43 protein-coding genes, 2 rRNA genes and 1 riboswitch are annotated in these 48250 nt (G+C 72.9%); of the genes, 21 read left to right on the top strand and 24 right to left on the bottom strand.

Annotated features, from left to right (window positions below; all coding sequences use genetic code 11):
- A partial coding sequence (locus HF577_RS14115) for an AraC family ligand binding domain-containing protein (RefSeq protein ID WP_312859125.1) occupies positions 1-379 on the bottom strand: 379 nt, incomplete at its 3' end.
- A gap of 91 nt (positions 380-470) precedes the next feature.
- On the opposite strand from HF577_RS14115, the gene HF577_RS14110 reads away from it, so the two are divergent.
- The 10 genes from HF577_RS14110 to HF577_RS14065 all read left to right on the top strand — a co-directional run bounded on the left by HF577_RS14110 (position 471) and on the right by HF577_RS14065 (position 14540).
- On the top strand, positions 471-3875 hold the full coding sequence (locus HF577_RS14110) for a DUF5107 domain-containing protein (protein WP_169396288.1): 3405 nt from the start codon (positions 471-473) through the stop codon (positions 3873-3875).
- Positions 3875-5191, top strand: a complete 1317-nt coding sequence (locus tag HF577_RS14105) for a cellulase-like family protein (protein WP_169396287.1) — start codon at positions 3875-3877, stop codon at positions 5189-5191. Before HF577_RS14110 ends, HF577_RS14105 begins: the two co-directional genes overlap by 1 nt.
- Before the next feature lie 37 nt (positions 5192-5228).
- Positions 5229-6512 (top strand): ABC transporter substrate-binding protein, encoded by a 1284-nt coding sequence (locus HF577_RS14100; RefSeq protein WP_169396286.1) that lies wholly within the window; start codon positions 5229-5231, stop codon positions 6510-6512.
- Entirely contained in the window at positions 6509-7453 is a 945-nt protein-coding gene (locus HF577_RS14095) for a carbohydrate ABC transporter permease (protein ID WP_211174253.1), read from the top strand. Before HF577_RS14100 ends, HF577_RS14095 begins: the two co-directional genes overlap by 4 nt.
- A gap of 1 nt (position 7454) precedes the next feature.
- The gene (locus tag HF577_RS14090; RefSeq protein ID WP_169396285.1) at positions 7455-8312 is read left to right on the top strand and encodes a carbohydrate ABC transporter permease; all 858 of its coding nucleotides are present in this window, start codon (positions 7455-7457) and stop codon (positions 8310-8312) included.
- Positions 8309-10405, top strand: coding sequence for an alpha-galactosidase (locus HF577_RS14085; RefSeq protein ID WP_169396284.1), 2097 nt, complete (start codon positions 8309-8311; stop codon positions 10403-10405). The genes HF577_RS14090 and HF577_RS14085 overlap by 4 nt, the downstream gene beginning before the upstream one ends.
- A complete protein-coding gene (locus tag HF577_RS14080; RefSeq protein ID WP_211174252.1) occupies positions 10402-11277 on the top strand; it encodes a hypothetical protein in 876 nt (291 codons plus the stop codon). The genes HF577_RS14085 and HF577_RS14080 overlap by 4 nt, the downstream gene beginning before the upstream one ends.
- Positions 11278-11463: 186 nt before the next feature.
- The gene (locus tag HF577_RS14075; protein ID WP_169396283.1) at positions 11464-12864 is read left to right on the top strand and encodes a S41 family peptidase; all 1401 of its coding nucleotides are present in this window, start codon (positions 11464-11466) and stop codon (positions 12862-12864) included.
- Between the two features lie 95 nt (positions 12865-12959).
- Positions 12960-13433, top strand: a complete 474-nt coding sequence (locus tag HF577_RS14070) for a MarR family winged helix-turn-helix transcriptional regulator (protein WP_169396282.1) — start codon at positions 12960-12962, stop codon at positions 13431-13433.
- 111 nt (positions 13434-13544) lie between these two features.
- A complete protein-coding gene (locus HF577_RS14065) occupies positions 13545-14540 on the top strand; it encodes an alpha/beta hydrolase fold domain-containing protein (protein WP_169396281.1) in 996 nt (331 codons plus the stop codon).
- Between the two features lie 33 nt (positions 14541-14573).
- Here HF577_RS14065 and HF577_RS14060 read toward each other — a convergent pair whose 3' ends face one another.
- Positions 14574-15470: a serine hydrolase gene (locus HF577_RS14060; RefSeq protein ID WP_169396280.1), complete on the bottom strand. Its 897-nt coding sequence runs from the start codon at positions 15468-15470 to the stop codon at positions 14574-14576.
- Positions 15467-16360 carry a LysR family transcriptional regulator gene (locus HF577_RS14055; protein WP_169396279.1) on the bottom strand — a complete coding sequence of 298 codons (894 nt, stop codon included), beginning with the start codon at positions 16358-16360 and terminating at the stop codon, positions 15467-15469. Before HF577_RS14055 ends, HF577_RS14060 begins: the two co-directional genes overlap by 4 nt.
- 93 nt (positions 16361-16453) lie before the next feature.
- Here HF577_RS14055 and HF577_RS14050 point away from each other — a divergent pair, with 93 nt between their 5' ends.
- Positions 16454-18253: a penicillin-binding transpeptidase domain-containing protein gene (locus tag HF577_RS14050; protein ID WP_211174251.1), complete on the top strand. Its 1800-nt coding sequence runs from the start codon at positions 16454-16456 to the stop codon at positions 18251-18253.
- 17 nt (positions 18254-18270) lie between these two features.
- On the opposite strand, the gene HF577_RS14045 is transcribed toward HF577_RS14050, so the two are convergent.
- Positions 18271-20334 carry an alpha-glucuronidase gene (locus tag HF577_RS14045; protein WP_169396278.1) on the bottom strand — a complete coding sequence of 688 codons (2064 nt, stop codon included), beginning with the start codon at positions 20332-20334 and terminating at the stop codon, positions 18271-18273.
- 219 nt (positions 20335-20553) lie between these two features.
- Here HF577_RS14045 and HF577_RS14040 point away from each other — a divergent pair, with 219 nt between their 5' ends.
- Together HF577_RS14040 and HF577_RS38260 are read left to right on the top strand one after the other, a co-directional pair.
- Positions 20554-21585 (top strand): acetylxylan esterase, encoded by a 1032-nt coding sequence (locus HF577_RS14040; protein ID WP_169396277.1) that lies wholly within the window; start codon positions 20554-20556, stop codon positions 21583-21585.
- 97 nt (positions 21586-21682) lie between these two features.
- The gene (locus tag HF577_RS38260) at positions 21683-22012 is read left to right on the top strand and encodes a PspC domain-containing protein (protein WP_169396276.1); all 330 of its coding nucleotides are present in this window, start codon (positions 21683-21685) and stop codon (positions 22010-22012) included.
- 10 nt (positions 22013-22022) lie between these two features.
- Here HF577_RS38260 and HF577_RS14030 read toward each other — a convergent pair whose 3' ends face one another.
- The gene (locus tag HF577_RS14030; protein ID WP_211174250.1) at positions 22023-22907 is read right to left on the bottom strand and encodes an NAD(P)-dependent oxidoreductase; all 885 of its coding nucleotides are present in this window, start codon (positions 22905-22907) and stop codon (positions 22023-22025) included.
- A gap of 81 nt (positions 22908-22988) precedes the next feature.
- On the opposite strand from HF577_RS14030, the gene HF577_RS14025 reads away from it, so the two are divergent.
- A complete protein-coding gene (locus HF577_RS14025; RefSeq protein ID WP_169396274.1) occupies positions 22989-24287 on the top strand; it encodes a M20 family metallo-hydrolase in 1299 nt (432 codons plus the stop codon).
- 9 nt (positions 24288-24296) lie between these two features.
- On the opposite strand, the gene HF577_RS14020 is transcribed toward HF577_RS14025, so the two are convergent.
- From HF577_RS14020 to HF577_RS14010, 3 genes are all read right to left on the bottom strand, one after another.
- On the bottom strand, positions 24297-24656 hold the full coding sequence (locus HF577_RS14020) for a DoxX family protein (protein WP_169396273.1): 360 nt from the start codon (positions 24654-24656) through the stop codon (positions 24297-24299).
- Between the two features lie 108 nt (positions 24657-24764).
- Positions 24765-25298, bottom strand: coding sequence for a flavin reductase family protein (locus HF577_RS14015; protein WP_169396272.1), 534 nt, complete (start codon positions 25296-25298; stop codon positions 24765-24767).
- A complete protein-coding gene (locus HF577_RS14010) occupies positions 25295-26584 on the bottom strand; it encodes an FAD-dependent oxidoreductase (protein WP_169396271.1) in 1290 nt (429 codons plus the stop codon). The genes HF577_RS14015 and HF577_RS14010 overlap by 4 nt, the downstream gene beginning before the upstream one ends.
- 310 nt (positions 26585-26894) lie before the next feature.
- Positions 26895-26988, bottom strand: a riboswitch (SAM riboswitch).
- A 230-nt stretch (positions 26989-27218) separates the two neighbouring features.
- Here HF577_RS14010 and HF577_RS14005 point away from each other — a divergent pair.
- A complete protein-coding gene (locus tag HF577_RS14005; protein ID WP_169396270.1) occupies positions 27219-27650 on the top strand; it encodes a PPOX class F420-dependent oxidoreductase in 432 nt (143 codons plus the stop codon).
- Here HF577_RS14005 and HF577_RS14000 read toward each other — a convergent pair.
- The 3 genes from HF577_RS14000 to HF577_RS13990 form a co-directional block, all read right to left on the bottom strand.
- Positions 27580-28569 carry an NAD-dependent epimerase/dehydratase family protein gene (locus tag HF577_RS14000; RefSeq protein WP_169396269.1) on the bottom strand — a complete coding sequence of 330 codons (990 nt, stop codon included), beginning with the start codon at positions 28567-28569 and terminating at the stop codon, positions 27580-27582. The two genes, HF577_RS14005 and HF577_RS14000, sit on opposite strands and share 71 nt — an antisense overlap.
- A 190-nt stretch (positions 28570-28759) precedes the next feature.
- Positions 28760-29083 (bottom strand): MmoB/DmpM family protein, encoded by a 324-nt coding sequence (locus tag HF577_RS13995; protein WP_169396268.1) that lies wholly within the window; start codon positions 29081-29083, stop codon positions 28760-28762.
- Positions 29084-29267: 184 nt separating this feature from the next.
- Complete coding sequence (locus HF577_RS13990; protein WP_169396267.1) at positions 29268-29894, bottom strand: TetR/AcrR family transcriptional regulator; 627 nt, start codon at positions 29892-29894, stop codon at positions 29268-29270.
- 919 nt (positions 29895-30813) lie between these two features.
- On the opposite strand from HF577_RS13990, the gene HF577_RS13985 reads away from it, so the two are divergent.
- Positions 30814-31797: a hypothetical protein gene (locus tag HF577_RS13985; RefSeq protein ID WP_169396266.1), complete on the top strand. Its 984-nt coding sequence runs from the start codon at positions 30814-30816 to the stop codon at positions 31795-31797.
- 41 nt (positions 31798-31838) lie between these two features.
- Here the strand turns inward: HF577_RS13985 and HF577_RS13980 are convergent, their stop codons facing one another.
- Complete coding sequence (locus HF577_RS13980) at positions 31839-32645, bottom strand: SDR family NAD(P)-dependent oxidoreductase (protein ID WP_169396265.1); 807 nt, start codon at positions 32643-32645, stop codon at positions 31839-31841.
- A gap of 485 nt (positions 32646-33130) precedes the next feature.
- On the opposite strand from HF577_RS13980, the gene HF577_RS13975 reads away from it, so the two are divergent.
- Positions 33131-34837, top strand: coding sequence for a hypothetical protein (locus tag HF577_RS13975; RefSeq protein ID WP_169396252.1), 1707 nt, complete (start codon positions 33131-33133; stop codon positions 34835-34837).
- A 13-nt stretch (positions 34838-34850) separates the two neighbouring features.
- On the opposite strand, the gene HF577_RS13970 is transcribed toward HF577_RS13975, so the two are convergent.
- Both HF577_RS13970 and HF577_RS13965 read right to left on the bottom strand, forming a co-directional pair.
- Positions 34851-36461 carry a phytoene desaturase family protein gene (locus tag HF577_RS13970; RefSeq protein ID WP_169396264.1) on the bottom strand — a complete coding sequence of 537 codons (1611 nt, stop codon included), beginning with the start codon at positions 36459-36461 and terminating at the stop codon, positions 34851-34853.
- 57 nt (positions 36462-36518) lie between these two features.
- Complete coding sequence (locus tag HF577_RS13965) at positions 36519-37094, bottom strand: maleylpyruvate isomerase family mycothiol-dependent enzyme (protein WP_211174257.1); 576 nt, start codon at positions 37092-37094, stop codon at positions 36519-36521.
- Between the two features lie 161 nt (positions 37095-37255).
- Between HF577_RS13965 and HF577_RS13960 the strand changes: the two genes are divergently transcribed.
- Positions 37256-37624 (top strand): YciI family protein, encoded by a 369-nt coding sequence (locus HF577_RS13960; protein WP_169396262.1) that lies wholly within the window; start codon positions 37256-37258, stop codon positions 37622-37624.
- Positions 37625-38905 carry an RNA polymerase sigma factor gene (locus HF577_RS13955; RefSeq protein WP_169396261.1) on the top strand — a complete coding sequence of 427 codons (1281 nt, stop codon included), beginning with the start codon at positions 37625-37627 and terminating at the stop codon, positions 38903-38905. It abuts the gene before it with no gap.
- On the opposite strand, the gene HF577_RS13950 is transcribed toward HF577_RS13955, so the two are convergent.
- The 7 genes from HF577_RS13950 to HF577_RS13920 all read right to left on the bottom strand — a co-directional run bounded on the left by HF577_RS13950 (position 38864) and on the right by HF577_RS13920 (position 45714).
- Positions 38864-40660 (bottom strand): CocE/NonD family hydrolase, encoded by a 1797-nt coding sequence (locus tag HF577_RS13950; RefSeq protein ID WP_169396260.1) that lies wholly within the window; start codon positions 40658-40660, stop codon positions 38864-38866. The two genes, HF577_RS13955 and HF577_RS13950, sit on opposite strands and share 42 nt — an antisense overlap.
- A 219-nt stretch (positions 40661-40879) precedes the next feature.
- The gene (locus HF577_RS13945; protein WP_169396259.1) at positions 40880-41929 is read right to left on the bottom strand and encodes a zinc-dependent alcohol dehydrogenase; all 1050 of its coding nucleotides are present in this window, start codon (positions 41927-41929) and stop codon (positions 40880-40882) included.
- A 15-nt stretch (positions 41930-41944) separates the two neighbouring features.
- On the bottom strand, positions 41945-42712 hold the full coding sequence (locus tag HF577_RS13940) for an SDR family NAD(P)-dependent oxidoreductase (protein WP_169396258.1): 768 nt from the start codon (positions 42710-42712) through the stop codon (positions 41945-41947).
- Between the two features lie 96 nt (positions 42713-42808).
- Positions 42809-43012 carry a hypothetical protein gene (locus HF577_RS13935; protein ID WP_169396251.1) on the bottom strand — a complete coding sequence of 68 codons (204 nt, stop codon included), beginning with the start codon at positions 43010-43012 and terminating at the stop codon, positions 42809-42811.
- 136 nt (positions 43013-43148) lie between these two features.
- Positions 43149-44153 carry an ABC transporter ATP-binding protein gene (locus HF577_RS13930; RefSeq protein WP_169396257.1) on the bottom strand — a complete coding sequence of 335 codons (1005 nt, stop codon included), beginning with the start codon at positions 44151-44153 and terminating at the stop codon, positions 43149-43151.
- A gap of 29 nt (positions 44154-44182) precedes the next feature.
- The gene (locus HF577_RS13925; protein ID WP_169396256.1) at positions 44183-44887 is read right to left on the bottom strand and encodes an ABC transporter permease; all 705 of its coding nucleotides are present in this window, start codon (positions 44885-44887) and stop codon (positions 44183-44185) included.
- Entirely contained in the window at positions 44887-45714 is an 828-nt protein-coding gene (locus HF577_RS13920) for a substrate-binding domain-containing protein (RefSeq protein ID WP_169396255.1), read from the bottom strand. Before HF577_RS13920 ends, HF577_RS13925 begins: the two co-directional genes overlap by 1 nt.
- 38 nt (positions 45715-45752) lie before the next feature.
- Between HF577_RS13920 and HF577_RS13915 the strand changes: the two genes are divergently transcribed.
- Complete coding sequence (locus tag HF577_RS13915) at positions 45753-46670, top strand: substrate-binding domain-containing protein (protein WP_169396254.1); 918 nt, start codon at positions 45753-45755, stop codon at positions 46668-46670.
- A gap of 32 nt (positions 46671-46702) precedes the next feature.
- Here HF577_RS13915 and HF577_RS13910 read toward each other — a convergent pair whose 3' ends face one another.
- Positions 46703-47479, bottom strand: coding sequence for an alpha/beta fold hydrolase (locus HF577_RS13910; protein ID WP_246266342.1), 777 nt, complete (start codon positions 47477-47479; stop codon positions 46703-46705).
- A gap of 75 nt (positions 47480-47554) precedes the next feature.
- On the opposite strand from HF577_RS13910, the gene HF577_RS13905 reads away from it, so the two are divergent.
- On the top strand, positions 47555-47866 hold the full coding sequence (locus tag HF577_RS13905) for a DUF3040 domain-containing protein (RefSeq protein WP_281359754.1): 312 nt from the start codon (positions 47555-47557) through the stop codon (positions 47864-47866).
- A 67-nt stretch (positions 47867-47933) separates the two neighbouring features.
- Here HF577_RS13905 and rrf read toward each other — a convergent pair.
- Both rrf and HF577_RS13895 read right to left on the bottom strand, forming a co-directional pair.
- Positions 47934-48050 (bottom strand): 5S ribosomal RNA (gene rrf, locus HF577_RS13900).
- Between the two features lie 117 nt (positions 48051-48167).
- Positions 48168-48250: ribosomal RNA gene (locus tag HF577_RS13895) — 23S ribosomal RNA — on the bottom strand; the annotation flags it as partial.

Raw genomic sequence — 48250 nt, 5'->3', positions numbered from 1 at the left:
CCCGCCCTCCCTCGGTGACCACCGAGAGCAGCTCGGGCACCTGTGAGCCGGCGGCGTGCAACCACCAGATCGTCCATGGGTTGCCGGGATCAGCCCAGTAGGTGTGAGCCAGCCGCGGGGGCAGGACGAGGGCGTGGCCCGGCGCGACGACGGTGGTCCGGTCCGCCACCTGGCACCGCCCGATGCCGTCGGTGCAGATGATCACGACGGCCTCGTCGGCGCCCTCCGGTCGGCGTCGGCCGTGGTTCGCCGCGCGCGGGAAGTATCCGGCGTCGGTGACGAGGAGGCTCGCCGTCGGCGGCTGCCGCAACGCGGACGAGACGAGCGGGCGAGGGAGCACGCGCAGCCGTTGGCCGGGGAACCCGTCGGGCAGCAGCACGGTGGCACCGTACCCCTGGTCGTCGGATCGTCCAGGTAAGTCGGTCGATTCGGCTATGCAGACGCGCCGCCGTCGCTCGTAGCGTCTCGGCATGCTCGACGGCGAGTCACGACTGCAGCTCCCACCCCGCCCTGCCGCGCAGGCCGGCGCCGGGGTGGCCGTCTGGCGGGACCCGCTGACGATCGACAGCTACCTCCCGGAGCCGCCCGACCGCTACCCGGCCTACCTGGATCATCGCGTCTACCAGGGCTCGTCGGGCCGGGTCTACCCGCTGCCCTTCCACGACCGGATCAGTCCCGCGAAGGCCCCCGTGGAGTGGGCGGCGGTGCACCTGGAGAACCGGTGGCTGCGGGTGCTGGTGCTGCCCGAGCTGGGCGGCCGGATCCACGTGGGGCACGACCGCAGCTCCGGCTACGACTTCTTCTACCGCAACCCCGTGATCAAGCCGGCGCTCGTCGGACTCGCCGGCCCGTGGATCGCGGGTGGTGTGGAGTTCAACTGGCCGCAGCACCACCGCCCGGCGACGTTCCTGCCCACCGACGTCGAGGTCGAGCACGAGCCCGACGGCGCGGTCACCGTCTGGTGCTCCGACCACGATCCGTTCACGCGGATGAAGGGCATGCACGGCATCCGGCTGCGGCCCGACCGCGCGACGCTGGAGCTGCGGGTGCGCCTGTACAACCGCAGCGAGCAGACCCAGACGTTCCTGTGGTGGGCGAACGTGGCCGCTCGCGTCGGCCCCGACTACCAGTCGTTCTTCCCGCGCGACGTCCGCGTGGTCGCCGACCACGCCCGGCGCGCCACGACGGCGTTCCCCGCCGCCGACCGGCCGTACTACGGCATCGACTACCCGCGCCGGCACGACCGGATCGGGCTCGCCGCCGACGGCAGCGAGGTCCGTGGCGACCGTCTGGACTGGTACCGCAACATCCCCGTGCCCACCTCCTACATGTGCGTGGGCAGCCGGGAGGGCTTCTTCGGCGGCTACGACCACGGCGCCCGCGCGGGCTTCGTGCACGTGGCCGACCGCGTCCTCTCCGTCGGCAAGAAGCAGTGGACGTGGGGCGACGCGCGCTTCGGGCACGCCTGGGACCGCAACCTGAGCGACGACGGCGGCGCCTACGTGGAGCTGATGGCGGGCGTCTTCACCGACAACCAGCCCGACTTCGCGTTCATCGCCCCCGGCGAGACGAAGGTGTTCTCGCAGTTCTGGTACCCGATCCAGGAGATCGGCCCCGCGCACGCCGCCACCGTCGAGGCGGCCGTGCGCGTGGACGTCGAGCCGGACGGCGCGCACATCGGCCTGGCGACCACGTCCGAGCGCGCCGGCTGCGTCCTGCGGTTGGAGGACGGCGACGGCCGGGTGGTGGCCGAGGAGGCCGCCGACGTCGCACCCGGACGGCCGTGGCTGCGGAGGCTTCCCCTGACCGCCGCGCAGGCGGCGGCCCGGCTGCGGCTGCGCGTGCTGCACGGCGGTGCCGAGCTCGTGGCCTGGGACTCCCGCGTCCCCGACTGCTCAGAGGACGTCGTCCCCGCCCGGGAACCCGCCGCGCCGGCGGACGTCGCGACCGTCGAGGAGCTCGCCGTGATCGGCGCCCACCTCGAGCAGTACCGGCACGCGACCCGGTCGCCGGAGGCGTACTGGCGCGAGGCGCTGCGCCGCGACCCCGGGCACGTCGCCAGCAGCGTCGGGCTCGCCGCCAGGGCGTACCGGCGCGGCGACCTGGCCGAGGCGGAGTCGCTGCTGCGGGCCGCCGTCGCGCGGCTGACCACGCTCAACGGGAACCCGCAGGACACCACGGCGCACTACGCGCTCGGTTTGGTGCTCGAACGGCAGGGCCGGCCTGACGACGCGTACACCGCCTTCGCCACCAGCTCATGGACCCGGCCGTGGCGGGCCGCTGCCGGGTACCGGATGGCACGCCTGGACGCCGCCGCCGGGCGCGACGACGCTGCGCTGTCCCGGCTGGAGGACGTGCTGCGCGTCGAGCCGGAGCACCTGCAGGCCCGCGCGCTGAGTGTGATCGTGCTGCGCCGCGCGGGACGCCACGAGCGGGCCGCCGAGATCGCCGGTGCCACGCTCGCCCTCGACCCGCTCGACTGGTGGACCCGCGACGTGCTCGGGCTCCCGGTCACAGCCGACGCACAGACGTGCCTGGACGTGGCGGTCGAGCACGCCGGGGTCGGCGAGCTCGACGCGGCGCTGCGGATGCTCGATCTCGCCGCCGAGCGGGAGCCCGCCCGCGCGATCGGGCAGACGGCAACGGGGCCGCTGCTGGACTACCACCGCGCCGACCTGCTGCAGCGGCTCGGACGGGCCGATGACGCACGGCAGGCACGGGAGCGGGCGCGCACCGGCGACGCCACCTGGTGCTTCCCCGCACGGCTCGACGACGCGCTCGTGCTGGAGCGCGCCGTGGCCGCCGACCCGGAGGACGCCAGGGCCCGCGCGCTGCTCGGGCACTGGCTCTACGCGCACGACCGGCGCGGCGACGCGGTGGCGGCGTGGCGGGCGAGCGGCGATCTCGACCCGACCGATCCCGTGGTCTGGCGCAACCTCGGGCTCGCCGCCCACAACCACCTCGGGGACGCCGAGAGTGCGCGGGAGGCCTACGACCGTGCCCTCGCCGCCGCGGGCCCGGACGCGCGGCTGCTGTTCGAGAGCGACCAGCTGGACGCGCGGCGCGGTGTGCCCCCGCAACGGCGGCTGGAGCGGCTGCTCGCGGCCCGGGAGCTCGTCGAGTCCCGCGACGACGCGACCGTCGCGCTGGCGCACCTGCTGCTCACCGCGAGCCGCCTCGACGAGGCCCGGGCGCTGCTGCTCGCCCGTACCTTCCAGCCGTGGGAGGGCGGCGAGGGCGAGGTGCTGCGGGCGTGGGACCGGCTCGCCCGCCTACAGGCGCAGCGCGAGCTCGCCGCAGGCGGCGTCGATGCCGGGCGGGTGGCCGTTGCGCTGCTCGACGCGGCGCTCGACCCGCCGCTCTCGCTCGGCGAGGCCCGCCACCCGCTCGCGAGCACGGCCCAGCTGCAGCTGCTGCGTGGCGACGCGCTGGCAGCGGCGGGTGACAGGGACGGCGCGATGGCCGCGTGGGAGTCGGCCGCCGACCAGCAGGGCGACTTCCTGGTGATGAGCACCCAGCCCTACTCCGAGGCGACCGCGGCGTCCGTGCTCGCACTGCGCAGGCTCGGCCGCGACGACGAGGCCGGGCACCTCACCGACGCCCTGCGCGGGTTCTGCGCCGCGCTCGCGGCGACTCCCGCCACCGTCGACTACTTCGCCACGTCGCTGCCGTCGATGCTGCTGTTCACCGAGGATCCGGACGTGGTGCAGCGCAGGCGGGTCGCGTTCCTCCGGGCCCAGCTCGCCGTCCTCGACGGCGACGAGAGCGACGCCCGGGACCGGCTGGCGGAGCTGCTGGCGGACGATCCACACCATGTCGACGCGCTCGAACTGCTCGCGTCGATCACTCCGTCGACCGTCCTCGAGGAGGCCTGATGCCGCCCGACGATCCGCTCCCCGAGCGCCTCACCATCACGCTGTGGGACTTCTCCTGGTACGTGCGCACCGGCCCCGGGGAGCCGTTCGCCGACCTCGACGCCGCGTTCGCGCAGGCCGTCGAGCGGGGCTACAACACGGTGCGGATCTGCGCGATGCCGTTCCTGCTGTTCGGCTCCGGGCTCGACACGGCGGCGCTGGCCCTCGGCCCGCTGGGGGGCGACTTCGCCCAGCGGATGCGCTGGTACGACGTGAAGGAACCGACGACGATCGACGCCCGCGAGCACCTGCTCGCCCTGTTCCGCGCCGCGCGCAGGCACGGCTGCTTCGTGATCGTCTCGTCGTGGGAGTACCAGCAGAGCTCGGCGTTCGCGGCCGATCCGGCCTGGTGGGACGCCCTGCGCGCGGTGCCGCCCGCCGAGCGGCCGGGCCGGCTCGCGGCCGCACACGCCGACCTGCTGGACCTGCTCGTCGCCGAGGGCCTCGACGATCGCGTGGCGTTCACCGAGATCCACAACGAGGTGCAGGTCGGCCACCTCGCCGACGGGCTTCCCACCGACGCCGACCCCGTCGTGGCGCTGCGGCCACTCCTGCAGGAGGCGGTCGACGAGTTCCACCGCCGCCACCCCGGCCGCCGCTGCACCGTCAACTACGCGCGCGTGCCGCACGAGAGCATGCGTGGCATCCCGGAGAACGTCGACGTGCTCGCCGTCCACCCCTACATCTACGGCGTGCTCGACGCGCTCATCGACGAGTTCGGCCTGCGCCGGCCGGTGGCGCAGTTCCCGCAGGAGAGAGCCGCCCACATCCTGCGGCCCGGGGCGCCCCCCGCCGGCGGGTGGACGGTGCCCGCCGAGCACCGCTGGCGTCTCGACGCCACGATCGTCTCGGCTGCCGAGGCGTACGGCCACGACTGGGCCGACCCGGTGGCGTTCGACCGCTGGCTCTACGACCACTACGGCGAGCACCGCATCGCCATGGCCGAGAAGCTGCGGTTCTGGTTCGACGTGGCCGCCGACTGGGCGGCCGCCCACGACGTCCCGGTCGTCCTCGGCGAGGGCTGGGTCGGCTACACCCCGCTGCACGGCACGTTCGAGGAGGGCCCGGTCGGGGCCGAGATCTGTCGCCAGGCCGTGACGCACGCCCGGCGGATCGGCGCCTGGGGCACGGTCGTGTGCTCCAACGCGGCGCCGCAGCACCCCATGTGGTCCGACGTCGCGCTCCAGCAGGAGTGCAACGCCCTGTTCTCCGCGGCGTCCGCGCCGCGCACGTCCCCCGTGTTCCCCGCGCGGGAGCCCGCCCCGCGATCCGCCTGATCCCGACCGCGCCAACGACGGCGCGCTGGAGGTTTCCGTGAGTACTCCACCGTTCTCCCGCCGCTCGTTCCTGCTCGGCGCGGCGAGCCTGACCACCGTGCCGCTGCTCGCGAGCTGCGTCGGCACCGGCGCCGATGGCGGGGCAGGCGGCGGGACGACCGCCCTGACCCTGCAGTCGTGGATCCAGGACGCCGGGCCGAAGGCGGCGCTGGAAAGCGTCGTAGCGGCCTTCGACGGGCCGCCGGTCACGTTGAACTCGGTGGCCACCGAGCAGTTCCGGGCGCAGCTCTCGACGTACCTGACCAGCGCCACACCGCCCGACGTGCTCGGCTGGTACGCGGGATCGGTCGCGAACTCCTATGCCGATGAGGGGCTGCTGCTCGACGTGTCGGACCTGTGGGCCCCCGGCGGCGCGTGCGCGAACTTCTCCGACGCCCTGCGGGCGCTGTCGACCGGCGCGGACGGCAAGGCCATCTTCGTGCCACAGAACTACTACTGGTGGTCGATCTTCTACAAGAAGTCGGCGTTCCAGCAGTGGGGCGTGCAGCCACCGAAGACCTGGGACGAGTTCATCGCGCTGTGCGACACGCTCAAGGCCCGCGGCATCCACCCGCTCACCAACGGCATCGGGTCGACGGCCTGGATGTCGGCGGGCTGGTTCGACTACCTGAACCTGCGGATCAACGGCGCCGGCTACCACCGGGAACTGCTCGCGGGGAAGCACTCTTTCGAGGATCCGCAGGTGACCGCGGTCCTGGAGCAGTACGCGCGGCTCGTCCCCTACTTCCACCCCAACCAGACCTCGTGGGACGCCCAGCAGGCGGTCACGCCCATGGTCAACAACGAGGCCGCGATGTACCTGGTCGGGGCGTTCTGCACGGAGTACTTCCCTGCGGACCAGCGTGACGACCTCGACTTCTTCTCCGTGCCGACGATCGACCCCTCGGTGCCGAGCGCCGAGGAGGCCCCCACCGACGGGTTCTTCGCCGCGGCGGGCAGCCAGAACCCCGAGGGGGCCAAGCAGTTGCTGTCCTACCTCGCGTCGGCGCCCGCGCAGCAGTCCTTCATCGAGAAGTCCGGGTCGTCGAACCTGCCGACCTCGCCGGACGTCGACACCTCGACGTTCAGCCCGCTCGTGCAGAAGGGCATCACGCTCCTCAACGAGACCGCCGAGATCACGCAGTTCTTCAACCGCGACTCCAGCGACGCCCTGCAGACCACGGCGGACGCCGCGCTCACGCAGTTCATCGCGAACCCCTCGGACATCCGCGGCACCCAACGGCAGTGGCAGCAGGCCGCCCAGCAGGTCTTCTCGTCATGACCACGATGCAGCGGGCACCGGCGGGTGCCGCGCCCTCGACGCGCGGCACCCGGGACCGGCGCCGCGGTGGACCGCTGCGGCGGGTTCCGCTGCTCGTGTGGATGTTCCTGCTGGTGCCGCTGGCCGTCGAGCTGTTCTGGGTGTTCTGGCCCGCGATGAACAGCTTCTCGCTGTCCTTCACCAGCTGGAAGGGCGTCGGCGCGGCGAAGCCCGTCGGCCTGGAGAACTACCAGCGCCTCGCCGCCGACCCGATCTTCCACACGGCGCTGCGCAACAACGTGATCTGGGTGGTCGGGTTCGGCGGCCTGTCCGTCGTGGGTGGGCTGGCGCTCGCCGTCGCGCTCAACCGTCCCGGGCGCGGGGTGGGGTTCTACCGCAGCGCGATCTACCTGCCGATGGTCATCTCCCTCGCCGTGACGGGCCTGTTCTGGCGCGTGATGTACCAGCCGGACGGGCCGATCGACGCCGGCCTCGGTGTGCTCGGACTGGACTGGCTGCAGCGGCAGTGGCTCGCCGACCCCGACACCGCGCTCTACGCCGTGCTGATCGCCGCCGTCTGGCGGCAGGTCGGCTACATCATGGTGCTGTACCTCGCGGGGCTGAAGGGCACCGACCCGACGCTCGAGGAGGCCGCGGCCGTCGATGGCGCGAACGCCTGGCAACGGTTCTGGCGGATCGTGATGCCGCAGCTGCGAGGCGTGAACACGGTGGTCTTCGCGGTCACCGTGATCGACTCGCTGCGCACGTTCGACATCGTCTGGGCGATGACCCGCGGCGGTCCGTACAACACCACCCAGCTGCTGTCGACGTACATGTTCCAGCAGGCGTTCACGGTGGTGAACCTCGGTTACGGCTCCGCGATCGCGGTGGTGATCTTCCTGCTCGCGATCGCGTTCATCATCACCTACCTCGCCCGCCAGGCTCGTGCGGAGGAGAGCTGACATGGTCACCGCGACCTCCACGTCCCCGGCCCGCCGGAACCACGCCTCCCGGTCGCCGTGGTTCCACGTCGTCATGGTCCCGTTCACGATCCTGTGGCTCGCGCCGATACTTTTCGTCGTCCTCGTGGCGCTGCGGAACTTCGACGACATCGCAGCGCGCGGCCTCGGCGCGCTGCCGGCGAGCCTGTCGCTCGACGGCTTCGCCGGTGCCCTCGCCGACGGCCGGGTGGGGCGCGCGCTTGTCAACAGCGCGATCGTCACCGTGTTCACCGTGGTCGCCTCGCTCGCGCTCGCGTCGGCCGCGGCCTACGCACTCAGCCGCTTCCACGTCCCGCTGCGCCGCACGATCCTGCTCGTCATGCTGGCGGGGAACCTGCTGCCCCCGCAGATCCTGCTCATCCCGGTCTCGCGGATCACCCAGGATCTGGGCATCTACGACACGTTGACCGCGCTGGTGATCGTGCAGGTCGGCTTCGGGCTGGGCTTCTACACGTTCGTGCTGCACGGTTTCATGCGGTCGCTGCCGGGCGAGATCTTCGAGGCGGCGCTGCTCGACGGCTCGGGGCCGGCCCGCACGTTCTGGAGCATCGTGCTGCCGCTCTGCCGCCCCGCGCTCGCCGCACTCACCGCGCTCGCCACCACGTGGATCTTCAACGACCTGATCTGGGCCATGACGGTGCTCCGGACCGAGGCGCAGTTCCCCGTCACCGCGGCCCTGCTCAACCTGCAGGGCGGCTTCTCCAACTCGTGGAACGTCATCGCGGCCGGCTCGCTCGTCGCCGCCGTGCCCACGGCGATCGTGTTCTTCGTCTTCCAGAAGCAGTTCGTCTCGGGTCTTCTGGTGGGGTCGAACAAATGACGGAATGGACGCTCCCGACGGCCCGGTCGGAGTACGTCGTGGCCGAGACGGACGCCGGTCTCGTCCTGCGCCACTGGGGCGCCACAGGGCAGCGGCGTGAGCTCGCTCCCACGGCCCGCACCCCGTTCGAGGCGCCGGCCGACAAGGTGCCGCTCGAGTTCGCCGCGGCAGGCACCCGGCACGCCCAGTTCGCCGAACTGCTCGTGCAGGGGCCCGGCGGCGTGGACGGGGCGCTGCTGCGGCTGGTGCCCGGTTCGGCGGCCGTGACCGACGACGGGCCGGACGCCGCGCTGACGGCCCTGCTGCGCGACGCGGACGCGGGCGTCGAGGTGGAGGTGCACGTCAGCACCTCGCGCACGCACGACGTGGTCGAGCGGTGGGCGCGGGTGCGCTCCACGCGCACGACGGGCGACCTGCACCTGACCAGGGCGTTCGGTGCCGCCTGGAACGTGCCCGTCGGCCCGGGCGCGCGGGTGACGCAGCTGGTCGGCACGTGGTCGCGGGAGTTCACCCCGGCCGATGTGGACCTGCCCGCCGGGCAGCTGAGCCTGGGAAGCCGCCAGGGCATCACCTCGCACCTGTACTCCCCCGTCGTCGCGCTGCGGGCGCGTGGCTCCGGGGACGGCGGAGAGGCGTACGGGGTCGCGCTGGCATGGAGCGGGTCGTGGCGCATGGTCGTCGACGCCGTCCCGTTCCGCGACGTCGTCCGGGTCAGCGGGGGCGCCGACGACGAGACCACCGTGGTCACGCTCGCACCCGGCGAGGAGTTCGAGACCCCGCACCTGCTCGGCGCGTGGAGCTCGGACGGTCTCGACGGGCTCGCGCGCGTCTGGCACGACTACCAGCGCGCCCGGCTCGCCCGCAGCACCGGGCCCGAGCACCGGCCGATCGTCTACAACTCGTGGTACGCCACCGGGTTCGACGTCCGGGTCGCGCACCAGCTGGCACTGGCCGACGTGGCTGCTGGCCTCGGCGTCGAGGTCTTCGTCGTCGACGACGGCTGGTTCACCGGGCGCACCAGCGACCACGCTGGGCTCGGCGACTGGTACCCCGACCCGGCGAAGTTCCCCGACGGGCTCGGGCCGCTCGCGAAGGGCGTGCTGGACCGCGGGATGCGGTTCGGGCTCTGGGTCGAGCCGGAGGCCGTCAACCCCGACAGCGACCTGTTCCGCGCCCACCCTGCCTGGGTCTACCGCGCGGGCGACCGGCCGCTCACGACCATGCGCAACCAGTACGTGCTCGACCTGGGCCGGCCCGAGGTCGAGGAGTGGGCCGCCACGACATTGCGCAGGCTGCTCACCGAGCATCCGGTCAGCTACCTGAAGTGGGACATGAACCGGTCCGTGAGCGACGGCGGCAGGCCCGGTGACCCGCGGGGGCGCGAATGGTCGGTGCAGCACACCCGCGCCTACCACCGGCTGATGACGCTGCTGCGCGAGGAGTTTCCCCACGTCACGGTGGAGGCCTGCGCCGGGGGCGGCGGACGGGTCGACAACGCGGTGCTCGCCCTGTCCGACGTGGTCTGGCCGAGCGACGAGACCGGCCCCCGGGACCGCCTGGCGGTCCAGCACGGGTTCCTGTCGGCGTACCCGCCACACGTGATGAGCTCGTGGGTCACCGACGAGCCCGACCGCCTCGACACGGCGCCCGCGAGCCTCGAGTTCCGGTTCGTCGTCGCGATGGCCGGGGTGCTCGGCATCGGCGCCGACCTGGGGGCCTGGGACGAGCCGACGCGGGCCAGGGCGCGTGAGCTGGTGGCCCTCCACCGCGACATCCGCCCGGTCGTGCACACCGGCTCGGTCACCCGCCACGGGCGCCCGTCCGACCCCGTACATGCCGTGCAGTACACCGCGGCGGACACCTCCCGTGTCGTGGTGCTCGCCTGGTCCCGGCCGGGCGCGGGCCGTGGTGGCGCGCCCGTGCGGGTTCCCCTCGCCGGCCTCGACCACGACGCCCGCTACCGGGTGCGGGCAGGCGGAGGTGCGGTCGAGTGCGGGGTGCTGGCCGGCCACGACCTCGCCGGCGCCGGGTTGCCCGTGCCGTTCGCGCTGGCGCCGGACTGCGACGTGATCGTCCTTACCCGGCCGGCGTGACAGCCACCGGGATCTGGCCTGCGGACGATCCGGCGTGGGGACCCCGGTCGCTCACGGTCGAGACCGACCCCGGCCTCGGCGGGCGCTGGACCTCGCTCCGCTCGGCCGCAGGTGACCGCGGCCCCGAGCGCGAGTGGCTGTGGAGCAACCCCGACCCCGAGGTGGCCGCCGCGCGGGTCGCGGCCGGACCAGGGGCGGCGTTCGTCGACGTGGGCGGCGTCGAGGAGTGCTTCCCCACCGTGCGCGGCGAGCCCGACCACGGAGCCGCCTGGTCCCGGCCCTGGACCGCCGCCGAGGGCGGGCACCGGGTCCGAGCGGGCGCACTGGGCCTGGCCCGCAGGATGCGCGCCGACGCGTCGCTCACCGTCGACTACGCGGTGACGGGGCCGCCCGGCACCCCGTTCGTCCACGCGGTGCACGCCCTGCTCGACCTCTCCCCCGCGGCGCGGCTGCACGTGCCCGAGGCCCGCACCGCGCATGTGCTCGACCACCCCGTCGACGGTGCCGTGGCCGTGCTGCCGTGGCCGGCCGGTCCGGGCGGGACGCCCCTGGACCTGCTCGGCCCCGACGACGGCACGGCCGTCGCGGCGGTACTGCCCGGCTGCAGTTCCGCCGCGGTGGTGGACGGTCCGGACGCCCTCGTCCTGCGCTGGCGCGTCACGGCGGGCGACCCGGCCGCCACCTGCTCGCTGCTGCTGTGGCGCAACCTCGGCGGCTGGCCCGAGGCGCGCCCCTACCGGTCGATCGGCGTCGAGCCGATGGTCGGAACGACCGCCACCCTCGACGGCTCCGGCCCCGGGCTGCCTGCGACCACCGGGCCGGACGGGCGGCTGCGCTGGCAGCTCACGATCACCGCGTGGCGGCGTACCTGAGATCGACGCCAAGCCCATGAGCTGACGGTTTGTGAACACATACGGATCACGAGTACGCAGACGATTCCTGGTGCGCGGTTCTATTCCCTCGCTGTTCGTCCGCTCACGTTCAGCAGCGGTCCGTGGGTCCACCGGCAAACATTGCGTTTCCTGCCACGCGCCGACTGCCGTTTCAGAAGGACGTCCATGCTTCCGTCGCTCCGCGCGACAGTTCTCGTCGTGCTGGCCGTCGTGCTGTCGGCCTGCGCCGCACCGGCCACCGGCAGCCGGACCACCCCCGTGGACGGGGTGTGGCGAACCGACGGCTACAGCTGGATCATCGCGGTCAGGGACGGTCACGCGGAGACGTTCGACACCACATCAGTCAGCTGCCTGCCTGATCAGACCCTGACCCAGCTCGGCACGGCCGGCCCGGACGGCACCGTGCAGTACGGCAACGACGACCAGGTGGCCGTGGAGACACTGCACCGGACGGCGAACGGCCAGGGCGTCTTGCGCCTGCTGGGCACCGCGGCGGACATCGACCTCGTTCCGATGTCCGCGCTGCCCGCGGCCTGTACCCGGGAAACGCCTGACAACCCGCTCACCGACTTCGACATCTTCTGGGCCACGTTCGCGGAGAACTACAACTCCACCCAGCGCAAGAACGTCGACTGGAACGCGATTCGAGCGAAGTACCGGCCGATGGTGAATGCGGCCACCACCCCCGACGAGCTGTACAACATCCTCGTCGACATGATCACGCCGCTCGGGGACGCGCACGCCTCCATCGACGGGCCCGGCGACAGGTCGTTCTCCGGGAAACGGCCGGGCACCCGCGACGGCGACGACGTGTCCCGCCGGGACGCCACCAGGGCGGTGGACGCTCATCTCCGCCAGGACCTCGGCGTCACCGATATCCAGACATTCGCCGACGGCAAGATCGCCTACGCCGACCTGCCCGGCGGCCGCGGCTACCTGCGCATCACCGGATTCGAGGGCTACGGCACCGACGACGACCTCTTCCCGGAGAACAGTGCCGTGCTGGCCTCGGCGCTGGACTCGGTGTTCACCCAGGCCCGGGTCCAGGCCTGGAAGGGACTGGTGATCGACATCCGCTGGAACAGCGGCGGCGACGACCAACTGGGGCTGCAGGTCGCCGGGCGGCTGACCGATACGCCCTACACCGCCTACTCCAAGCAGGCGCACAACAGTCCCGACGACCCGACCGCACACGGGCGGCTCCGGGTGGTGACCGTGACCCCGGGGGCCGGTCCCCGCTACACCGGACCGGTGCGGCTGCTCACCAGCGACCTGACCGTCAGCGCGGGCGAGACCTTCACGGAGGCGCTGCAGGGCCGCACACCGGCCCCCAGCCGCGTCGGGACGGCAACCCAGGGCGTGTTCGCCGACGACATGGAACGGAAGCTGCCCAACGGCTGGACGTTCACCCTGGGCAACGAGGACTACCTCGCCTCCGACGGTCGGAACTACGAGGGCGTGGGCGTCCCGCCCACCATCCCCACGCCGGTGTTCACCCCGGACGAGCTCGCACAACACCGCGACCCGGCGCTGGACACTCCCTGGCCCCAGCTCGGCGAGCAGTAGTCCACTCCCGGCCGACCCCGCTGCCTCAGCGTCATGCCCGGGTGCGGGTCCCGCACGTCCATCACTGAACTGTACAAGTGCCGTACGATCCAGCGATGCCGCTTCCACCTCACACCCCGCTCGAAGCCATCTACGAGGTGGTGATGGCCACCATCCAGCGGGCGGCGCCGGCGATGGCGGAGTACGGGCTGACCATGTCGACCACCTACGCGCTCTGGGCGATCGACCCCGACGAGCCCCCACCCACGATGAAGGTCGTGGCCCAGCGCCTCCGCTGCTCCTCGTCGAGCTTGACGTTCACCTCGGACCGGCTCGTCAAGCTCGGCTACATCACCCGCACCGAGCACCCGACCAACCGGCGGACGCGACTCCTCGCCCTCACCCCGCCCGGCCGCGCCGCCCGCGCCGCCGCCCTGAACGCCCTGGACAAGGCGTCCCCACTCCTGCGCCTCAGCGAGACGGAACGCGCCGATCTCCTCGACGTCCTCACGCGCGCGCTGGTCCTCGAACCGGAGGCACCCGACGCGCCCGCTGCCTCGCCACCGCCGATGCCGGCACCACACCCGTGACGGCCGACGGCCCGCAGCCCTCATTCTTCGAGACTCAAACTGTCCAGTACTCTCACTGAATAGTTCGATGCTTGAAGGGTTGGACCGGTTCCACCGGGATCAGGAGGACACATGTCCGCTTCGACGACACACAGATTCGACGCCGAACTCGCCGCCGCGCTGGCATCCATGCCCGCGGTCGAGATCAGCGATCTCATGACCAACCGCGCCGTTCTCAAGGAGCGGTTCGCCCAGCTCCCGCCCCCGGACACGACCGGCGTGACGATCACCGACCGGACCGTGCCCGGCCCCGACGGCGCCCCCGCCGTCGGTGTGCGGATCTACCGCCCCGACACCCTGGCCGCTCCGGTCGGCATCCTCGACGTGCACGGCGGCGGGTTCCTCATCGGCGACCTCGAGGTGAACCATGCCGACAACGTCGAGATGGCCCGGGACGTCGGCGCCGTCGTGGTCGCGGTGGACTACCGGCTGGCCCCGGAGCACCCCTTCCCCGCCGCGCTGGAGGACTGCTACGCGGCTCTGAGCTGGTTCTCGGCCCATGCCGCTGAGCTCGGCGTCGACCGCAGCCGGATCGCGGTGCACGGCCAGAGCGCCGGCGGTGGGCTCTGCGCCGGTCTCGCGCTGCTCGCCCGCGACCGCGGGGGCCCCGCGATCGCCTTCCAGTACCTCGGCATCCCCGAGCTCGACGACCGGCTCGCCACCCACAGCGCGACCACGTTCGTCGACACCCCGAACTGGCACCGCGCCGGCGCCATCCTCAGCTGGGACTCCTACCTCGGCGACGGACGCCGCGGCACCGCCGACGTCTCGCCCTACGCCGCTCCCGCCCGCAGCACGGACCTCGCCGGACTGCCGCCCGCCTACATCTCGGCGATGGAGTTCGACCCACTCCGTGACGAGGACATCGCGTACGCCACCGCCCTGCTCACCGCGGGCGTCTCGGTCGAGCTGCACGTGTTCCCGGGCACGTTCCACGGGTCGGTGCGGATTCCGGCCGCGGTGTCCCGGCGGGAGATCGACGAGCGGTCCGTCGTCCTGCGCCGGGCCCTCGGCATCCTCCCCACGACGGCAGCAGGACAGGCACCAGAGGTCGCCGCCCGGGACTGACGATGCGCTGATCGGACAGTGCACGCTCCTGCGTCACAGCCGGCCGGAGCGCAGGTCGGTGACCGCGAGCCGCGCAGCCTGCCCGATCGCGGCGTCGGCACGGGGCAGGGCGGCGTCGGCGCGGGCGGCGTGAGTGAACACCGCGACCGCCACGGGGTGCTCCCCCTCGAAGTGCACGACGCCGACCTCGTTGCGCAGGGCGCCGAGGCTGCCGGTCTTGCCGGCCACCCGCACGCCGTCGTGCGGGAACCCGGATCGCAGGCGGTGCGGCCAGATCTGGGAGTGCAGCACCTCGCGGGCGAACCGGCACTGCTCCGGCGAGGCCGCCCGGTCGGACCAGATCGCGGCGAGCAGGCCGGTCATCTCCCGCGGGGTGGTGACGCTGCCGTAGCCCGGGTCGTAGGCCCGGATCTCCGGGGCGACGTCGTGGCTGGCCAACGCCTGGAACGCGGCCGCGGTGTCGGCGGTGGCGGTGTCGGCCACGAGCGTGCGGTGCACCTCCGCCATGCCCCCGCGCACCTGCGTGCGGGTGAGGCCGAGGTGGGTCATCGTCTCGTGGAGCCGGTCGAGCCCGATCCGCTCCAGCACGACGTCGGCTGCGGCGTTGTCCGACACCGCGATCATCAGGCAGACCACGTCACGCCAGGACATGGTCACCGGGTCCCGCAGCACCGACAGGCCGGTCGAGCCCGCGGTGCGCTCGGCCGGGACGATCGTGACGCCCTCCCGGGGGTCGACGGTGCCCGCGTCGACCTCCCGGCAGAACGCGACGAGCAGGGGGAGCTTGTAGACCGAGGCCATCACCACCGGCTCGTCCGGCCCCAGCCCGATCTCCCGGGTGCGTGACCCACCGAGCGCTGTGGCGTGCAGCCAGCCCCGCACACCGGCGTCGGCGAAGGCCTGCCGGATCTCGTGCTCCCGCTCGTTCACGAGGCGACCGCCCCGTCGCCGGCCTCGTCGCGCAACGCCGACAGCACCGCATCCGGTACTGCCGTGTCAGCGGCCTCCTTGCGCCACACCACGCGCAGCCGCAGCGGCAGCGGATCGCCGGCGACGGCCCGCCGCTGCACGCCCGGTGCCGTGAGGTCGGGGTCCGCGGTCAGGGCGAACGCGCGGCCGGTGGCGACGAGGACCAGCGCGGCGCGGTCGTCGGGCGCGGAGAGCGCGGGGGCCACGAGCCCGCGCTGGTCGAGCGTGTCCAGCAGGAGGTCGTGTGCTGCCGTCCCGTGGGAGCGCGGGGGGATCGCCATCCGGAGGCCACGCAGCGACCGGATCGCCACCGGCTCACCGCTGCGCGCCGCGGGATGCGCGGCCGGCACCAGCAGCGCGGTCTCGAAGCGGACGACGGGTCCACTGCGCAGCGCCCCCAGCAGCGCGGGATGGATCACGACGGCCAGGTCGAGCTGCCCGGCGGTCACGGCGTCGACCAGTTCCGTGGTCGACGCCGTGGTCATCTCCACGAGGCCGCCGGCCTCGGACTGGCACGCGGTGGCCACCGCGGTCGCCGCCCGTGCGGTGAGCTGGGGAACCGTCCCCACCCGGAGGGACGCGGCGGCGGCGCCGTGGGTGGCCGCGACCCGCCGCAGGTCCTCGGCGTCCTGCAGGAGCGCGCGGGCGCGGGGCAGCAGATCCCGGCCCGCCGCGTTCAGCCGCACGCCGCGCGGACTCCGTTCCACCAGCACCACACCGAGGCTGCGCTCGAGCCGCTGCAGGCCCTGCGACAGCGGCGGCTGGGCGATCCCGAGCCTGCCCGCAGCCCGGCCGAAGTGCTCCTCCTCCGCGATCGCCACGAAGAATTCCAGGTGCCGGAGCAGATCCACTCCGCGAACCTACCGGCCGCGATATCAGATCAATATCGTGACCCCGCAGTAATCTTATTTGCAATATCGTCGCTGCTCCGCTTGCCTCTGCGCGTGCTCAGAACGACGCAACGCCGCCGGACGACGACCGTGGCGGCGGCACTCTCGGCCACCATCCTGGCGCTCACCACGTCGTGTTCCCTCTTGACCGGCCCCTCGGCAGCGGAGTCGGCGGTGGAGCAGTTCGTCACCGCGCTCGAACGCGCGGATGTGGCGGCGGCAGCCGCCGCGACCGACGACCCGGCGGCGGCAACGCAGACGATCACCGGCGTCCTCGACGGTCTGGGGAACCCGCGGCTCACCGCCGAGGTGCGGGAGGTCGCCGACGAGCGGTTCTCCTACCAGGTGTCCTGGGATCTCGGCGCCGGACGCACGTGGTCCTATCTCGCGCACGGGGCGCTCGAAGCAGACGGCGGCGAGCGGCACGTCCGGTGGGCCCCGTCGGTCCTGCACGACGAGCTCCGCGCGGGAGAACATCTGGAGCTCCGGACGCTGCGCACGGCAGCCGCTCGTGTCGTCGACCGGGACGGCCGCCCGCTCGTCAGGACCCAGCCGGTGACGCTGGTCCGGCTCGATCCCGCTCGCACCCAGGACCTCGACGCCACCCTGGACGCCGTGGCGCCGGTACTCGCCCGCGTGGACCCCGGCGTCACCCGCTCGTCGCTGCGCGCGGTCCTCGCGTCCGGGACGGCCGGCCCGACCACATTGATCACCCTCCGCGAGGACGACGCGGCGCGGGTCCAGCAGTCGTTGCAGGCCGTTCCGGGCATCGTGTTCTCGTCCCAGCAGCGGCGTCTCACCGAGCGGGGCGTGCGCTCCCCCGCGCTGTCCCAGCTGGCGCAGGAGCAGCCGGACGACGCCGGAAGCGGCTGGCAGGTGGGCACCGTCACCCCCGACGGCGCCCTGCGCGCCCGCCTCGCCGGGGAGGACCCCCGACCGGCTGCCGATGTGCGGTTGACCCTGGATCTGGACGCTCAGTCCGCGGCGCAGAACGCCGTGAACGGCCTCGACGGCGCGGCGGCGCTCGTGGCGATCCGGCCGTCCACCGGAGAGCTGCTCGCGGTGGCCCAGAACGAGGCCGCCGACGCCGAGGGCCCGATCGCGCTGACCGGGCTCTATCCACCGGGGTCCACGTTCAAGGTCATCACCGCCACCGCCGCCCTGCGGGCCGGCCTGGCCACGCCCGAGACCGTGCTGCCGTGCCCCGGGACCGAGAACGTGCAGGGGCGCCAGATCCCCAACGACGACCAGTTCGACCTCGGCTCCGCCCCGCTCCACACCGCCTTCGCGCACTCCTGCAACACCACGTTCGCCCGCCTCGGCGTCGGCCTCGATCCCAGCGCGTTCAGCACCACGGCCGCGCTGTTCGGCCTCGGACCCGACTGGGACGTGCCCGGCATGACCACGGTGACCGGCCGGGTCCCGGAGCCCGTCTCCCCCGCCGACCAGGTCGAGGAGTCGATCGGCCAGGGCCGGGTCGTGGCCAGCCCCTTCGGGATGGCGCTGGTCGCCGCCACCGCCGCCGCGGGCCGCACTCCCCACCCCACCCTGATCCAGGGTCGGCCGGGAACCACCGCGACCGCTCCGGAGGCGCTGCCCGAGAACCTGCGCACCCAGCTCGCCGCCATGATGCGCGAGACCGTGACCGCCGGGTCCGCCACCCAGCTCGCCGGCCTGCCCGACACGAGGGGCAAGACCGGCACCGCCCAGTACGGCGACGGCGTCCACTCCCACGGCTGGTTCATCGGCACGCGCGGCGACCTCGCCTTCGCCGTGCTCGCCGCCGGCGCGGGCAGCTCGGGCCCCGCCGTCGGGGTGGCCAAGGCCTACCTCACCGCCACCGCCGCCCGCTGACGGGAGCCGCCGCCGGCTCAGTGGATGACGCGCCCGTGCCGGTCGGGGATGCCGGACTTGCGGAAGAAGTAGGTGTTGACCTGGTCGCGCCACTCGCGGGCGGAGCCCACCTGCCGCTCCAGGCGTTCCATGACGTTCGTCCAGGAGACGTCGTCCAGGCGGCCCTCCAGCGAGCGCCACAGGTCGCGCATCGTCACCACGCGCCGGGCACCCTCGACGTGCGTGTCGTAGATGTGCTGGATGACGGTCTCACCGGTGTGCAACCGGTGCAGGTACGGCACGTGGTGGAAGAACAGGAGCAGCTCGTCGGGGCAGGTCTCGAGGTGCTCGTAGCGCTGCGCCCACGCCGTCGGGTACTGCCCCGCGAAGCCGGTGCCGGTGGCCACGCTCCGATCCACGCCGAGGCCGTCGCGGTCGGCGAAGTGGTAGGTGCCCCACTTCGAGTACTCGTAGCCGTCGACGGCCGGCCCGTAGTGCGTGTGCGGCGTGACCATCCATCCGACGCCGAGCGGAGCCGTGTACATCTCGTAGGTGCTCCAGGAGCCCAGCTGGAGCTCGACCAGGGTCTCGTGCAGGTCGGCCGCGTCGGGGAAGGTGAGCGCGACCCACTCGTCGAGGATCTCGCGCGGCGACAGTGCCGGGTCCCACGCCAGCCGGCCGAACCCGTAGAGGTTGGCCTGGGCGAGCTTGTGGCCCGTCCAGTTCGCGTCGTCGCCGATGTTGGACACGGCACAGACACCCGACGACGCGCTCCGGCGCGCCAGTGCGCAGGCGAGGGTGTCGCCCCCCTCACCGCTGACGTCGAAGGCGAGGAACTCCTGCCACTGCGGCAGCAGGCAGCACAGGTCGATCTGCTGGCCGGTGTACTCCTGGGTGATCTGGAACTCCACCACCGTGTTGGTCCGCGTCATGGCCAGGGCCAGCGGGGAGACGGGCTCGCGCACCTGGAAGTCCATCGGGCCGCACTTCACCTGCAGCACCACGTTGTCGGCGAAGCGGCCGTCCAGCGCCGCGAAGTGGTCGTGGGCGGCGCGGGCGCGGTCGGTGCTGCGGTCGCGCCAGTCCTGCCGGTGGTCGTAGACGAAGCAGCGCCAGAACACCCTGCCACCGAAGGGCGCCAGTGCACCCGCGAGCAGGTTGGCCCCGTCGACGTGGTCGCGGCCGTAGTCGAAGGGGCCCGGCTGCCCCTCGGAGTTGGCCTTCACCACGAACCCGCCGAAGTCGGGGATCTCGCGGTGGATGCGCTCGGCCACACCCGCCCACCACGCCACCACCGAGGCGTCGCACGGGTCGGCGGTCGGCAGGTCCCCGAGGACGAGCGGCGAGGCGAAGTTGACGCTGAGGTAGGTGGAGATCCCGAAGCCCCGGAAGATGCGGGCGACGTCGGCCACGTCGGGGAGGCCGTCGGTCAGCAGGCGCACCGCAGCGGGATGCACGTTGACGTTGTTGATCGACACCGCGTTGATGCCAACGGACGCGAGCAGGCGGGCGTAGTCGGCGATGCGGCGGCGGTCGGCCACCATCCGCCCGTCACGGAAGAAGATCGAGTCGCCTGCGTAGCCGCGTTCGACGCTGCCCAGGTGGTCCCCGGCGCTCGTGTTGTCCCACTGGTTGATCATCCGGATGGCCAGGGCCGGTTCCCGGACCACGTCCAGCGTGGGCAGCGCGTCGGCCGAGCCCGCGGTCGCGGCGCTCCTCAGCAGGTGGAAGTAGCCGTACAGCAGGCCGCGCTCCCCGGTGGCCACGATCGCGGCGGAGCGGCCGTCGCCGACGAGGGCGAAGCCCTCCCCGCCCAGCCCGTGCGCCGCGTCGACGGCGCGGCGCACGGGACCGGTGAGAGTGGTGGCGTCGGGCAGCAGATCGCGGCGGGCCAGTACTAGCACCGGTTCGCCCGTCAGGTCGCCGCCGACCGTGCCGGCGGGGCCGACCGCCGCCTCCAGTTCCTGGCGCAGGGTGTCCGTGACCGGGCCGGCCGCCAGCAGGCTCACGTGCCGCCCGCGCAGCACGGCCGTGACGGCAGGTCCGAGCCAGCACGGGTCGATCGTGGGGGTGAGAGGCCTCGCATCACGGCCAGCGCTCATGGCTCTCCTGTCCTCTGCGCGGCTCCGGCGAGCCTCGCGGCGGTGATGATCCTCTGCAACCTGCATCGTTTGCACAATCACCGCAGAATCGATGCTCGTCCGGCACGAAGGCGGCCGCGACATTGCGCCTGTGAGCTGCACGAAGTCACTGTCCGTAGTTTTCTGCAAGCGTGTGTGCTCTACTGGCTGGCGACCGCGACTCCGAGGACGAGGACGCGCATGGCACAGTTCGACCTCCCGTTGGCCCAGCTCGAGCACTACCTGCCCGACGTCAGGGAACCCGCCGACTTCGACGCGTGGTGGGCCTCGACCCTGGAGCAGGCCCGGCACGCTCCCGCCGTTCTCGCCGTCGACCGGGTCGACACCGGGCTCGTGCTCGTCGACACCTGGGACGTCACCTTCGCGGGGTTCGACGGCCAGCCGATCGAGGCGTGGTTCTCCCGGCCGGCGGCGGGCCACGGCGGGAACGGCGACCAGCCGCTCCCCGCCGTCGTCGAGTACGTCGGCTACGGACGGGGACGGGGGCTCCCCCACGAGCGACTGGCGTGGGTGGGGGCGGGCTACGCGCACCTGGTGATGGACAGCCGCGGCCAGGGCAGCCAGTACGGCTCGGGAGGCGACACCCCGGACCCGGTCGGTTCCGCGCCAGCCGCGCCGGGGTTCCTCACCCGCGGGATCGGAGACCCTGCCGCCTACTACTACCGCCGTCTCATCACCGACGCGGTACGGGCCGTCGACGCGGTACGCGTACTGCCCGGCGTCGACGCCGGCCGCGTGGCGGTGCTCGGCACCAGCCAGGGCGGCGGCCTGGCCATCGCCGTCGGCGGCCTCGTGCCGGACCTGTCGGCGGTCCAGGCGAACGTGCCCTTCCTCTGCCACGCGGAGCGCGCCCTCGAGCTCACCGAACAGGGGCCGTGGCGAGAGGTGATGGAGTACCTGTCCGTCCACCGCGACGCGGTCGACACCGCACTGCAGACACTCTCCTATGTGGACGGGGTCAACTTCGCCCGGCGGGCCACGGCTCCCGCCCAGTTCTCCGTCGCGCTGAGGGACGCGGTGTGCCCGCCCTCCACCGTCTTCGCCGCCTACAACCACTACGGGAGCAGGGCCGTGCGGCGTCCGGACACGGCGATCGAGGTGTACCCCTTCAACGGGCACGAAGGGGGCGACGCCGTGCACGGCAGGCGCCAGCTCGAGTGGATGCGCCAGGTCATGCCGTCGCCGCTGGCGGCGCTGGGTTCGCGCACCTGACCGTGATCACCCCGGCATGCCGGTCAGGGTCCGGCCGGGGTCGGTCCCAGGGCTCACCCCGAGGTGGCGCGGCCCGCCTCCCGGCAGAGTCGTGGACATGGAACAGACGACCGACACCACGACCCGGGTCCCCTCCGCCGCCGGCGCCGAGCCGCCCGTACCGCTGTTCTCCGAGCAGGCCGTTCCGCCGCTGTCGGACGCCGCGGCGCCCGCAGCCGGGACCACGGCCACGCCGCGCTTCCGCCTGCGCCGCAGCCGCACCGACCGCATGATCGGCGGGGTCTGCGGGGGGCTGGCCGAGAGCCTGAACATCGACGCCACCCTGCTGCGCATCGGGCTGGTCGCCCTGACGGTGCTCGGTGCTGGTTCGGGCCTGGTCATCTACGCAGCCGTGTGGATGCTCGCCCCCGAGACGGACACCCCCTGACCGTCCGGCGTCACCGCAGCTCGGTCCCGGCCTCGTGCTCCAGCAGGGCCACGGCCAGCAACTCCCCGTCGACCGGTCCGAAACGGGCGAGCGCGCGCTGATGGATCCGGGTGACGAGCTCCGACAGCTCGACCGGCAACCCGTACTCCCGGGCCTGGGCCGTCACGTTCGCGAGCTCCTCGCAACACCGGTCCAGGCCGAAGGACGTCAGGTAGTCACCGGCGAACAGGGCATCGAGATCGCGCCGGACGAAGTCGGTGGCCGCGGCGCTGTCGGCCACCGCGCTGCGCAGTACGCCCAGGTCGATCCCGGCGCGTTGGCCGATCAGGAGGGCCTCCGCGGTGGCCACCGCCTGGCCGAACCACAACAGGTTGACCAGCAGCTTCGCCGTGTACCCGGCGCCGGGGCCGCCGACGTGGACGATGCGCTGCGGATCACCGACGGCCTCGAGCACCGAGCGGTGCCGTTCGAGGACCTCGGCCTCTCCCCCCACGAACAGCTTCAGCGACCCGTCCTCGGCCGCGGGGACACCGCCGCCGACCGGCGCCTCGAGGACATCGATGCCACGGGCGAGGGCCTGCACCCGGATCGGCTCGGCCGAGGCAGCCGCGTTGCTGGTCATGTCGATCCAGGTCGCACCGGCCGGCAGCGCCGGCAGCGCGCCGCCGGCACCCGTCATCGCCTCCACCACCTCGGGAGGACCGGGCAACATCGTGATCAGGACGTCGGCGGCTGCGGCCGACTCGGCCGCCGAGCCCGCCCACCGTGCCCCGCACGCCACGACCGTCGCCTCCAGCTCCGGCCGAAGATCGTGGGCCACGACCTCGTGGCCGGCTCGAACGAGGTTGGCAACCATCGGCAGGCCCATCCGGCCCGTACCCAGAAATCCGATCACAGGTCCAGGATCGGCCATGCCGGCACCGGTTGGATGGTGTTGCCTGGAGGAGGCCTTCGACGTGCGGACCGAGGAGCGTTCATGACCACCACCGATGCTGTGCCCGGCGTCCCCCGCGTGCCCCGCCGGCCGGGCGCCGACGCCCGGCTGCTCGCCGACTTCGTCGACCTGTCGGCCATCGGCGCCACCGCGGCAGGCGGCGTCGAGCGCCAGGCCGCCACCCCGGACGACGGCCGCAGCCGCGCCTGGCTCGCGGCGTGGCTGACCGAGCGCGGGTTCACCGTCGTGCACGACCGGGTCGGCAACATGTTCGGCCTCCACGAGTTCGTACCCGGCGCGCCCTACGTGCTCGCGGGCTCGCACCTCGACAGCCAGCCGCGGGGCGGCCGCTTCGACGGTGCCTACGGTGTGCTGGCCGCGGCACATGCCGCCGACCGCCTGCGGGTCCACTACCGCGACTCGGGCGAGACGCCCCGGTTCAACATCGGCGTCGTGAACTGGTTCAACGAGGAGGGCAGCCGCTTCAAGCCCTCGATGATGGGCAGCGCGGTGTTCACCGGGGCCATGCCACTGGCGACCGCACTCGACACCCCCGACGCCGCGGGCGTGACGGTCCGCGACGCGCTCCAGGCGATCGACGGCCTGGGCGAGGCGGACGTCTTCGGCACCGACCGGCGGGTGTGCTCCTACGCGGAGATCCACATCGAGCAGGGCCGCGAGCTCGACAAGACCGGCACCACGCTCGGGCTCGTCGACGCGACGTGGGCCGCGAACAAGTACGAGATCGCGGTGATCGGGTCGCAGGCCCACACCGGCGCCACCGCCATGGCCGACCGCCGGGACGCCCTGTACGGCGCGGCGCTCGCCGTGGTCGCGGTCCGGGAGCTCGCCGACCGGTTCGGCGAGGACCTGCACACCTCGTGCGGGCAGCTGACCGTGGTGCCCAACTCCCCCGTGGTCGTCGCCCGCGAGGTGCACATGCACCTCGACCTGCGCTCGCCGTCGGACGACCTGCTCGCGGAGGCGGACGCCCTGCTGCGGCGCCAGTTCGCCGAGATCGAGGTGAAGGCCGACGTCGAGATCGAGCGCCGGGTCGCCCACACCTGGAAGGGCCACCTCTACCAGCCGGCGGGGGTCGAACTTGCGCGCACGGTCACCGAGGACCTCGGCGTCTCGTCGATGATCGTGCGCACCCGCGCGGGCCACGACTCCACCAACATGAAGGACGTCGTCCCCACCGTCATGCTGTTCATCCCGAGCGTCGAGGGCATCTCCCACGCCGAGGCGGAGTTCACCCGCGACGAGGACCTCTGCACCGGTGTGGACGTCCTCACCGAGACCCTCGCCCGCATGCTCGACGGTGCGCTCGCCCCGGAGTGAGCGCCGGGATCAGGAGGCGAAGCGCAGTACGGCGAGCACGAGGGACAGCACGCCCAGCACCAGCGCCGGGACGAACTGCTCCTTGCGGCGGATGTGGACGACCACGGCGCCCGCCATCACGAGCGCGAGCCCGACCGCCGCGATCGGCGTGAGGACCGGCGCGACGTCCAGGACCCAGGGCAGGATCAGGCCGACCGCCCCGACGATCTCGAGCGCCCCGATGGCCTTGATCGCGCCGTCGGAGAAGTCCTCGGCGTAGCCCATGCCGGCGGACACCAGTGCCGGCTTCGGCCGCACGACCTTCATCACGCCCGAGCCCAGGAAGGCGACGGCGAGCACGATCTGCAGGATCCAGGCGACGACGTTCATCAAGACTCCCGAGTGAACAGCCCGGCGACGCCGGGCTCGGCACCCGAGAACCTAGACGGGAGAGCATGAATGTTGAAGTAACTTGGTGATACGTCATCAGACCGTGATCTACGGGCGGGCCTCCTCACGGGGCCGGGGCAGAACGAGCCCGTAGTCGCCGCGATGGAACAGCAGCGGACCCCGGGCGTGGTCGGCGGCGAGCTCGAGCACGCGGCCCACGACGATGGTGTGGTCCCCGCCGTCGTGCTCGGCGTGCAACGCGCAGCGCACCCACGCGCACACCCCCTCCAGGATCGGCGCGCCGCACCGTCCGGCCCGCCACCGCACGCCGTCGAACTTGTCCACACCGGACCGGGCGAACCCGGCGCTGTGGTGCTCCTGGTCCGCCGCCAGGATGTTCACGCAGAACGTGCCCGCGTCCCGGATCCGGGGCCACGTCGACGACGTGCGTGACGGCGCGAAGCTCACCAGCGGCGGATCCAACGACAGTGACGTGAACGACTGGCAGGTGAACCCGATCGGGCCCGACGGCCCGGCGGCGGTCACGACCACCACGCCGGAGGCGAAGTGCCCGAGCACCTCCCGCATGACGGCCCCGTCGACCACCGGTTCCGTCGTCTCGGCCCTGCTGGTGATGCTCATGCGCTCTCCCTGTTCGGATCGGGACGTGCGGATGTGCCGGGTCGGGTCAGCCGGCCGGGTTGCGCGGCAGGCCGGGAGGGTTGATCTCGGAGGTCGGCACCGCCTCCGCGGCGAGGTTCCAGCGATCGAGGACCTGCGTGTACCTCCCATCGCAGAGCCGCCATCGGTTCGCGGTCGGGCACCCCGGTGGCGAGGTCGGCGAGCACCCGGCCCAGCGCCGGAGCGAACGTGAACCCGTGGTTCGAGAACCCCGCGCCGACGACGAGGGGTCCGGCCGTGTCCAGCAGGAAGCTCCCGTCCGGCGTCGAGGTGCGGATACAGCCGATCGGCTGGGGTAGCCGGTGGTCGAGCCCCGGCAGGAAGGCGGCCACGTACTCCTGCAGCCAGCGCGGCTGCCCCTGCTCCGGACCCACGTCGTGGAACCCCAGCTTCACCGATCCCTCGCCCGTCGACGTGCCGCGGACGCTGCTGGGCCAGCCGTCCTCCGGCCCCGTGTGGTGGATGAACGTCGGCCACGGGGCCGGGCGGGCGGAGAACGAGCCCGCGCCGCCCAGCAGCGGGAAGTTCGCCACCTGCTCCTGCGTCACGCGCAGCGGCGGCAGCGTGACGAGCCCGGCGAGCAGGTCCGCGGTGCCCGCCCCGACCGCCACCACGGCGCGGCGGGCGCGGACGGGGCCTCGCGGGGTGCCGACCTCGACGAGATCGTCCCCGCGCACCGCGATCGCGGTCGCGGGCGTGGAACGCTGGATCACCGCCCCGTGCGCGACGGCGGCGGCGGTCAGAGCGGCGACGGCGTGCCCGGCATGGACGCGACCGGCCCGGTCCGGCTGGTGCAGTACGGGTCCGCTGAACACCATCCCCGGCCACCGGCGCGACGCCTCGCCGGCATCGAGCCACTCGTGGGCGACACCCCGCGCGGCGAGCGACTCGGCGATCGTCCTGGTCCGCCACGGGTCGCCGTGGTCGACGCCCCCGGTGATCTGCAGCAGGGCTGCGCCGGTCTGTGCCTCCACCTCGCGCCACAGGGGCAGGGCCGCCGCAGCGAGCCGTACGTGCGGCTCCGCCGCGTAGGTCTGCCGGTAGATCTCCGCCGATCCGTACGTGACCCCTCGCGCCCGTCCGGTCCCGGACTGCTCGAGCAGCAGCACCTCGCGACCGCGACCGGCGAGCTGCCAGGCCGCCGCCGCACCGACCACCCCGCCACCGACGACCACGACGTCGACGACTCCGGTGCGTGCGGACCTCGGGGTGCGGCGGGGCGCGGGGACGTACGGGATCGCTGGCATGACTGTCCTCTCACGACACTGGACAGCAGGGATCCCCGCAACGGGGGTCAGGAGGTCCACTGTGGACGAAACAGGGCTCGTCCGGCGGCGGGCACCGCCGGAGGTAGCGGCCCGACGGAGGCGTGCGTCAGAGCCCACCCACGCGCGTCAGCGCACGGGGAACGGGGTGGCCGAGAGGCCGGGACGGATCAGCGACAAAGAGCGGCCTGCGTGCGGCACAGATCCACGTGCCGACGCTTGGACCAGATGGACGGCAACCACTTCGACAGGCGAAGGGCCGCGGTCCGCGCGTGCGATCGACGCACGATGTCTCCCATCGATCCTGGCGTTAGCACCCGGCACCGTGAGGCACCGGGTTGCTGCGGCTTCGACGAGCCAGGTCTCTCGGCCGCTCTGGATGGACGACCATGAATGTAGGCGACCACCCGATGGATGTGTCAAGGATGTGACGCGCCGGAAATCCCCGCAGGCGCCCCCGTTGTGATCGACGTCCTCTTGTCTTGCGTCCGACCGGGACGCCGGTCACGATGCCGACGTTGCCGCGCTCCCTGCCCACCTCGCCGCGATCAGCTGATCACGTGCAACGCTGCCCGTGTTCAGGAATAGCCCGCGTCCGGTGGCGGGTTTGCCGAGCATGACCACCGGACGATTCGACCCGCACACGCTGCTCGCCGATGCCCGCCTCGGGGTCCTCGCGACGATCAAGTCGGACGGCCGCCCCCAGCTCTCCCCCGTCACGCCGTTCTACGACCGGGACGCCGGCGTGCTCTACGTGTCGATGACCGACGGGCGCGCCAAGACCGCGAACCTGCGCCGGGACCCACGGGCGGCGCTGGAGGTCACCAGCCCGGACGGCTGGGCGTGGGCCACCGCCGAGGGCACGGTCACCCTCACCGGTCCGGGCACCGACCCGGACGGCGCCGAGGTCCAGGCGCTGGTGGACTACTACCGCAACGCCGCGGGCGAGCACCCGAACTGGGATGAGTACCGGTCGGTCATGGTCTCCGACCGCAGGGTGCTGATGGCGATGACGGTCGAGAAGGTGTACGGCGCGAAGCTCCGCTGACCCCCGCCTGGCTCTCCATCCAGACGATCGTGCGGACGAGTCCCTCCTCGATCGGCAGCCTCCGGACGCCGGGGAACAACCGCTGCACCCGGGCTGCCGACGACTCGCAGTGGCGGACCTCCCCGGCGCGGGCCGCGCGGTGCTCGACGGCGAGGCGCCGGCCGAGCAGATCGGACAGCACCGTGATGAGCTCGTTGATCGTGGTGGGGGCGCCCACCGCCAGGTTCACCGCTCCGTCCGAGGAGCGCTGCAGCGCACTGCGCGCGAGGACCTCCACGGCGGACTCGACGAAGGTGAGCTCCCGCCTCTGCTCGCCGTCGCCGTGGACGACCAGCGGGTCCCCCCGCAGCGCGGCGGCGACGAGCGCCGGTACGACGGCAGGCCGCGCTCGATCCGGGTACTGCCACGGGCCGTAGGTCGTGGAGAAGCGGAACGCCGTGCACCGCAACCCGTACCAGGAGCGGTAGGCGAACGCGTACGACTCCGCCGCCAGCTTCCCGGCCGCGAACGGAGTGGCGGGGAGGCAGAGCAGGTCCTCGGACCTGGGCCGGGTGGGGTTGTACCCGTACACCGAGCTGGAGGACGCGAGAACCACCTGGGCGTCGACGTCCCTGGCGACGTCGAGGACCGCGAGCGTGCCCGTCACGTTGACGTCGTGGCAGTGCCACACGGCACCGTCCGCGTCGGGCACCGCGGCCGCGAGATGGACGATCGACGACGCCCCGTCGCACGCCCGGCGCAACGCGTCCCGGTGGAGGATCGACGCCACCCGGACGTCGACGGGCACCCCGTGGAGGTGCTCGAGCCGCCCGGAGCTGAGATCGTCGACCACGACGACCTCCACGTCGGCCTGCCTGGCCAGCAGGCGGCAGAGGTTCGCTCCGACGAAGCCCGCCCCACCGGTCACCACGATCTTCATCGTCTGGCCTCCAGAAGCCCCCGGCCGCGGCGTGGTCGGCAGAAGCCACCGGACGCCGGTGCCGTGTCGGGGATGCCGGCGTGTCGGCGCAGACGCGCTCGACAATCAGCCGTTCAGGCTTCGGCCACCCGAGCAGCGGATGGGAAATTCACTTTCCGCAACCGCACTCCGGCATCAGGACACCACAATCTCAGGAACGGAGCGAAAACCGTTCGCGCGACATCGTTCGGCGACTCTCCGAAATCACCGTCATACGGTCGTCGCCGAGGTCGAGCGTGCCCCGGCAGAACACGATCATCGACCGCAGTTCCGCGGTCCCGAAGGGGCGCCCGGCGTGCCATGTGAGGGTGGCTGCGTTCACCCGCAGCATCCCGGGCGCCAAGATCTGCACATGATCGCCATGGTCGACGACCTGCAGCTCGACGTCGGCGTTGTCGTCGCGGATCGCGCAGAGCACATGGTCGACCAGGCCGCCGGCGGCGCGCAGGACGAGGTCGACCAGATCGGGCGCCATGACGAGCCCTGGACGTGCGGCAGGTACCGGCACAGGAATCGCCCCCACTTCCAGAGATCACTGATCTGGCAATTCACCGGGGGCTGGGGTGCCGAGCCCATTTTCGGCCCGGAACCGTGACGATAGGCGGAAGAATCGGCACGTGCAACGTCGTCCACCCGCCAGGAAATGACCCGGCGCGAGTTCAGACGGATCCGGTCTCCGGGACGCGCCGGGGAAGCTCGCCGTCGAGGAGGAGACCGAGCAGCCGGTCGACGACGTGCTCGGTCGACCGGCGGCACAGCACGCGGTAGAGAAGCGTGCCGGCGTAGATGTCCTGGAGGAGCCCGGCGTCGATGTCGGCGGGCAGTTCACCGCGCTCGGTGGCGCCCTCGATCATCTTCTCGAAGGCCTCCCGGCCGGCCTGGAACAGGTCCACCGGACCGGCGGTGCCCGCGGAGTCCTGCAGGAGATCACCGGCGAGCGCGAGGAGCGTGGTGGCCAGCGGGGCCCGCAGGTCCAGGCGCATCGCCTCCATGGCGGCGCGGGCATCGGCGCGGATGTCGCCGGTGGGCTGCGGCTGCACCGCCGCACCGGCATCGACGGCCTCGAGGACGAGCGCACTCTTCGACGGCCACCACCGGTAGACGGTGGTCTTCCCCACGCCGGCCCTGGCCGCCACGCCCTCCACCGTCAGCCGGAAGTAGCCGACCTCCTCGAGGAGCTCACGTGTGGCGGCGAGGATCGCGTGGTGCGACTCCTGGCTCCGTCGGCGACCAGCACGCCCTTCCCGCTCGCTGCCGGTCGTGATCGTGCCCTCCTCGCGGCGCACCGGATCTGCTTTCGCGGACTATAACCGACCCTCCCTCGATCGAGGGTCGAGCCACCGGGGTGCGCCCGCCGCTCGAGCGCAGGTCCGCCGCGACCCGGACCGGCGCGTGGCGCGCCCGCGGTCGTGGTGGGTCCGCCGACACGCGCCGCGTGGCCTCCCTGCCACCATGATCATTCCGAGACCTGCGTCTTCGCCCCCCGCTGGGCCGAAACGCGGATCTCACCGCGATCACCCCGTCCATCACGCCGGGCGAGCACGGTTCCCTAATCGATACGTTTCGTATCGTTCAGTGGGTTCACCGGACACGTGGCGCTCTCCGTCGGTGAGCGGGAAGGCGGCCGGCAGGGTCCTGCTGCCCCACTTCATCCCCCGATCGGGGGTGCACGGACGGACCTAACCAGGAGTGACACAGGGTCATCCCCCATCCGGACCGCATCGCCCTCATCACTACGTGTAGTCATCGCTCACGCGTCGAGCGCTACGCCGTTCGGCCCGGTGCAGCCGCCGAATGGCGTACAGATCGGCCGATTTTCCCGTTGAACGGTGGCATTTCGACGATGAGCGGTCACCTCAGCTATTCAGGTGAGGCGCGAGGAACGACCTGCCAACCCCTAGCCGGGGCCCGACGAACGCGGGTAGGAAGACGATCCCGCCCCCATGAACATCCACCCCTGCGAAAGGCCCTGACTCCGTGGAACTGCGTCCCCGGCCGTCCGGACATCGACATGCGTCGCCGAACACGGTCTCGGTCGCCGAGCTGGTTGTCCGCTGCTTCGACCCGGCGCACCCGCCTCGGCCGATCGTGGACTACGGGCCCAGCACGATGATCTCGGTCGCAGCCCTGTTACGGAGAGAGGGGCGCGGGCCCCATGCTGCCGACCGGCCGCTCACCCCCCGCGGGCACTCCCGCCCCGCAGTCGTGTCTCCCGGACCGCCACGACGCAGCGCCCGGAAGGCGGCCGCCGCCGCGGGTGCCCTGTTCGCCGCGGGCGCGGTCTTCAGCGGCACGGTGGTGGACACCGTCCGGACCCCCCGCGGAGCGGTCGACTTCGCCTCGGACCCCGGCCCGCGCACCGGCAGCGGCACTCTGGACCGGACGCGGAGCCCCCAACCGGGCCGCTCGGGCCAGCAGATCACCCTCACCGCGGTGGCGCAGCTCTTCACCCCGGCCACGACGGCCGCGATCGAGTACGGGCCGCCGGCATCCGGGACGCAGATCGGCCGGGACGCGTTCGGCGCACCGAACGACAGGGGAGCCGGCCTCGTCGCGGTACCGGAACTCGACAAGACGCCGCTCGACCGGTCGCCACTGCCCGCCGGGGCCACCGCCGCCGTACCAGGCCTTCTGGACATCGCCACCTCGCCGGCCGCGGAGCCACCGGCCGGGCCGTCCGTCCTGACCGTCGCCACGCCCGAGTTCCAGGTGCCCGCCATCGAGGTGCCCCGGCGCGTTCTGAACCTTCCGGGCGGCGGCACCGTCCGGACGCCGGGGGTCGCCGTGTCCGAGGGACGGGTGACCCCGCCGCGTCTCAACGTCGCCCGCAACCGGGACGGCGGACTCGACGTCGCGGTCTCCGACGGCGCGGTGGTCGCGCCGAAGGTCGAGGCCTCCGGCCTGGCGGACCTGACCGGCGGTGCGGTGCGGCTCTCCCCCACCCGGGTCAGGCTCCCCGACGTGCGGATCTCCGGGGGTGGCGTCGTCGGGACCACCGCCGCCGCACCCGACATGCGGCTCAGCGAGATCCGGTCGGTCCTGCCGGACGTCGACGTAGCCGAGCGGACACCGGAGACGGACGCGACGGCGCAGCGCCGCGCGAGTGAGCGGAACGAGAACAAGAAGAGCGCACGCGACGCCGCCCGGTCGGTCGGATCCGCCGTGGGCCGACTGCTCGGCCGACACTGACGGCCACGGCGCTCGGCGGGAGACGCCGAGCCGGCGGTGCCTCAGCTGCTCGTGATCTCCGGCCGGGGTCCCGGCACCGGCTGGCGCATCTGCCCGCGGCGATGACCGGTGAGGCGCGCCAGCGTGCGCAGGGTGCGCCGGGGAGTCTCGAGCGTCCGGACCACCGCGTTGTAGAGCAGCCCCGGCGTGCAGACCGTGCGCCCACGAGCGAGATCGGCGATGCAGGCATCCACCACGGCGTCGGGCTCCAGCCACATCATCGACGTGCCGGTCGGCTCCAGCTCACGGTGCTTGCCCGTGCGCAGCCGCCCCGGCACGAGCGCGATCATGCGGACGCCGGTGCCGGCCAGCGACGCCTCGACCGTGTCGGTGAAGGCGATCATCCAGGCCTTGGTGGCGGAGTGGGCCGAGCCCGAGGCCGAGAGGTAGCCGGCGAAGCTGGCGACGTTGATCACCGAGCCCCGGCCGCGCTCGATCATTCCCGGGAGCGCGGCATGGGTCAGGATCATCACCGCGGTGACGTTGACGTCGATCTCCGTCTGCAGGGGTTCCGGATCAGCCATCCGGAAGTCGACGCCGCACTCGTAGCTCGCGTTGTTGACCAGGAGATCGACGGGGCGGGCGCGGTCGGCGATCCTGCGTTCCACGGCGGCCCGCTCGGCGGCGTCCGCGAGGTCGGCCGCGAGCACCTCGACCTTGATGCCGAGACGCGCTGCCTCTCCCGCCACCCGCTGCAGCCCGACGTTGTCACGCGCGACGAGGACGAGATCGAAGCCGTCGCGGGCGAGCCGCTGGGCGAAAGCGGCGCCGAGTCCACGACTCGCACCGGTGACGAGCGCTGTCGGCATGGCCGCACCATACGACAGGGCGATCACCGCCGATCACTCACATGGGCACTTCCGGGGCGCCCTACGGCGCGTCCTCTGGCGCCGAGCCCGACCGTGCTGACATGCGCAGCGGCCGCCCGAGGTCGCACGGATGGCCCTGACCGGGCGTCACGCTGGGCCATCGCGTGCGGGGGCCCCTCACGCGCCGATCCGGCGCACCGGCACCGCGCTCTACTCCGTCCGGCCTGCTCAGCACGGACGCTCGGCGCACTCGCACTGCAACCTTGACGGTGAACGGTCGAACAGGAGCGACAAGCGGGCATCTCCGCTGTTCAGGTGAGACGCGACGAGCGGACGAACGACACCTAGCAGGGACGTGACGAACGCGGGTAGGAAAGCGAACCCCACCCCAGAACGAATGAAAGCCCCAGCTCGACCGACCTGGAGAGGCCCGCTACGTGGAACCGCCCGCCCGTCCGACAGGACACCATCTCGGATCCTCGAACATGGTCTCCGTCGACGAACTGATCATCCGTTGCGGCGAGTGGCACGGACCTCCCCCTGGGGTGGACTACGGGGCGCCCGGCGCGATCTCGGTGGGGAGCCTCCTGCGCCGCGAAGGGCGGGCCCCGCACGCGGTGGACCGTCCGCTGCGGCCGCGCGGCCACGCCCGGCCGCCGGAGGAACCGCCCCTGCCGCCGCGGCGCAACGTCCGCAAGGCGACCGCCGCCGCCGGTGCCCTCTTCGCCGCAGGCGCGATGTTCGCGACCGCCGTGGTGGAGAACGTGGTCCGCAGTCCGGGCGAGGGAATGCAACTGGGCATCGGAGGCGACGCCCCCGGCCTCGACGGCCCAGCGGGGGGCGGCGCTCAGGCGAACCGGGGCGACGCGCCGCGCAACCTCGCGTTCTCCGTGACGGAGCTGTTCCGGTCGCCCACCGGCCCGGCCCTCGCGTCCCCCGCTGCCGGCTCCGGGGTCTTCGGCAGCCGGGGCACCGGCGGCGCGACCGCCGCCGACCCGTTCGAGGTGAGCCTGGCCCCACCGGCGGCGGGTTTACCGGCCCTGGCCGCGGGGCTCGACGCCGCCGGGCCCGGCTCGACCGCCCCCGGCACCGGTCCGGGGACGCCGGTCGAACCCGCCGGGGCGGGTGCCCTCCCGGGTATCGGCATCGGGCCCGTCACCCTGCCGGTCGGCGGCGGCACCGAGGGCGCACCGGGCGGAGGGCCCGGCGTGGTGGTGCCCGGCCCCGGCCTCGGTACGCCCGGTGTCGGGATACCCGGGATCGACGTCCCGGGTGCCCCCGTGCCGGGCGTGCCGGGCGACGCGGTCCGCACGCCGGGGGTCGGGGTGTCACCGGCGCAGGTCAGGAGCCCGGACCTCGTGATCGCCGGCGGGAACGGGGAGGCCGGGATCGCGGTCTCCGGCACCGCGCTGGCCACCCCCGACGTCACGGTCTCCGAGGTGCAGGCGGGGCCGCTGCGGCTCGCCCCTGCCGAGGTCGCACTGCCCGACGTCACCCTCTCGGAGGGGGGTGCCACGCTCTCCCGCGGGGGCGCGCGCGTCGCCGTGCCCGAGGTCGCGGTGTCGGAGACGACGCTGGTCACGCCCGACGTGCAGCTCGGCAGGGCCACGGTCGCCCTGCCGGACGCGAGGCTGCCCGAGCTGACCGTCCCCCGGGTGACGGTCGACACGAGCGATCCCGCCGGGACGGTCGAGGACGCCGCGGCGGCCGTCGTGAGCACGGTCGACCAGGTCGGGACTGGGGTCGTGGGCGAGGCGGCCGATGTCGTCGAGGAGACCGTGGACAGTGTGGCCGGGACGCTCGGCTCACTGACCGGTGCCGGGCACTCGCAGGACGCAGAGGAGTCCGGACGCTCCGCCGCCGACTCCGACTCCAGGGACTCCGGCTCCCGTGACTTCGACTCCAGGGACTCCGGCTCCCGCGACTCCGGCCTCGACCTCGGCTCGGGACTCGGCCTCCTCAGAGACGACGACTCCGACGACTCCGACGACTCCGGGGACACCGACTCCGACGGAGACGCCGACGACCGGGACTCCGACTCCGACCGGGGCGACTCCGACTCGCAGGGCTCCCGCTCCGACGACCGCTCCGGCGGCTCCGGGTCGCGTGATTCCGGGTCGCGTGATTCCGATGGCTCGGACTCCCGCGGCTCCGTCGGTTCTGTGCTGGGCGAGGTACTGGGCCGGGGCTGAGACGGCCTCTGCGCTACGTCCGCCCCGGAGGGTCCCGGTAGAGCAACTCCAGCGCCGCGGAGGTCACGCGCCGCCTCAGCCCTCCGAACGCCCCGTGCTCGCCGAGCGCGGCCCTGGCCGCCAGCCAGCCGCAGACGCCGTGCACCCCGCCGCCGGGGTGGGCCGACGCACTGCCCAGGTAGAGACCACCGATCACCGTCTCGGACCGGCCCAGTCCCGGCACCGGACGGAACACCAGCTGTTGGAACAGCTGCGCGGTGCCGCCGTTGACCGCCCCGGCCACGAGGTTCGGGTCGGCGGCCTGCAGGTCGCGCGGCCCCTGCACGGTCCGGCCGAGCACGCGGTCGCCGAACCCCGGCGCGAACTCCTCCAGCACCGCATCCACCCGGCCGGCGAGGTCGTCGTCCGAGCCGTCGTCGGTGACGCCCCGCGGGAGGTGGGTGTAGGCCCACGCGCTCTCGGTGCCCGCCGGCGAGCGGGACGGGTCGGCGGTCGTCATCTGCCCCAGCAGCAGGAACGGCGAACGTGGGAGCGTGCCCGTCTCGATGTCGGCCGACCATCGGGCCAGGCCGCGGCCGTCCGCTCCGACGTGGACGGTCCCGGCTCCGGCGACGCCGGGCGACCGCCACGGGATCGGCCCGGCGAGCGCCCAGTTGACCTTCACGACCGGGGTGTCCCAGACGAACCGCTCGAGGTCGGTGTGCAGCCGCCGCGGCAGCACCTCGGGGGCCAGCAGGTCGCGGTACAGGGCGGGGGCGGCCACGTCGGCGATCACCGCCCGGCGCACGCGCACGGTCAGGCCGGTCGCGGTGTGCACGGCCGCCACTCGCCCGCCCCGCACCTCGATGCGCTCGACGTGCTCGCCGGTGCGCACGTCGGCACCGGCCGCCGCGGCCCGGCGGCCGAGCGCCGCGGCCAGCTCACCCGAACCGCCGACGGGTACCGGGAACCCGTACTGCTGACCCAGCATCGCGAGCAGCCAGCCGAACACGCCGCTCACCGTGGCGTCCGGCGGTGTGTCGCCGTGTACGGCGTTGCCCGCGAGCAGCAGCCGGGCCGCCTCGGACGCGAAGAGCTCCTCCCCCATGCGCCCGGCAGGCAACGCCAGGAACCGGGCCAGCCGCAGCGCCTCCGCCGTACCGATCCGGCGCAGCAGCTGCACCGGGCCGCGCACGGGCGGGAAGGCGGTGAACAGGGTCCGCAGGACCGGCTCACCGACCGCGTCCCACTGGCTGCACAGGCGCAGCCACGCCTCCCCGTCTCCGGGGTGGTGCTCGGCCAGACCCGCCGCCGTCCGCGCCCGGTCCCGGTGCAGAACCGCGGCGGGCGCACCGTCGGGGCGCGGCGGGTGGGCCAGCACGGTCGGGGCGTGGGCCCACCGCAGCCCGTGCCGCTCCAGCTCCAGCGCCCGCAGCACCGGCGACGCCGCCGAGAGCGGGTAGAACGCGCTGAAGAGGTCGGCGGTGAAGCCCGGGTGTAGCTCGGCGGAGCGGATGGCCCCGCCGACCACGTCGGCGGACTCCAGCACGCACACGTCCCAGCCGGCATCGGCCAGCACGGCTGCGGCGACCAGCCCGTGATGGCCGCCGCCGATCACGACGGCGTCGGCGACGAGGGTGGGCATGCACCCCACTATCGGTCGCCGCGCTCCCGGCGGCACCTCAGGAGCCGGCGTGCCCCCTCAGGCGACGAGCGCCGACGCGTCCCGGCCGAGGTAGGCGAGGAAGCGCGTCTGCTCGTCCGCATCGGGCGCCGGGGTGAGCTCGGGACCGATCCCGCCGGGCAGCCGCATGTCGAACTGCCGCGACCAGGCGAAGCACCCGGGCACCAGGTCGGGGTCCAGCCGGACCTCGAGCCCGGCGGGGTGGCCGATGTCCCAGGTGTGGGCCAGGAAGTCGGTGGTCAGCGCCACCAGGAAGCCCTCGAGGGGCAGCTCGCCGAACGCCCGCGTCGAGACGACGCGGGCGAGCGCGGCCGGTGTCAGCACGGCGTCGGCGGCGGCCCGAGCCGCACGCCAGGTGCCGAGCGGGTCGGCGCCGATCAGCTGCCCCGGGTTCGGCGCACCGGGCGCCCCGACCCGGGACGCGAACTGCTGCCCGGTGGCCTGGTGCCGGACGAGCTCCTGACCCCAGACGACGTGGCCGAGCACGTCACGGGCACTCCAGTCGACGCAGGCCGACGGATCGTCCCAGCGCTCGGGCGCCAGCGCGGCCACGATCCGGTCGAAGCCGTCCTGGGCGCGCGTGTAGCGGTCCATGATGTTCACCGTTGCTCCTCGGGGTGGGGGGAACCGACAGCTCCGAGGACGAACGGGAGAGACCGGAATCGACACGGGTGGCGTGTCGATTTCCCGGGACGCCGATCGTCCTCGGGTTGGGGCTACCGTCCGGTGGACCGCGACGCTCACGGGAGGTTGCGATGCGCTACATGTTGTTGATCTACGGCTGTGAACGCCCCGACTGGGGCACCGAGGCCCATGCCGACAAGATCGCGGCCGTTCGCGCCTTCACGCGCCGGTGCGCGGAGGACGGCGTGCTGCTGGCGGCCGACCCTCTGCACACCACGGAGAGCGCGACGACCGTGCGGGTGCGCGACGGCGAGACGTTGCTGACCGACGGCCCCTTCGCCGAGACGGCCGAGCACCTGGGCGGGTACTTCATCCTCGACTGCGCCGATCTCGACGAGGCCCTCCGCTACGCCGCCCGCTGCCCGATGGCGGCGGAGGGCTCGGTCGAGGTGCGGCCCATCCTGGAGCTGCAGCCCATGGCCCCGCAGGTGTCCGGGTAGGTGTCAGAGGCCGAGGCCGTTCTCGACCGGGTCTTCCGCACCGAACGGGCGCGCGTGCTCGCCGCGCTGATCCGGGGACTCGGCGACTTCGAGCTCGCCGAGGACGCGCTGTCCGACGCCGCGCTCACCGCCCTCCGCCGGTGGCCCGTTGACGGCGCGCCGCGCGATCCCGTGGCGTGGCTGGTGACCGTGGCGCGCCGGGCCGCGCTGGACCGCGTCCGCCGCGCCGACGTGGGCGCCGTCAAGTACGAGCAGGTCGCGCGGGCGGCCGGGGACGAGGTGAGCGCCGTGGACGAGCTGCCGGACGGCCTCGCTCGCGTGGGCGACGATCGGCTGAGCCTGCTGTTCACCTGCTGCCACCCGGCGCTGGGACCGGAGGCGCGGGTGGCGCTCACCCTGCAGGCCGTCGCCGGCCTGACCGCGGCCCAGATCGCGCGGGCGTTCCTCGTCGGCGAGGCGACGATGGCCCAGCGCCTGGTGCGGGCCAAGCGCAAGATCCGCGACGCCGGCATCCGCTTCGCCGTGCCGGACGATGCGGCGCTCCCCGACCGGCTGGCCGCCGCGCTCGCCGTCATCTACCTCGTCTTCACCGAGGGCTACCTCGCCTCCACGGGCGACGACCTGCTCCGGCCGGGGCTCGCGGCCGAGGCGATCCGGCTGGGCAAGATGCTGGCCGCACTGATGCCCGACGAACCGGAGGCACTCGGGCTCGTGGCGCTGATGCTGCTGCAGGACTCGCGGCGGGAGTCGCGGACCGGCCCGGACGGCCAGCTCGTGCTGCTCGACGACCAGGACCGCAGCCGGTGGGACCGCGCCGAGATCGACGAGGGTCTCGCGCTGGTCGAGACGGCACTGCGCCGTGGCCGCCCCGGGCCGTACCAGCTGCAGGCGGCCATCGCCGCGGTGCACGCCGCGTCCTCGAGGGCGGCCGAGACCGACTGGCCCCAGATCGTCGCGCTCTACGACGAGCTGAGCGCACGGCACCCGTCGCCGGTGGTGGCGCTCAACCGGGCGGTGGCCGTCGCCATGGTCGAGGGCCCGCAGCGCGGCCTGGAGCTGCTCGACGGGATCCGGGGCCTGGAACGCTACCGGCTCTTCCACGCGGCGCGCGGTGACCTGCTGCGACGCCAGGACCGGGTCGCCGAGGCCGTCGTCGCCTACCGGCGGGCGCGGCAACTGGCCGGCAACCAGGCCGAACGCCGCTTCCTGGACGACGCCTGCGCACGCTTGGGGGAAAGATCACCCCGCGAGCTCGCGGACGACGCCGGCCCGCCGGCGTAGGACGGGAAGGTCCAGGTACGTGGATTCGCCCAGCGTGAGGGTGAAGGTCTCGCCCGGCGAGCCGTAGTAGGAGAAACAAGAGGCGTCGTTACCGGCAATCGCGATCCGGATCCGGTGACCGGAACGGAGCAATGCGGACACCGGCAGAAGCTCGACGACCAGGTCGAGGTTCTCTCCAGGTTTGACCGGGAGACGGTCGGCGCGGGCGAAGCTGCGGGGCACGCCGAGCCCCGTGGGCTCGGCCGGCCCGGCCGTCGCACGCTGGAGGAACCGCAGGCAGCCCTCGGTCAGGTAGGTCACTGAACCATCAGGACCGACGTCCTCCAGGTAGACGTAGACCACGCCGTCGATCCCACTCGTCGCCAGGTGGAGCCTCACCACTGGGAAGCCGAGAAGGTGGAAGTCGGCCGAGAGCGGTGCGGAGGTGAAAGTCAGCAGCGTCTCGTCGGCGCCCCGTCGATCCGGGTAGGCCGCACCCTGGCCGATCTCGCCCGCAAGCCATCGATTGGTGGGACCGGTCGACGAGCCGGGATCGATGGCGTACCGCACGGTCGACTCGGACCCCGCATCGTCCGCCAGTTCACCGGCCGTACCTGGATACAGCCGGCGTACGTCAAGATTCTCGGGCGGCCAGGCGTCTACGGTTCGCCACTGATCCGTGCCGAGCGTGCTGTACGTCAGCGTGCCGCTTCCCACCGGCGGCGCCGAGTCCGCTCTGAGGTATCGCGCGAAGAACTCCACCAGGCGGCGATCCTGGCCCTCGGGGCTGGTGAGATCACTTTCGTCCAGCGGATCGACGGGCAGCAGAGTGTCGGCGTACGTGCGACCGCCGTGTCCCCAAGGCCCGATCTCGACCGTCTGATGGTTGGGCAGGGTGGCGAACCGTGTCAGAGCACCGGTGACGAAGGCGCCGTCGACCCAGCCGACCCGCACCAACAGGGGGACGCCGGTCGAGGCGATCGCCTCGTAAGCGGCAGCCGGTGTGGTGATCGCCCAGTCGAGCCCTTCCACCCGGTCGTCATGGAACGGCACCTGGTCCATCAGCTCGTGCACGTCGGTGTTCGACTGATGCTCCGCGACCGCCTCGGCCAACAGAGTCCGGCCGTCCGGACCGTCGACCGGTTTGACCGGCGTCGGAAGTTCGATCGACTCCGCGGGCAGCCCCTGCATCTCGCCCAGTCGCTCGCGAGCCCCGATCACGCCGTCCTTGAGCTGGCTCTCGCACATCCACCGTGCGAACCGGCCCGCAGTGGCGGCCCCGCCCGGATAGAAGAGTTGGCGGTACGGGTCGTTCGGGCTGAACAATGCTGCGACAGCAACCAGGTGCGGGTTGCGGAGCCGTGCGACCAGCTCGGCGGCCTGGCCTTCGTAGGACGTGCCGTAGACACCGACCCGGCCGTTCGACCACGGCCGAGCCGCCACCCAGTCGATCAGCTCTCCGAAGTCGGCGATCTCGCGTTCACCGAGCTCGCTGGTCCGTACCCCGAACGACGCGCCTGTGCCGCGGACGTCGGCCACGACAAACGCGAACCCAGCGGCGTTCCACAGCTCGCCCTCCGCCCAGTTGGCATCGAACTCGGGACCGACGCGAGTGGGCTCCTCCGCGCGGTGGTAGCGGGTGGTCCGGACAACTGCACCGACTGCCTCGCCGGCGGCGACCCGCTCGACCGGTAGCCAGACGTCGACAGCAAGTCGTACGCCATCGCCGACCGGGACGTACAAAGACTGCAGCCGACGGTTCGGGTCGAGGACCATGGCCGCAATCCTGGCACCGCGTGCCGCCGAATCGGTAACGCTTATCCGACGGCATGCCGTGCCGAGCGGTTACCGGAAACGACGACCGCCACCGAACCCGAGAACGGGGTCCGTCACGCAGATGACGTCGTCAGGCGGGCCACCAACAAAACTGAACTCCCACCAGAAATACAATCCTGTTCGACCGGTCCGTGTCGGTTTCGGCGCCTCTGCCGGCAATCATGTCGTCGTCGCCACTGGCGAATCCTTCTCGAGGGACACCAGCACCTTCACCTGCTGCGGATCCGATGCCGCCGCGAAGGCCTCCGCTGCCTGCTCGACGGGGAAGATCGCGGTGACGAGCTCACCTGCCGTCACGGCACCGGACGCCAGCAGCTCGATGGCCCGCTCGACGTCCTCCCGCACGTACATCAGGCTCCCGAGCACGCTGATCTCCCGGTCCTGAACGACGTGCAGGGGCACCACGGTGGGGCCTGCCGCCACACCGACCACCACGACCGTGCCCCCCTTCGCCACCAGTTCCACCGCCTGGGCCATGGAGCTCTCCCTGGCCACGCAGTCGAAGACGACATCCGCTCCCTCCAGCACGACGGCGGCGCGTTCGACGAGGTCGGGGGCGTTCGCGAGGAGCACCTCGTCGGCGCCGAGCCGTCGGGCCCGGTCCAGCTTCTCCCCCATGACGTCGGTGACCAGCACGACCTCGGCTCCGGCGTGCCGGGCGGCGACGAGCACCAGCAGCCCGATCGGCCCGGCACCGAGCACGGCCACCCGGCTGCCCGGTCCCACGCCCGCGAGCCGCACGGCGTGCACCGGCGTCGCGAGTGGCTCGACCAGCGCGGCGAGCTCGTCGGACATGCCCTCCGGCACCCGGTGCAGCCGGTCGCGCGGCACCGTGAACGCGTCCGCCATGCCGCCCGCGGTCTGGCATCCGACCACCGCCAGCTTCTCGCAGATGTTGTAGCGGCCCTCGCGGCACCGGCGGCACTTCCCGCACACGAGGCTCGGCTCGAGCACGACACGGTCGCCCGCGGCCAGGTCGGACACGCCGGCACCGACCTCCTCGACCTCGCCGACCACCTCGTGCCCCGGGCGGTAGGGGCGCTCGATGAAGGGATGGTGACCGGCGGCGGCGTGCGTGTCGCTGCCACAGATCCCGACCAGGGCCGAGGCCACCCGTACCTCACCCGGACCCGGTGGGCCCGGTCGCGGCACCTCCTCCAGCCGGATGTCCTCTGCCGAGTGCACGACGATCTGGCGCATGGTGCCCATCGCTCCTCCAGTGGCTCAGAAGGCGGTGTACCCGCCATCCACCACGAGCACCGATCCGGTCATGAAGGACGCGGCGTCACTCGCCAGGAACACCACGCTGGGTGCGATCTCCTCCGGCTCGGCACAGCGCTGCTGGGGAGCGTCCTCGATCCAGTACCGCCGCAGCTCCGGCCGGTCGACCGGGGACATCTCGGTCTTGACGTAGCCGGGCGCCACCGCGTTGACGCGGATGCCGTACGGGGCCCACTCCGCCGCGAGCGACTTCGTGAGCTGGTGGACCGCCGCCTTGGAGGCGTTGTACGCGGGCTGCCACTGCGGGCGGTTGACGACCAGCCCGGACATCGACCCGACGTTGACGATCGCGCCGCCACCATGGTCCGCCATGTGTCGTCCCGCCGCGCGGCTGCATTTCCACAGCGCCCGGACGTTCAAATCGAAAACCGCGTCCCATTCATCGTCGGAGACGTCCCACGACGCATTGTGGAAGCACGCGCCCGCGTTGTTGACCAGGATGTCGAGGCCGCCCAGCGTCTCGACGGTGGTCCGCACCGCGCGCTCGACGTCGGCGGCCACCGTGATGTCCCCGGTGATCGCAAGGACTTCGACGTCCTCGTCCGCTAGGTCCGCCACCGCGGTCGCGTTGCGCTCCTCGTCGCGGGCGACGAAGGCCACCCGGGCGCCCGCCTGAGCGAGGGCGTGCGTGAACGCCTTACCCAGCCCGCGGTTGCCGCCTGTGACCAGTGCCGTTCTCCCGGTGAGGCGAAAGCTGTCCAGTACATGCACGGGGCGGAGCCTGCCATGCACGGAGGGGAACCAGGCGGTCCTGTCTGCGGAGTCGGCTCGCGGACAGGACCGCTCGGTCGGATATCAGTGGTACTGCTACTGCGCGGCGGCGCGCTCCCCGGTGGCGTCGAGACCGAGCATGGCCAGCATCTCGGCGCAGTCGACGGCGTCGACGGACCGGCCGGCGACCACCCGCGCGGCGCGGCGGTTGGCAAGGTCGTGCACTACGGCCTGGGCGGCCTGGGCGGCGGCGAAGCGGCCGTTCTCGTCGGCGTGGGAAGGGTTTCCGGTCCAGCTCATGTGTCCGTGACTCCCTCAGTCGTCACGCCGGCGTGGCCCGGAACGAGAACGGGTGCGGCCGGCGGGACCGTGCGTCAGGCGGCGATCTGCAACGGGGCGCGCACGTGCGGCACACGCCCGACCTGACGTACCGACCTTACCCTGAGCGGCCCACACTGGCCGGATCCCCGCGTGTCGCGGGCGCCAGGTCGTCGGTTTCGAGCGCCCGGACGTCCGTCTCGGCCACCGTCACCACGACGGCCCGACCTGGCTCGAGCCCGTCCCCGCCCGGACCGAGGCAGGCCAACGTGCCTGCCGGCGTGTCGACGTCCACCCGGGTGCCCCCGCCGAGCGGCACGATCCGGCGCACCGTGCCACGGACGGCGAGACCGCTGACGAGGTACCGGTCCGTCGACACCCGGCACGTCTCCGGCCGGGCGGCCAGCAGCCCCGGCCGGCCGGTGACCGCGGGCGGGAGCACGTTGCTGTAGCCGACGAGCCGGGCGCACGCGGCGTCGGCAGGGTGGTCGAGCACGTGGGCGGTGGGCCCGAGCTGACGGATCCGGCCCGCCACGAGCAGCGCGGTCTCGGCGGCCAGCGCCCGTGCCTCGTGCCGGTCGTGCGTGACGAGCACGGTGGCGGTGTCGAGGCCGTCGAGCACGGCCCGCAGGTCGGCGAGCAGGTCGGTGCGGGTGGTGGCGTCCAGCCCGGCGAAGGGCTCGTCGAGCAGCAGCACCCGCGGTGAGACGGCCAGCGCGCGGGCCAGCGCCACGCGCTGGGCCTCTCCGCCCGACAGCGTGCGGGCGTCACGGTCGCCCAGGTGACCGACGCCGAGCGCGTCGAGCCACGGCGCGGACCGCCGGGCGGACTCGGCCCGGCCGACGCCGCGCAGCCGCAGCCCGGCCGCGGCGTTGGCACGCACCGTGCCGCGGCGCAGGATCGGGCGCTGCAGCACCGCCGCCACGGCACGGCGCAGCTCCCGGGGGTCTGCGGGATGTCCGTCGAGCAGCACGTCGCCGGTGACGCCGTAGCGGCCCAGCCGAGCGAGCGCCCGCAACAACGTCGACTTCCCGGCGCCGTTCGGTCCCAGCACGGCGAGCGCCGCCCCGGGGGCGACGTCGAGCCGGTCGACGTGCAGCAGTTCGCGACCGCGAACCGTCACCCGCAGGTCCTGGCACCCGATCCGGGACGTCATCGGGCGGGGACCGAGCGGTGCTGTCCCGCCAGCGTGAGCACCAGGTTCACCGCGAACGCGATCACCAGCAGGATCAGCCCGAACGCGATGGCCAGCGCGAACTCGCCGCGGCTGGTGGCGAGCACCGCCGCGGTGGTCAGGACCCGGGTCTGCCCGGCCAGGTTGCCACCCACCATCTGCGCCGCCCCGACCTCGCTGACCACCGCGCCGAACGCGGCCATCGCGGCCGCCAGCAGCGGCAGGCGCGCCTCGGCGAGCAGCGCCGCCAACGCCCGGAGCCGACCCGCGCCGAGCCCCTGCATCTGCACCATGAAGTCGGGGTCCACCTGCTGCACCGCCGTCGCCACGAGGGCCACGACGATCGGCGTGGCGATCGCCGCCTGCGCGATGATCATGGCCGTGGGCGTGTAGAGCAACCCGAACGCCCCGAGCGGCCCGCTGCGCCACAGCAGCACCGTGACGAACAGCCCGACGACGACGGGCGGCATCCCCATCCCCGTGTTGGCCGCGGCCAGCACCACCCTCCGGCCCCGGAACGCCGTGAGCGCCACCGCGGCGCCGACGGGCACCCCGACGAGGGCGGCGATCAGCGTGGCGGTCAGTGAGATCCGCAGGGTCAGGGCGGTGATCGCCCAGGTGGCGGGGTCCCCTCCCAGCAGCAGCCGGACGGCCTGTACGAACCCGTCGACCAGTACGTCCATCAGGGCACCGGTTCGGGCTTGCCCGCGTCGGGCACGAACAGCTGCTGACCGTACTGCGCACGGCCGAACTCCCCGATGCGCTGCTGCGCAGCAGGACCGGTGATCCAGTCGGCGAACGCGGCCGCGGCCTCGGGCTGGACCCGGTCGCCGGCCTTCGTGGTCATCTCGATCACGTGGTAGACGTTCAACAACCCAGGGTCGCCCTCGCTGAGCAGCGTCAACCCGTCGGGCTGGCTGAGGTACGTGGCCCGGTCCGACAGCGTGTAACCGGACTTCTCCGCGGCCACCCGCAACGTCGCGCCCATGCCCTGGCCGGTCTCCTGGTACCAGGCGCCTCCCGGGGTCACCCCGGCCTGCGTCCAGAGCGCCTTCTCCCGCGCGGCCGTGCCGGAGTCGTCACCGCGCGAGACGAACACGGCGCCCGCCTCCGCGATCCGCTTCATGGCGTCGGCGGCGGTCGCGCCCTTGATGCCAGCCGGATCGGCCGCCGGGCCGAGCAGCACGAAGTCGTTGTGCATGACGAGCAGCCGCCGCCCGGCCGATCCCTCGGCGACGAACTGCTGCTCGGCAGCAGGCGAGTGCACCAGCAGCACGTCGGCCTCGCCGCGGCGACCCAGCTCGATCGCCTGGCCGCTGCCGACCGCGACCGTCTTCACCTGCCACCCGGTGTCGGCCGTGAACGCCGGGAGAAGATCGTCGAGGAGGCCGGAGTCCTGGGTGCTGGTGGTGGTGGCCAGGATCAGCGATCGTTCCGCCGAGGGCGCCGCCGCAGGACCACCGCACGCCGCCAGCAGGAGCAACGCGAGTACGGCCAGAACTGATCGCAACTGGGATAGCACAGTCCGGAAGAATAGGGTGAATCCTCGTGACCCGATACCGCGAGATCTGTAGCGAGCTGGCCGGGCGGATCCGCGCCGGGGAGCTCCCCGCGGGTAGCGAGCTGCCGGGGATACGCGAGCTGGCGTCTCGGTTCAGCACCACGGCGTCCACCGTGAGCCGGGCGCAGCGCGCACTGGCCGACGCCGGGGTGATCGTCACCTCCGACCGCAGGCGGGCCCGGGTCGCGCCCGACGGCCTGGTGGCCGCCCGCCGGTTCCTCCACGCCGAGCTGGTCTTCCGGCTGGCCGGCAGCGACGACCCCGCACTCGACGCCGTCACCCGCAGTCTCGGGCGGGCGGTCCAGCCCGTCGGGGCCGAGGGCAGCTTCGGGGGCCTGCGCGCCGTTCGCCAGGGCCGGGCCGACGGCGCCGCGGTGCACCTGCTGCACCACTCCGGCGTCTACAACGCCCCGTACGCACGCGGGCTGCTACGCGGGTGGCGGCCGCACCTGATCCACCTCTGGCGCCGGGAACAGGGTCTCCTCGTCCCGCCCGGCAACCCGCACGGGCTGCGGACGGCCGCCGACCTCGCGGGCCTGCGGGTGGCCAAGCGCCGGCACGGCTCGGGCACCCGTGTGCTGTTCGACCGGCTGCTGCTCTCCGCCGACCTGAATCCCGACGCCGTGGCGGGCCCGGAAACCGGGTCGCACCTCGAGACGGCGCTCTTCGTCGCGTCCGGCGTGGTGGACGCCGGGCTCGGCGTCCGTTCGGTGGCCCGCGACCTGGACCTGGATTTCGTACCGCTCGTGGCGGAGGACTACGACGTCGTCCTCGGCGGGGCCGCGCTGGACGCGGCCGCGCCGCTCCTGGCGGCTCTCCACGACACGGCCGTCCGCACGATGATCACCGAGCTGGGCGGGTACGACGCCACCGACTCGGGGACGGTGCACGAGCTCGGTCCCTGACCACCGCCGCCCCTGATCAACACCGGCCCTGATCACCGCCGCCGGACGGCCACCCAGCGGGGCAGCCGGGTGGCGAGCGCGGTGTAGAGCGCGGGATCGGTGCCCATCCCGGTGTGGCTGCTGCTCACCTCCACCCACTCGGCCTCCGGGTCCTGACACGAGCGCCAGCCCACCACGCCGTCCTCCCGCGAGTAGATGGCCACTGCCGGCACCTGCAGCGGTGCGGCGAGTCCGCCTGCGGTGGCGTCGCGGCAGCTGCCGGTGAGGCAGTCCTGGTCGAGCAGGCCACGCACCCCGAACGCGGACAGCCGCAGCAGCACCCGCAGGATCTGCCTCGCCAGGCCGCGCGCGTCGAGGGGGTCGAGCACCGGGCTGCCGAACATCGCGAGCCCGGACACGATGTCCGGGCGCCGCACCGCCACGAGCCTGCCGAGCATCCCGCCGCGGCTGTGCCCGACCAGCACCACCGGTCCGCCGGTTCTCCCGGCGAGCTCCTCTGCGCGGCGCTCCAGCCGGGCCACCAGCACGTCCGTGCAGCCAAGGTTCATCCCTAGGCGCGCCCGGACGGGTACGTAACCGCGGCGCCGGAACCAGTGGCGCATCACCGCCATGCTCGCGTCCACGCCGCCGAACCCCGGGATGACGAGCACCCCGGTGCCATTGCCGTCCGCGGTGCGGGTGGTCCACACCGGGTGGCGCAGCAGCGCGGGCGTGGAGAGGCCCATGGCCGGACCCAGCGACCGACCGAGCAGACGGGCCGTGCGGCCGAGCCGCTGCCACGGCCGGGCCGGAAACGTCTCGACGGTCATCGCACTCACCCTTCCGCCGTCCCCTGATCCGACTGCCCACACGTGAGTCCGGCCGTTCCGGGGGTACTCCCGGGCATGCTCCCAGATTCGCCTCATGGCCGCCCTCTGACCGCGATCGAGCGGATGCGGCTCGATGAGCTCGCCCGCCGGCTCAGCGACGACGACCCACGGTTGGCCCAAGCCTTGAGGGACGGCCCGACCGGCCCCGACACCTCGGGCGAACAGCCACGTCGGCCGGAGATGCGGCAGGTCGTGATGGGGGCCGCCGCCCTCGTCGTGCTGGCCGTCCTCGTCGCCGGGATGGTCGGTCTGGCGGCCGTGGCGTTGACCCTGATCGTCGTGCTCGGGGTGAGGGCTGTGCGGCGCCGCACCCGCCGGCCCCGATGAACAGCCGGTCACAAATGCACAAAAAAGTGGGCCCCCGCCAGACGGCGGGGGCCCACAAACAGTTTGATGTCGGCGGCGACCTACTCTCCCACACCCTAACGAGTGCAGTACCATCGGCGCTGGAGGGCTTAGCTTCCGGGTTCGGGATGGGACCGGGCGTTTCCCCTCCGCCAAAACCACCGACAACACTATCAAATTATCGCCCCCCACCAGGGGGACACAGTGGATGCGAGAATCACGCACCCCGACCACACATGTGTTTGTGTGTTCAGGGTCGCACAGTGGATGCAAACAACTCGTCATGAACAAGCCCTCGGCCTATTAGTACCAGTCAACTCCACCCCTCACAGGGCTTCCATCTCTGGCCTATCAACCCAGTGGTCT

This window comes from Pseudonocardia xinjiangensis (assembly GCF_012911925.1).
Lineage (GTDB): Bacteria > Actinomycetota > Actinomycetes > Mycobacteriales > Pseudonocardiaceae > Pseudonocardia > Pseudonocardia xinjiangensis.
This window is presented reverse-complemented; position numbering and strand designations above follow the sequence as displayed.

What these genes read in the sequence shown, in the direction of transcription:
- HF577_RS14110 (WP_169396288.1), top strand. Translation starts at nt 471, where the DNA reads ATGCTCGACGGCGAGTCACGACTGCAGCTCCCACCCCGCCCTGCCGCG.
- HF577_RS14105 (WP_169396287.1), top strand. Translation starts at nt 3,875, where the DNA reads ATGCCGCCCGACGATCCGCTCCCCGAGCGCCTCACCATCACGCTGTGG.
- HF577_RS14095 (WP_211174253.1), top strand. Translation starts at nt 6,509, where the DNA reads ATGACCACGATGCAGCGGGCACCGGCGGGTGCCGCGCCCTCGACGCGC.
- HF577_RS14090 (WP_169396285.1), top strand. Translation starts at nt 7,455, where the DNA reads ATGGTCACCGCGACCTCCACGTCCCCGGCCCGCCGGAACCACGCCTCC.
- HF577_RS14085 (WP_169396284.1), top strand. Translation starts at nt 8,309, where the DNA reads ATGACGGAATGGACGCTCCCGACGGCCCGGTCGGAGTACGTCGTGGCC.
- HF577_RS14075 (WP_169396283.1), top strand. Translation starts at nt 11,464, where the DNA reads ATGCTTCCGTCGCTCCGCGCGACAGTTCTCGTCGTGCTGGCCGTCGTG.
- HF577_RS14070 (WP_169396282.1), top strand. Translation starts at nt 12,960, where the DNA reads ATGCCGCTTCCACCTCACACCCCGCTCGAAGCCATCTACGAGGTGGTG.
- HF577_RS14065 (WP_169396281.1), top strand. Translation starts at nt 13,545, where the DNA reads ATGTCCGCTTCGACGACACACAGATTCGACGCCGAACTCGCCGCCGCG.
- HF577_RS14045 (WP_169396278.1), bottom strand. Translation starts at nt 20,334, where the DNA reads ATGAGCGCTGGCCGTGATGCGAGGCCTCTCACCCCCACGATCGACCCG.
- HF577_RS14040 (WP_169396277.1), top strand. Translation starts at nt 20,554, where the DNA reads ATGGCACAGTTCGACCTCCCGTTGGCCCAGCTCGAGCACTACCTGCCC.
- HF577_RS38260 (WP_169396276.1), top strand. Translation starts at nt 21,683, where the DNA reads ATGGAACAGACGACCGACACCACGACCCGGGTCCCCTCCGCCGCCGGC.
- HF577_RS14025 (WP_169396274.1), top strand. Translation starts at nt 22,989, where the DNA reads ATGACCACCACCGATGCTGTGCCCGGCGTCCCCCGCGTGCCCCGCCGG.
- HF577_RS14020 (WP_169396273.1), bottom strand. Translation starts at nt 24,656, where the DNA reads ATGAACGTCGTCGCCTGGATCCTGCAGATCGTGCTCGCCGTCGCCTTC.
- HF577_RS14015 (WP_169396272.1), bottom strand. Translation starts at nt 25,298, where the DNA reads ATGAGCATCACCAGCAGGGCCGAGACGACGGAACCGGTGGTCGACGGG.
- HF577_RS14010 (WP_169396271.1), bottom strand. Translation starts at nt 26,584, where the DNA reads ATGCCAGCGATCCCGTACGTCCCCGCGCCCCGCCGCACCCCGAGGTCC.
- HF577_RS14005 (WP_169396270.1), top strand. Translation starts at nt 27,219, where the DNA reads ATGACCACCGGACGATTCGACCCGCACACGCTGCTCGCCGATGCCCGC.
- HF577_RS14000 (WP_169396269.1), bottom strand. Translation starts at nt 28,569, where the DNA reads ATGAAGATCGTGGTGACCGGTGGGGCGGGCTTCGTCGGAGCGAACCTC.
- HF577_RS13995 (WP_169396268.1), bottom strand. Translation starts at nt 29,083, where the DNA reads ATGGCGCCCGATCTGGTCGACCTCGTCCTGCGCGCCGCCGGCGGCCTG.
- HF577_RS13980 (WP_169396265.1), bottom strand. Translation starts at nt 32,645, where the DNA reads ATGCCGACAGCGCTCGTCACCGGTGCGAGTCGTGGACTCGGCGCCGCT.
- HF577_RS13975 (WP_169396252.1), top strand. Translation starts at nt 33,131, where the DNA reads ATGGTCTCCGTCGACGAACTGATCATCCGTTGCGGCGAGTGGCACGGA.
- HF577_RS13970 (WP_169396264.1), bottom strand. Translation starts at nt 36,461, where the DNA reads ATGCCCACCCTCGTCGCCGACGCCGTCGTGATCGGCGGCGGCCATCAC.
- HF577_RS13965 (WP_211174257.1), bottom strand. Translation starts at nt 37,094, where the DNA reads ATGGACCGCTACACGCGCGCCCAGGACGGCTTCGACCGGATCGTGGCC.
- HF577_RS13960 (WP_169396262.1), top strand. Translation starts at nt 37,256, where the DNA reads ATGCGCTACATGTTGTTGATCTACGGCTGTGAACGCCCCGACTGGGGC.
- HF577_RS13950 (WP_169396260.1), bottom strand. Translation starts at nt 40,660, where the DNA reads ATGGTCCTCGACCCGAACCGTCGGCTGCAGTCTTTGTACGTCCCGGTC.
- HF577_RS13945 (WP_169396259.1), bottom strand. Translation starts at nt 41,929, where the DNA reads ATGGGCACCATGCGCCAGATCGTCGTGCACTCGGCAGAGGACATCCGG.
- HF577_RS13935 (WP_169396251.1), bottom strand. Translation starts at nt 43,012, where the DNA reads ATGAGCTGGACCGGAAACCCTTCCCACGCCGACGAGAACGGCCGCTTC.
- HF577_RS13925 (WP_169396256.1), bottom strand. Translation starts at nt 44,887, where the DNA reads ATGGACGTACTGGTCGACGGGTTCGTACAGGCCGTCCGGCTGCTGCTG.
- HF577_RS13910 (WP_246266342.1), bottom strand. Translation starts at nt 47,479, where the DNA reads ATGACCGTCGAGACGTTTCCGGCCCGGCCGTGGCAGCGGCTCGGCCGC.
- HF577_RS13905 (WP_281359754.1), top strand. Translation starts at nt 47,555, where the DNA reads ATGCTCCCAGATTCGCCTCATGGCCGCCCTCTGACCGCGATCGAGCGG.